The sequence below is a fragment of the Aromatoleum diolicum genome (assembly GCF_012910955.1).
Taxonomy (GTDB): Bacteria; Pseudomonadota; Gammaproteobacteria; order Burkholderiales; family Rhodocyclaceae; genus Aromatoleum; species Aromatoleum diolicum.
On sequence record NZ_WTVQ01000003.1, the window covers coordinates 1 to 54,631 of the forward strand.

The window sequence follows — 54,631 nt, forward strand, 5'->3', positions numbered from 1 at the left end:
GACCGTGAAACAGGACCGCGCCGATGATAGTGCCCTTCGTGGGTGCGAAAGTAGGTCATCGTCAGACTACCTATGCCAAAAAAGCCGCTCTTCCTCTACAGGATCAGCGGCTTTTTTACGTCAACTCCACACAGACACCCTCCGCCAAAACGCAAAAGGCCTTGCAATCGGCGGCAAACAACGGGACGGCCGCCCCCTCCCGACAACAGCATCAACGCGCGAGAGGGGCAGGGGCAATATCAACGGCCTTTTTTACGCATGCGCGAGCCGCGTTGGTATTCGCTTTGCCGTGACTTGCTTCCGGGCATGGTGCAGAATCTGCACTCTTTGAAACAAGCGCTGCTCATGGATTTCGACCTGATTATCGTTGGCGGAGGCTTGGCCGGTGCAAGTGTTGCCGCGGCGCTGCAAGGGAGCCGGTTCCGGGTCGCGCTGGTGGAGCCGCATCCGCCGGTTGTTGCAGATGGGTGGGATTCGCGGGTGTACGCCGTGAGTCCCTCGTCGGCCGAGTTCCTCCGTGAGATTGGCATCTGGCAGCACCTGGACGCGGGGCGAATTGCGCCGGTGCAGAAGATGTCGATTCATGGCGACGCCGGCGGGACGCTGGAATTTTCGGCATACGACAGCGGCTTGCCGGAACTCGCATGGATCGTGGAGTCGGGGCGCATCCATCGTGAATTGTGGGAGACGGTTCGGCGCCAGCACAACGTGACGATGCTCGGCGGTTCGGTGCCGGATTCGATGACAATCGAGCGCGATGCCGTTGCGCTGGGGTTCTCGGACCGGAAGCCTGTGTACGGCCGCTTGGTCGTGGGTGCTGACGGCGTGAATTCCTGGGTACGCACACGGGCCGGAATCGACGCAGAGATCACGCCCTACGAGGAGAAGGGCGTGGTGGCGAATTTCCGCTGCGAACACGATCATCGCAATCGCGCATTTCAGTGGTTCCGTCCGGACGGAATCCTCGCCTTGTTGCCGTTGCCAGGACGAATGGTTTCAATGGTGTGGTCGTGCGCAAATGGGCATGCCGACTTGCTGCTGGCGCTGGATGCGGAGACGCTGGCTCGACGTGTCGGGGAGGCGGCTGGTGGCGTGCTTGGAGCCCTCGAGCTCGTAAGCGTTGCGCAGGCGTTCCCTCTGCGTTTCATGCGTGTGGCGTCACCCGTGAAGGCGCGGGTCGCCTTGGTGGGCGATGCAGCACATGCTATTCATCCACTTTCTGGCCACGGGATCAATCTCGGCTTCCAGGACGCTCGTGCTTTGGCGCAGGCCTTGAAGGCGCTGCCGCCGTGGCGCGATCCGGGAGACATCGCCGTGTTGCGCGGCTATGCGCGCACGCGCGCCGAGGAACCCTTCCTGCTGCAATATACGACGCATGGTTTGAATCGCTTGTTCGGGTCAGGCAACCCGATAATGTCGGCCTTGCGCAATGCTGGTCTGAACCTGACGGACCGTTTGCCGGTCGTACGCAACGCGCTTGTGCGCTATGCAGTGAGTGGCCGATTCTGATTTTCTGGAGATACTGATGTTGAAAAATGTGCTTCGGCCGCTTATGGCGGCTCTCGGTGTGATGGCGCTGGCGCATGGTGCCGTGCGGGCTGACGAGGGGGATGTAAAAAAGGCAGTCGAAAGTTTCGTCGGCTCGCCGGCGGTCGAGTCGGTCACGAAAGTCCCCTACGGCGGCCTGTACGAGGTCGTGCTGAAGAGTGGCGAATTGGTTTATACGGACGAGAAGGTCACTTTCCTGGTCGATGGGAGGGTGATTGATACGAAGACGCGGCGCGACATTACCGCGGCGCGTATGGCGCAACTGTCGGCGGTCGACTTCGGTTCGCTGCCGCTTGACCAGGCGATCAAGCAGGTACGCGGCAACGGGGCTCGTGTCGTGGTTACTTTTGAGGATCCGAACTGCTCGTACTGCAAGCGTCTGGGCAAGGAGTTATCGCAGATGAAGGACGTGACGCTGTACACCTTCCTTTATCCGATTCTCAGTCCGGACTCGACAGAGAAATCACGCAATATCTGGTGTGCCAAGGACAGGGCGAAGGCGTGGAACGACTGGATTCTCGACGCGAAGGTACCTGCCGCGGCGAAGTGCGACAGCGCAGTGGTCGATCGCAATGTGGCACTCGGACAAAAGCTTCGCATCAACGGGACGCCGACGCTGTTCCTTGCCGACGGCCGCCGCCTGGGGGGCTATGTCCCGGCGGCGGAACTTGAACAGGCGCTGGCGAACGTTACAAAATAAGCAGTTCCAGGTACGGAGCCGCGTATGGCTCCGTGCTCCGCTCAGGGCTTGGGGTCGTTCGGTAGGAGCACCCAGAGCTGCCCCTGTTGGCGCATTTTCCCTGCCTGAGCGCCGGCGTCGGTGCCGAATCCCCAGAAGAAGTCGCCGCGCACCGCGCCTTTGATGGCGCCGCCTGTATCTTGTGCGAGCATCAGTCGACGCAGCGGGCGATCGGAGTTCGGTGCCGTGGTGGCCAGGAAGACCGGCGCGCCGAGGGGGATCGTGCGCGGATCGACGGCAAGACTGCGGCCGGCGGTGAGCGGCACGCCGAGCGAACCGGTCGGACCGCCCGCTGTGGCGGGCATTTCGCGAAAGAAGACGTAGCTCGGATTGCTATGCAGGAGTTCGGACAGGCGCTGCGGATTGGCGCGGGCCCAGCCCTTGATGCCGTCCATCGAGGCTTTTTCGAGGGGCAGTTCGCCCTGGGCGACGAGCCAGCGACCAATCGACTGGTAAGGGTGCCCATTCTGGTCGGCATAGCCGATGCGCACACTGGAGCCGTCAGGCAATTCGACCCGGCCGGAACCCTGCACTTGCAGGAAAAAGAGATCGATCGGATCTGCGGCCCACAGCAGAACAGGCGCCGGTGAGCGGTCCCGCATGCCGTCGAGTTCGGCGCGGGTCCAGTAAGGTACGACCTTGTTGCCAACGATGCGTCCGCGCAGCCGCAGGTTGCGCAGATCGGGATATACATCCCCGAAGTCGATTGTCAGCATGTCGGCAGGGACGCCGTGGATCGGCCACGCGTAGCGTTCGGAGCGAGCGCGGCCGCCCTTGATGAGGGGTTCGTAATAGCCTGTGATGAGACCCTCCGACGTGCCGTCGGGGTTGCGCACCGCCCATGGGCTGAGTCGGCTCTCAAGGAACTGGCGAATCGTCGTCTGGCCGGGTTTGTCGCCAAGGGCCTTTGCACCATCGCACACTGCCTGCCACCGAACCTGTTTGGCGAGTGCCTTGCAGGATTCGCGCAGGGCGGGCCAGGCTTGAGTGAGGTCGTCGCCGTTCCAGCCGGGGAGTTCGGTCCAGGTGACGCGCTGCAGGGGCTCGACGGAAGCGGTGAGGTCGGGCGTCGGCGCCGCGGTCGCGGGAGTTCCCGGGCAAGCAGGGCAGGCTGGGCAGGCTTTCGCCGGTGGGCAGGGCTGGGCGCCGGCGGATGTGGCGGGGGCCGGGATCTGGCTTGCGCATCCGGCGAGCAGGCCAACAGCGAGAAGACACAGCAGGCGCTGCGCGGACGGTGAGTGGGCGCGCCGTTTCATGGGAGGGATCGGGTAAACTCGCAGGACGAAGGGCCCACAGTATACCGGCTCGCAAGGTTCGGCCCGTAACCGCGTTCCCCGCAGGAGAGCAGAATGTGGGTCATTTTTCTGGAAGCCGGCGTCGCGCTCGCCTTGTTGCTTATCATCGTGTGGGCGACCTGGCCGAAGCGCCGTGACGCTATAACACGAGAAGGAAACAAGAGCCGCGATGAATGACTTTGTCGATCTGATGGTCCGCGCCGAACGGTTGATGGATCGATTGGAGCAGTTGTTGCCGCGCGCCGCCGAGGAGCCGGACTGGTCGTCCGCAGTGGCCTTTTTGTGGCGCCGGCGCAATGGGCGCGTGAGGTTGCAGCCGGTAGCCCGTCCGCACGCGGTCCGGCTGAAGGATCTGCGCGACGTGGACGAGCAGAAGGCGCGGATTGATCTGAATACGCGCCAGTTTCTGGCCGGGCGACGCGCCAACAACGTGTTGCTGACAGGGGCACGCGGTACCGGCAAGTCGTCGTTGGTGAAGGCCCTGTTGAATGCGTATTCGGACAAGGGCTTGCGGCTGATCGAGGTGGATAAGGACGATCTCATGGATCTGCCGGAAATTGTCGAACTGGTGCAGGGGCGTCCGGAGCGTTTCATCCTGTTCTGCGACGATCTGTCGTTCGAGGATGCTGAGCCGGCTTACAAGGCGCTGAAGAGCGTGCTCGACGGCTCGGTCGCGGCGGTGCCGGACAACGTGCTGATCTACGCGACTTCGAACCGCCGCCATCTGATGCCCGAGTACCATGACGAAAATCTCCAGACTCGACACGTCGACGGAGAGATCCATCCGGGTGAAGCGATTGAGGAGAAAATTTCGTTGTCGGAGCGTTTCGGGCTATGGATCTCCTTCTATCCGTTCAGTCAGGACGAGTATCTGGAAATCGTGGCCTACTGGCTCAAGAATTTCGGCGTAAGCCGCAAGGCGATCGACGAGGCGCGCCAGGAGGCGCTGCAGTGGGCGCTGATGCGTGGTTCGCGCTCCGGGCGGGTGGCGTGGCAATTCGCACGCGACTGGGCCGGGCGGGCGAGTGACGGGGCGTAGCGGATGACCAAGCGGGTGGATGTGGCGGCGGGTGTGATAACACGGACAGATGGGCGTTTCCTGCTCGGACAGCGTGCGCCGGGGACGTTTTATGCCGGTTACTGGGAGTTTCCGGGCGGGAAGGTGGAGCCGGGCGAATCGCCAGCGGATGCACTGATCAGGGAGTTGGATGAGGAACTCGGGATTCGTGTGCGCAAGGTGCGTCCGTGGCTGACGCGCGAGCATGTGTACGAACACGCCCACGTGCGGCTGCATTTCTTCGATGTCGCGGAGTGGGAGGGTGAGCTGCAGGACCACGTTCACAGTGCATTGTCATGGGAGCGAAGCGATGCGCAGGGCGTCGGGCCGATGTTGCCGGCGAACGGGCCGATCCTGAAATCACTGCGCCTGCCGCGCTGGATGGGAATCACCCACGCTGCGGAAATCGGAGTCGCTCGGCAGTTGTCGCAAATCGACGATGCGCTGAAACAGGACTTGAAGTTGATCCAGGTGCGCGAGCCGTCGATGTCCGCGGCCGATTTGACCGCTTTCGCCGGCGAGGTGGTGCGCGTGGCGCGCCCGCACGGTGCCCTGGTGATGGTGAATGGTGATGCGGACATCGCTTGTGAGGTGGGCGCGGATGGCGTTCATCTGCCAGCCGCGCAACTCCGGACCTTGTCAGTGAGACCGGAGTGCGACTGGGTCGGGGCATCCTGTCATACGCGCGCCGAACTGGAGTGCGCCGCTGCGCGGGGCCTCGATTATGCGGTGCTGGGGGCCGTGTTTCCGACGGCGACGCATCCGGGCCAGGCGACGTTGGGGTGGGGCGGTTTCGGCGAGTTGGTGCGCGGGCTGCCTATGCCGGTGTTTGCCTTGGGGGGGCTGGCGCGTGCCGACATGGATGACGCCCGCGATGCTGGCGCGCATGGCGTCGCAGCGATTCGCGGCAGCTGGATTCAATCCTGAGTGGAACTGTCGCCCGGATGCTCGGGGTCGCCGACTTCGCCGCCGCTGGGGGCAGGGACGCGGTAATTTTCCGATGCCCATGCCCCGAGATCGATCTGCTTGCAGCGCTCGGAACAGAAGGGGCGAAAGCGGTTTTCGGGCAACCATTGAACGCTGGCGCCACACTGGGGGCATTTGACGGTACGGACCTTGGACATGCCTGAGGAGTCCTCAGAGACTGCAGAAGGTGAGTTCGAACGGTACGTCGCGTTCGGCGAGGCGCGGGCGGATGACGGTTTCCGAGAGCATGAAGCGGACATTGAGCGCGTACTTGTTGGCGCTGATCTCAGGGACCACCGCATCGCCCGGCGCCAGACGCAGGCGCAGCATCTGGGCACTGCGGCCGGCCATCATCAATTGGTAAGTGCCGTTGCGTGCAAGTTGCGTTTCCGGGCGCCCGCTGGCGCGCAGCAGGCGCAGGACGATCGCCAGTCCCTCGCGGATCGGCAGCATTGGATGCACCCAGGCGCCGAGGTCGTGGCGGCGTTGATCGGCGTCGCGCTGTAGCCAATAGTGATAGGACGGCAGGTCGAACTGACAGACGCCGCCAGGGATCGAGGCGCGGCTGCGGATCGCCATCAGCCATTCGTTCTCGCGCAGGTACTGGCCGATCTTGCCGGCCATCGCGAGGAGGGAGGAAGACGCTTGTTCGATTTCGTACAGTGCGCCCGACAGGGCTTCTTCCGAGATTTCCGGATTATTACGGAACGAGATCAGGATCTGCCGTTGGCGTTCGAGTTCCTGTACGAGATCCACCTTGAGATCGGCACGACCCGCCACTTCGAGAATTTCGAACAGCGTCAGGAGTGTGACATGGTGGTCCTGCGGTGCGTCGCCGCGCGAAAAGTGGGCGAGCTTCTGGTACAGATCCTCAAGGCGCAGGAGCGTGCGGATGCGCTCGTTAAGAGGATATTCGTAGCTGATCACCGCGTCGCGCCTGAAAAAAATGGGGTCTCCGTTCGTTGCGGCGATGATAGCACAGGGCATATGTCACAGCCGGCCAGGATTGCGCCTGCGATGGGCCGGAAGGCGCGCGGGCTGGGGCTCTAGGCAGGCTGGCGCGCAGCGTCGAGGTATTTGTGGTGCAGACGGTCCACCTGCGAGACGAGCACGTTGCGCTCGCCACTGTTGTCGATCACCTCGTCCGCGGCGGCGAGTCGTTGTTCGCGGCTGGCCTGGGTGGCCATGATTGCTCGAACCTGCGCTTCATCGAGCCCACTGCGCGACATGACTCGTGCGATCTGAACATCCGTCGGGCAGTCGACAACGCACAGGCTTTGGCAGCGCTCGCGGTATTTTCCGGATTCCACAAGCAAGGGGACCACCAGTACGACGTAAGGCGTACGCGCTTCGCCTATCAGGCGCTCGCTTTCGGCACGGATTGCCGGGTGGAGGATGGCTTCGAGTTGGCGGCGGATGGTCGGGTCGGCAAAGGCGCGGTCACGCATGGCCTTGCGATCGAGTGCGCCGTCGCTGGTGATGACGTCGTCGCCAAAGCTTTGGCGGATGGCTGCAATGGCGGGGCCGCCAGGTGCTGTGAGCGCGTGTGCGATGGCGTCGGTGTCCACCACCGCTATACCGAGTGCGGCAAAGCGGTCTGCTGCGGCGCTCTTGCCGCTGCCGATGCCGCCGGTCAGTCCGACTACGTAGGGGCGAGTTGTCATGGCTTGCATTTGCTTACGGTGGCTCCGGACTGGCGTACAGGCCTTGATCTGGAAATGGTTTCTAGGCTTGTGGCCGGGCCGCTCACTTCGATGCGGTGCACAACGGCGCTGCGTGCGGCAATCCCGGCAGTCTGCACGCGCCTTTTTTGCAGGGTGGCGAGGTGCTGCTGCGCTTTGGCCTCGGTCTTGAACAGACCCAGGGATACGGCGAACTGGTTGGGGCCAGCGTCCTGGACAATGAAGAGATCGTTGATGCCCAGGGCGCGCAGTTCGGCGACGCGCCGCTCGGCAGCTTCCTTGCCGCCGGAGGGCGGAATGCGTACCCACCAGGCACTGGGTGTGCTGGTGGTTTTACGCTCGAAGCGCAAGTCGGTGCGGCCGGCGAAGGCCGTTTGCATCAGGTTTTCCGCCTGCGCCTCGGTCAGCCCGGCATAGTTGACACAGGCGTCGGCGGGTGCGAGGGCCGTAGATGCGGGGGTTTCTGGTCGGTCGGCTTCCGCTTGTGCGCGCTCGTCGGCGGCCGGAATGGCTTCGGCCGGGAGGGGCGAGTTCGCCTGCGATGTGCCTGCGGCGACGGGATCCGTCGGGCGCAGCACGATGCGGCCCGGGTTGAGCTGATTGCTGAGCCGCTCCGGTTCGCCTTGTGGCGTGGAGGTGCCCAGCCAGCCCCGGGCGGAAGCCAGGGCCAGCAGGTTGAGCAGGACCAGAACGACGAACAGAACACGCATTGCAGGCATGGACCGAAGCTTACCGGATTGGATGCAAATCCATCACCGTCGTGTTCAGCCGAATTTCGGCAGGTGCGCGAGCGACTGCGCCACGGCTTCGGCCGGGTACTCGTAGTTTTCCAGCTGGCCTGAGAAGTAGCGGTCGTAGGAGCTCATGTCGAAGTGGCCGTGTCCGGTCAGGTTGAACAGGATGACTCTCGGTTCGCCGCTGACCTTGCACTTCAGTGCTTCGTCGATGGCCGCGCGGATTGCGTGGCAGGATTCGGGAGCGGGAATGATGCCTTCGTTGCGCGCGAACATCACGCCCGCCTCGAAGGTTGCCAACTGAGGCACCGCGACGGCTTCGAGCAGGCCTTCGTGGTAGAGCTGCGACACCAGCGGCGAGTCGCCATGGTAGCGCAGCCCGCCGGCATGGATGCCGGGAGGCATGAAGTCGTGGCCTAGCGTGTACATCTTCATCATCGGGGTGAAGCCGGAGGCATCGCCGAAGTCGTAGGCGTACTGGCCCTTGGTCAGCGTCGGGCAGGAGGTGGGTTCGACGGCGACGCAACGCAGGTTCTGTGCGCGCTTGTCACCGGCGGCCTTGTCGGCAAGGAAGGGGAAGGCGATGCCGCCGAAGCTCGAGCCGCCGCCGCAGGGGCCGAGGATCACGTCGGGGTACAGGCCGATCTTGTCGAACTGCTTCTTCGCTTCGAGGCCGATGATGCTCTGGTGCAGCAGTACGTGGTTGAGAACCGAGCCCAGCGTGTAGTTGGTGTCGGCACGGCCGGCGGCTTCCTCGACCGCCTCGGAGATCGCCAGGCCGAGCGAGCCCTGGTTGTCCGGATCCTTGGCGAGTGCGTCGCGGCCGGTCTGCGTGATCTCGGAGGGGCTGGCGAACACTTCGGCGCCCCAAGTCTGCATCATCAGGCGCCGGTACGGTTTCTGGTGGTAGCTGACTTTGACCATGTAGACGCGCACTTCGAGGCCGAACATCTGGCCGGCGAAGGAAATCGACGAGCCCCACTGGCCGGCGCCGGTTTCGGTGGTCAGGCGCTTGATGCCGGCCTGCTTGTTGTAGAAGGCTTGCGGCACAGCGGAGTTGGGCTTGTGCGAGCCGGCCGGGGAAACGCCCTCGTACTTGAAGAAGATCTTTGCCGGCGTGCCGAGGGCGCGCTCGAGACGCACCGCACGCATCAGCGGGCTGGGACGCCAGATCTTGTAGATCTCGCGTACTTCGTCGGGGATCGGGATCCAGCGTTCCTCGCTCATCTCCTGTTCCAGAATCTGGCCGGGGAAGATCGCCAGCATCTGCTCGGGGCTGACCGGCTTGCCATCCGGTGCGAGTGAGGGCGTCGGCGCATTGGGCATGTCGGCCACGACGTTGTACCAGTGCGTCGGGATTTCGCTTTCTTCGAGCTGGATGCGGGTCGGTTCGGTCACGTTGTTTTCTCCCTCGGTGATTCCAGGTGGAAATACGGATTGGGCTGCTGGTATGTTCGGGACTAAGTTGCTGCAGTACCGGTGGCGACGACGGCGAGACCTTTCAGAACCAGATTGTCGACACGGCTGAAGGGGACATCGAGCAGTTCGGCAAGTGCGTCTGCGCCGCCTCCGCTGAGGAGGCAGCGTGAGAGTGGCTCCCGGGCGATCTGGCGGAACATGCGCTCGACGGCGCCGGCCTGGGCGTTGCGGCAGCCTGAGGTAATGGCGTCGGCGGTGTTGCGCGGGGCGGCCGCATAGTGGCCGTCGGCAAGTGGCAACTGGGCGGTGTCGCGCGCCAGTGAGCGCCGCATCAGGTGTTCGCCCGGCAGGATGATGCCGCCTTGGAAGGTACCGGCCGCGTCGAGCACGTCGACCGTTGTTGCCGTGCCGGCGTTCACGACCAGGCAGGCGGCCGGTTGCAGGGCGCGGGCGCCGATCAGCGCGGCCCAGCGGTCGCTGCCGAGTTGTGCCGGGGTGTCGTAGGCGTTGCGCACACCGCAGCATTCCGCCGATGAGTGCAGCCATTGCGGAGCGGGAGCGCTGTCACCCAGTGCCTCGGCGATGCCGGCGGCAGTCCGCAGGCCCGCGACGTTGCTGCCGAATACGCGGCGGATGCCCACGTGCGCGGCTGCGAGAGCGTGCAACTGGTCAAGCTGGTCGTGGCGCAGTGCCCCTTCCGCGAGCCATTGCCCGTCACGCACGATGCCCCACTTGATCCGTGTGTTGCCGGCATCAATGAGCAGGATCACTTCGCGGACCTCAGCGAGACTTCGCCAGACAGGATGCGCACCAGCGCGGTGTCGGTGCGGATGAGCAGTGCGCCATCATCATCGACGCCGGCGCAGATTCCGGCGATTTCCTGGACCTCGCCGGTGATGCGCACCGGCAAGTCGGCAAAGGCGTTGCGCTGCTGCCACGCGCCGCGCAACGCCGCAAAGCCGGCGGCGGCATATGTGTCGAAGAGGGCGTGGAGTTCAGCCAGAAGCTGTGCCAAGAGTTGGTTGCGCTCAGGTAATGGGCTCACGTGATGGCCGAGATCGGTGACGCCGGGCTGGTCAGCAATTTGCGCGTCGGCCGGCAGTTGCAGATTGACGCCGATGCCGACCACTGCGGCAGGCGTGCGTCCACGCCCCGGCAGTAGTTCGACGAGGATGCCAGCGAGCTTGTGGCCATTGACCAGCACGTCATTGGGCCATTTAAGCTGCAGTCCCGAGACCCCAAGCTTTTCGAGGGCGCGCACGACGGCAAGGCCGGCGACCAGCGACAGGCCAGCGGGCACCGGTGCGCCGGGGGCGAAGCGCCACAATGTGGAAAAGGTCAGGCTGGCGCCGGGCCAGGACTGCCATTGGCGCCCGCGTCGTCCGCGACCTGCAGTCTGTCGCTCGGTGACGACGACATGAACGCGACCGTCGTCAGCGGGTGGTGTGTCCAGCAATACACTGTTGGTGGAGGCGCATTCGTCGAGGATCTGAAGAGCGAATGCGCTGGAGCGGTCACCAAGGTGCAGGTTGACGGATGCTGCGCTCAGCGGTGTGTCGGAGATGGAGGCACTCAAGCCGGTCTTCCCGTTTCAAGGCGTGAAAACCTGCATTATCCTACATTGGGCTCTCGCGCACGAGTCTGGTGCAGTGCGCGTGGGGGCCGTCGGCCCCTGGGCACGTCATGCGCGTCAGCTGCGACGACCCGTCACGCCTGCGGCTGTGGGCGTTCCTCGTCCATGCCGAGCTCCTGGATCTTGCGCGTGATGGTGTTGCGGCCGATGCCGAGCAGCTGTGCGGCTTCGATGCGGCGCCCGCCGGTGGCACCGAGTGCCCGCCGGATCAGGGTGCGTTCGAAGTCGCGTGTGAGGCGGTCGAAGACCTCGCCGGGGGAGGTGGCGATCAGGCGGTCCGCTTCGAGCGCAAGGCCGTCGGCCCAGCTGATCGGCATCTCGCGATCCGGTTGCTCTCGCATGTCGGGCGGCAGGTCGGCGATCTCGACGGTCTGGCCGGGCGCCATGACGGTGAGCCAGTGACACAGATTTTCGAGCTGGCGCACGTTGCCGGGGAAGGGCAGGGCCTGCAGATACTTGATCGCCGCGTCGGATACCAGCTTGCCTTCGACGCCGAGATCCTGCGCACTCTTCTGCAGGAAGTGGCGAATCAGGATGGGGATGTCCTCGCGGCGTTCGCGCATCGGCGGCAGGCGCAGCCGGATGACGTTGAGGCGGTGGAACAGGTCCTCGCGGAACAGCCCCTGACGGACGCGGTCTTCGAGGTGCTGGTGCGTGGCGGCGATGACCCGCACGTTCGCGCGGATCGGCTGCTGGCCGCCGACACGATAGAAATGGTTGTCCGACAGCACGCGCAGCAGGCGCGTTTGCAGTTCGGCAGGCATGTCGCCGATCTCGTCGAGGAACAGCGTGCCGCCGTCGGCCTGTTCGAAACGCCCGCGACGCTGTGCGGCCGCGCCGGTAAAGGCGCCGCGTTCGTGGCCGAAGAGTTCGGATTCGAGCAGATCGCGCGGAATGGCCGCGGTGTTGATCGCGATGAAGGGCGCATCGCTGCGTGGGCTGTGGCGGTGCAGCGCGCGCGCGACGAGCTCCTTGCCGGTGCCGGATTCGCCGTTGATCAGCACCGTGGCATGAGACTGGGCGAGGCGCCCGATGGCGCGGAAGACTTCCTGCATCGAGGGGGCCTGGCCGAGGATCTCGGGGGCGAGCGCGGTGCTCTCTGGCGCCCCCTTCTGGTGCGCACTCTGGGCGATTGCGCGCTGAACGAGTGCGACCGCCTGATCGACGTCGAAGGGCTTGGGCAGGTATTCGAAGGCGCCGCCCTGGAAGGCCGAGACGGCGCTCTCGAGGTCCGAGTACGCGGTCATGATGATCACCGGCAGTTGCGGGTGCAGCACCTTGACGCGCTTCAGCAGTCCCAGGCCGGATTCGCCCGGCATGCGGATGTCGGAAATCAGCACCTTGGGCGGATGTGGCTCTACTTCCAGCGCAGACAGGGCCTCGTTGGCCGACGCGAAGCTGCGATGCGGGATGTCCTCGCGGCTGAGGGCTTTTTCAAGCACCCAGCGGATGGAGCGGTCATCATCTACGATCCAGACGGTGTTCATTGGCTCTGCACTATTTTGGTGCGACTGCGCATTGCTTCTTGTTCAAGTTATGCGCGGTCGATGATGGGCAACAGGATGGTGAAGCAGGTGCGCCCCTTGCGGCTCTCCACATCGATCATCCCCTGGTGCTGCTCTACGAAGCTCTGTGCCAGCGACAGGCCCAGTCCGCTTCCGCCTTCGCGCCCGGATACCAACGGATAGAAGATCTTGTCGCGGATCTCATCCGGGATACCTGGACCGTTGTCGATCACTTGCAATTCCAGTGCCAGTTTGAAACGCCGCTTCGCGAGCGTGACCTGCCGCGCCACTCGCGTGCGCAGGCGGATCTCGCCGCAGCCATCCATCGCTTGCGCAGCATTGCGGGCGATGTTGAGGATGGCCTGGATGAGCTGCTCGCGGTCGGCCGTTATCTCTGGCAGGCTGGTGTCGTAGTCGCGGCGCACGGTCAGCTCGGGAAACTCGGCGAGTACCAGACGCCGCACGCGTTCGAGCACGTCGTGGATGTTCAGCTGGCCGGGGCGCATCATGCAGTGCGAGGTCAGCAGGCGGTTCATCAGGTCCTGCAGACGGTCCGCTTCGGCGATGATGACTTCGGTGTATTCGCGCAATTGCGGGTCGGCAAGTTCGCGTTCCAGCAATTGGGCCGAGCCACGGATGCCTCCCAGCGGATTCTTGATTTCGTGCGCCAGGTTTCGGATCAGCTCGCGGTTGGCCTGTTGTTGTTGCAGCAACTGTTCCTCGCGGGCAACGCGTAGTTGCGCGTCGATTGGCCGGAACTCCAGCAGTAGTCGCACCCCGGCCGCCTCGGCAGGGCTGACAGTGCAGTCGAGATGCAGCGCTTCCGCATTGGTGCGCGGAATCTTCAGATCCTGCCCGGTGTAGCTCCAGTTCTTGAGCAGGGCGTTGTTCAGCGCCGAGGTGAGTCCGGGCGGGTCGCCGAGAAGTTGCGACAGCCGGGCGCCGATCAGGCGGCGATGGCTGACTGCGAAGAGATTTTCGGCGCCCGCGTTCAAGTAGCGGATGACGAGGTTCTCATCCACCAGAACGACTGCGGACGAAAGCAGATCGAGCCCCGAAAAGGGGCTGTCGTAACCGGGAGCTTTGGGCGTATTGGGCATGGGCGTTTTTTAGGAATCCGGAATAGGTCTCGCAAAAAACACGCCAGCTTCGATATGCCCCTACTTCAGGTTGCCGATTTCCTTCTTCAAGGCGTCAACATTGCGCGAATGCAATTCGACCTTGTCCTTGTGCGCCTGAATCCGGTTCTGCACGACCGGCAACCGGCGATCGGCGCCCTGATGCAGATTTTCCTCGTCGGCGAGAGCCTTCTGGGCTTCGGCAAGGGCGGATTCCTCGGTCGCGAGTTCCTTTTCGAGCACCTGCCGGCGTGTGTCGTCGCGGGCGCGTTGGGCTTCGGGGGCAACACGAGGGAAATTGCCCGGCGACTGCGTTGCGGGTGCACGCTTGCTGGGCGCCGGAACTGACGAGACCGGCTGGTCTTCGCTCATCTGCTTGCAGCTGCGCCCGAGGTTACGGTCGTTGGTATAGGTGATGGCACCATTTGCGTCCACGCACTTATAGACTTGGGCATGTGCAAGAAGGGGCGACAGAAACAGGATCAGGAGTGCCGGAAGTGTTCGCATGTCCATCGATAGGGCGTGTCGGGGAATCCCGCGGGGTCTTGGCGAGTGTGCCCGCGAGACGTGATTCGAAGGGCATTAGACCGCATAAAAAAGGGACGGGCAATGCCCGTCCCTTTTTTTGACCTCAGTGCAATCCGGAGATTACAGGCTGTAGTACATGTCGAATTCGACCGGATGGGTCGTGATGCGCATGCGGTCGACTTCTTCCATCTTGAGCGCAATGTAGGCGTCGATGAAGTCGTTCGAGAAAACGCCGCCACGGGTCAGGAACTCGCGATCCTTGTCGAGGTACTCCAGCGCCTGGTCGAGGCTGGTGCACACGGTCGGGATCAGCGCGTCCTCTTCCGGCGGCAGGTCGTACAGGTTCTTGTCGGCCGGGTCGCCCGGGTGAATCTTGTTCTGGATGCCGTCCAGGCCCGCCATCATGAGTGCGGAGAAGCACAGGTAGGGGTTGGCCAGCGGGTCCGGGAAGCGCGATTCGATGCGGCGGCCTTTCGGGTTCGCGACATACGGAATGCGGATCGAAGCGGAACGGTTGCGGGCCGAGTAGGCCAGCTTGGTCGGTGCTTCGTAGTGCGGGACCAGGCGCTTGTACGAGTTGGTGCCGGGGTTGGTGATGGCATTCAGCGCGCGCGCGTGCTTGATGATGCCGCCGATGTAGTACAGGGCCAGTTCCGACAGGCCGGCGTAGCCGTTACCCGCGAACAGGTTCTGGCCGTCCTTCCAGATCGACTGGTGCACGTGCATGCCGGAGCCGTTGTCGCCGACGATCGGCTTGGGCATGAAAGTCGCGGTCTTGCCGTACTGGTGCGCGACGTTGTGCACGATGTACTTCAGGACCTGGGTCCAGTCAGCGCGCTGGGTCAGGGTGCTGAACTTGGTGCCGATTTCGCACTGGCCGGCATTCGCCACTTCGTGGTGATGCACTTCGACGGGGACCCCGCAGGATTCGAGTGCGATGACCATGGCGGCGCGGATGTCATTCAGGCTGTCGACCGGCGGAACCGGGAAGTAGCCGCCCTTGACGCGCGGCCGGTGGCCGGTGTTGCCGCCTTCGAACTTGTCGGCGGTCGACCACGCGGCTTCTTCCGAAATGATCTTGCTATACACGCCCGACATGTCGACCGACCACTCGACGGAGTCGAAAATGAAAAACTCGGGTTCCGGGCCGAAGAATGCGGTGTCGCCGATGCCGGTGCTCTTCAGGTAGGCCTCGGCGCGTTTGGCGATCGAGCGCGGGTCGCGGTCATAGCCCTTGCCGTCCGACGGTTCAATGACGTCGCAGGTCAGCACCAGGGTGGTTTCGTCGAAGAACGGGTCGATGTAGGCGGAACCGGCTTCCGGCAGAAGGATCATGTCGGAGGCCTGGATGCCTTTCCAGCCAGCAAGCGAGGAGCCGTCAAACGGGTGACCGTGTTCGAAGTGGTCTTCCTCGAACGCCGAGACGGGCAGGCCAACGTGGTGTTCCTTGCCACGGGTATCGGTAAAGCGCAGGTCAATGAAGCGGACTTCGTTTTCCTGGATCATCTTCATGACGTCTTGAGCGTTCATTTTCACTCCTGGTGAGATGAGGCGATAGCGGTTAATAACGGTGAAACTTCCGTTGCGCAGCGTTAAGCAGTATTTGTGCCACGTTTTTTTTCGTGTGTGCGGCATTGTGCCATAAGGGCGCGGTGCCGTATCGCGCGCTTGAGCTCTCACCGCCGGTAAAAATAATAGGCCGCGCATGGCGCGCCGGTGCCCGGTTCGTATCGTGGGGTTCGGCTGCGATCGAACAGTCCGTCGGTGGCACTAAAACGGTGCGCGGCGGTTTGTTTGTGCCCTGTTATGGTGCGATGTGCACCAGGACGCTGACCGTGCGATATTGCGGTTGTGCCGCGAGGAGTTCATCGATGCGCAGCCCGAGCGCTTTGTGGTCGACCCCTGTGATGTCATTGGCGGTGATGATGATCTCGGCTTCGATGCGGTCGCCAAGGTAATGGATCTGCACGCGCGGGGGCGTCGATAGCTTGCCTTCGAGCAGGCTGCTGAGCGTTTGCACGATTTCGGTGCGTTCGGGTAGCCGGCCAATCGGGGCAGTCTGCATCGTGGCGTCGTTCTCGGCGTCGACATGCACCAGTACGTCCTGCACTTCGGGATGGGCGGCGCGCACACGCAGATACACGGCATCCGAAATCTGGTGCCCCTCGGAAACGGTGATGCGCGGATCAACCTGAATATGGGCGTCGCACAGCACACGGTCGGCCATGCGGCGCGTGCGCAGGTCGTGCAGGCCGATCACGCCCGGCGTTGCGCGAATGGTGGCGCGGATGCGGGCGACGTCCTGCTCGGAAAGTCCGGTGTCGATCAGTTCGCGCACGGCCTTCCACGCCAGCCGCACACCCATGTGCAAGATCAGGAAGCCCACCACGGCGGCAGCGAGCGGCTCGAGGAAAGGGTAGCCGGCCAGGCTGCCGCCGATACCGGCCGCGACGACAAGCGACGAAGCCGCGTCGGAGCGTGCATGCCAGGCATTGGCTTCAAGCAGCGGGGCCTTGAGGCGCCGGCTCGCAGCGAGGGTGTAGCGGAACAGCACTTCCTTGGCTAGCAGGGTCGCAAGCGCCATGTAGAGCGCGGCCGGGTGCACCGAGGGCGCGACATCCATGTGCTGCAGACGCAGGCCGGAACTCCAGAGGAATCCGGTGCCGACGCCCGCGAGGATCGCCCCGAGCAGCAGCGTGGTGACGGTTTCGATGCGGCCGTGGCCGTAGGGGTGGTCGCGGTCTGCCGGTTCGGCGCCACGGCGCCCGGCGACCAGAACCAGCAGGTCGGTAATCAGGTCCGAGAGGGTATGGGCGGAATCCGCCACCAGGCTGAACGCGTTGGCGAACAGACCGATCACGATCTGGCCGATGGTGAGGCAGGTATTGGTGATGATGGCGACCAGCGCGGTGCGCTGAATCCCGCGGGAGCGCTCGCTTTCGTCGGCGTGTCGGGCAGTCGCGCGTGTTGTTGGGTGGTGCATCGCGGGAGCGGTATACTCGTAACTTGATTGAATCATTCTATCCGGATGGCCGTCATGGGAAAATTGACCGACCTGCTCACGCTCGCGCAGCAGCGGGCGCAGGAGATGAACCTGCCTTATGCAGGGGCGCTGACGCCGGCCGAAGCCTGGGAGGTGTGGCAGCTTGCGCCGGGCGCGAAGCTGGTGGATGTGCGCACGCGCGCCGAATGGGACTGGGTCGGGCGGGTGCCGGGTGCGGTGGAGATCGAATGGATGAGCTATCCGGGCAATCAGCCGAATCCGCACTTCATCACGCAGTTCACGCGCGAAGTCGATGCCGAGGCACTGGTGATGTTCATGTGCCGCTCCGGCGCGCGCTCCGACAAGGCCGCGCGTGCGGCCACCGAGGCCGGGCGCCGAGCCTGCTACAACGTGCTGGAAGGTTTTGAGGGCGACCGCGATGCCCACGGCCAGCGCAACCATATCGGCGGCTGGCGTCATGCGGGCTTGCCGTGGCAGCAGGGATGACAATCACCTGTCCCCGCGTCGGGGCAACCGAACTTGGCCCAGGCGCTGCGATTGACAGGTCGATCGACACTCGCTTTGATTGATACTTCCTCCGACTGAGTTACCAACGATGCAAACCGCCACCATCAGCTTCGATCGTTTCAATGCACTGCGCGACGATGAGGCCCAGGAGCGCATCCGTGCCGCACGTGCCCGGCTGGGCGACCGCGCAGTGCTGTTGTGCCACCATTACCAGCGTGCCGACGTGTATAAGCATGCCGACCTGACCGGGGATTCGCTGAAGCTGTCGCGCCTCGCCTCGCAGACCGATGCCGAGTTCATCGTCTTCTGCGGCGTGCATTTCATGGCGGAAGTCGCGGACATCATGTCGCAGCCGCACCAGAAGGCGATCCTGCCGGATTTGGCCGCGGGTTGTTCGATGGCCGACATGGCGAACCTGGCGAAGGTCACGCGCTGTTGGCGCGAACTCACCGACGTGCTCGGCACTCGACCGGATGAAGTGATCACGCCGGTCACCTACATCAACTCGGCGGCCGACCTGAAGGCCTTCTGCGGCGAGCACGGCGGCATCGTGTGTACCTCGACCAACGCGCCGACGATTCTGGACTGGGCATTCGCGCAACGCGAGAAGGTGCTGTTCTTCCCGGATCAGCATCTGGGGCGCTGGACCGGCTATAAGAAGGGCATTCCGCTCGAGCAGATGGTGGTGTGGGATCCGGATCTGGAATACGGCGGCCTGACTCCGGCGCAAATCCGCAATGCGAAGATCCTGCTGTGGAAGGGGCATTGTTCGGTGCATCAGATGTTCCAGGAAAGCCACATCCGCCGCTGGCGCATGCAGCACCCGGAGGGGCTGGTGATCTCGCACCCGGAGAGCAGTCTCGAGGTGTGCATCAATTCCGATTACGTCGGGTCGACCGAGTACATCATCAACACCATCAAGGCCGGCGCGCCGAATACCCACTGGCTGGTCGGCACCGAGCTGAACCTGGTTAACCGCCTCGCCGAGGAGGTGAAGCCGGAAGGCAAGATCGTGCAGTTCATGGCGCCGACAGTGTGTATGTGTTCGACGATGCAGCGCATCGATCCGCAACATCTGGCGTGGACGCTGGAAAACCTCGCGGACGGCAGGATCGTCAATCACATCCAGGTGCCGCCCCACGAGGCTGAACTCGCGAAGGTGGCGCTGGACCGGATGCTGGCGGTATCTTGAGAAACGGTGCGGAGGCCTGGCGATGAACCTGCGCATCTGCACCTACAACATCCACAAGGGCTTCTCGCAGTTCAATCGGCGCATGGTGATTCACGATTTGCGCGAGCGCCTGCGCAGTCTCGAAGTGGATCTGGTGTTCCTGCAGGAGGTGCAGGGGCTGCACCTCGAACATGCAACGCGCCACGCCAACTGGCCCGCGCCGCCGCAACACGAATTTCTCGCCGAGGACGTCTGGCACGAGACTGCCTACGGCGGCAATGCGGTGTATGACCATGGTCACCACGGCAACGCCATCCTGAGCCGGTTTCCGATCGTGTCGTCGAGCAATCAGGATGTCTCCGACCATCGCTTCGAGCGGCGCGGATTGCTGCACTGCGAAGTGCAGGTGCCGCAGCTCGACCGCCCGGTGCATTGCGTGTGCGCACACCTCGGGTTGATGGCCGGGAGCCGGCGACGCCAGATGGAGGCGCTGGCCGAACGCATGGAGCGCTTGGCCCCGGATGGTGCGCCGCTGATCATCGCGGGCGATTTCAACGACTGGCGCAATCGTGCCGAGGTGCTGTTGGGCGGACGGCTCGGGGTGAAAGAGGCCTTCGACGGCGGACGCGGCCGGCCGGCGCGCAGTTATCCCAGCACGCTGCCGCTGTTTCGTCTTGATCGGATTTATGTGCGCGGCTTTACGGTGCGCCGCGCCGAAGTGCACGCCGGGCCGCCGTGGTCGCGCATTTCCGATCATGCGGCGCTGACGGCGGACCTGGAGCCCGTTGTGTGAGCGCCTTCGTAGGCGGCAATGCGATCACCTTGCTCGAGAATGGCGCAGATTATTTTCCTGCGCTGCTGCAGGCCATCGATACCGCCGAGCGCGAGATCTATTTCGAAACCTACATTTTCGAAAACGACGCGACCGGCAGACGGATTGCATCCGCGCTGGCGCATGCGGCACGGCGCGGCGTAGCGGTGAGGGTGCTGGTGGATGGCTTCGGCGGGCGAAGTTTCGTGCGCGCATTGATGCCCGGATTGGTCACCGATGGCGTTACGGTGATGATCTACCGGCGCGAGCTGCGTATCTTCGCATTGCGTCGCCATCGCTTGCGCCGACTGCATCGCAAGCTCGTGGTGGTCGATGGAGGGGTGGCTTTTGTCGGCGGCATCAACATTGTTGATGACTTGACGCGGGGGGGGCCCGAACACCCCCGCTACGATTATTCGGTGCGTATCGAAGGCCCGCTGCTTGAGCCGGTGCTCGATTCGATGCACCGGCTGTGGCGGCTGGTCGCCTGGGCGAGCCTGCGACGGCGTCAGCCGCAGCCACTGCTGGCGCCGCCGCGCGTAGATGTGGTGGGCGCGGTGCGCGCGGCATTCCTGACCCGCGATAATCTGCGCCACCGTCGCGACATCGAGGACGCCTACCTCGATGCGATTTTGCGCGCACGGCGCGAGGTGGTGATCGCGTGCGCGTATTTTTTTCCGGGGCGGCGCTTTCGTCAGGCACTGGTCGATGCGGCCGAGCGCGGGGTCGAAGTGATCCTGTTGCTGCAAGGACTGTCCGATCACCCGATGCAGTTCTATGCGACGCGTGCGCTGTATCCGTTTTTTCTTGATCGCGGCATCCGTCTGTTCGAGTACCACCAGAGCTACCTGCATGCGAAGGTGGCGGTGATTGACGCGCGCTGGGCGACGGTCGGTTCGAGCAATATCGATCCTTTCAGTCTCCTCCTGGCGCGCGAGGCGAATGTGGTGATCGAGGACGTCGAATTTTCCTCCCGTCTGCGGTCCAGTCTGGAGCTGGCGCGGTCGGTGGGCGCGTACGAGCTGCGCCAGGAAGACTGGCGCCGCTTGCCGCGATTGCGCCGTGCGGCGAGCTGGTTCGCGTACCAGCTGGTACGTCTGGCGATCGGTGTGGCGGGCTACGGCCGCAAGCACTGAGGGCGGTGTGGCGCGGCGCATGAACTCATGCGCGGGTCGGGCACTCTATAAACGATGTGTGGCAGCGGGTTTGAGTATACGAATCCGCTGTGCGCTCCGACTTTCCGACGTCAAGGAGGTGTGTCATGGAACTCCCGCTCCATACGATGAGCAATCTGTTTGCCCAGCTCGGTCTGCCGTCCGACGAGTCCGCAATCGACCGCTTCATCGCCAACCATGCGCCACTGCCTGAGACGGTGACCTTGGCCAGTGCGCCATTCTGGACCCAGTCCCAGGCGGCCTTCTTGCGCGAGGAGATCGGCGAGGATGCGGACTGGGCAGAAGTCGTCGATCAGCTCAATCTGCGCCTGCGCTCCTGATTCATCACATGCGGATATTTTGCCCGGTTCCGCGGGGGGCTCGATGCCCTGCGAACTGGAGCAAGGGGGCGCATCATGGAAAGTCGAACCATCTCGGTTATCAGCGGTGCAAGCCGCGGACTGGGCCGTGCGGCCGCACAGCGGCTGGCGACCATGGAAGGGCAGTTGGTGATTGCGACTGCACGCAATCCGGCAGATCTCGCACCCCTGAGCTCGAAGCTCGGGATGAGCGGCCATGTCGTCGAAACGCATCAACTGGATGTCACCGACGACGACTCGGTTAAGGCCTTGCGCGACTGGCTCGCCGAGCGGTTCGGCCGCATCGACGTGCTGATCAACAATGCCGGGATTCTCGTCGACCGTTACTCGACGAGCGTGCTGGAATTGCCGCTCGACACGCTGCGTGAGACGCTGGAGACCAATCTGATCGGGACCTTGCGCGTCACCCAGGCTTTGTTGCCGCTGATGCGCGCGAGTCGTGCCGGGCGTGTCGTCAATCTCGCGTCCAGGATGGGGCAGCTTACCGAAATGGATGCCGGGGCACCCGCCTATCGCATGTCCAAGACTGCACTGAACGCGCTCACCCGAATCCTCGCGGTCGAAACGGCAGGGAGTCACATCAAGGTCAATTCCGTGTGTCCGGGCTGGTGTCGTACCGATCTCGGCGGTATCGAGGCCCCGCGAACGCCGGAGGAGGGCGTCGATACGGTTATCTGGCTCGCGACCTTGCCGGACGACGGGCCGAGTGGTGGCTTCTTCCGTGACCGTGAGCCAATTCCCTGGTGACGCGCGGGACCGTCGGCGGGCGTGGGGTCGCGTTCACGCGGGAGCTCAGGCTGGCTGGCCGGCCAAGGTGCTCAGTGTCGTCGGAGCAGCGGCTTGGGTTTGACGGGGAACATCGGCGATCGACCAGTGCGTGTGCGCCCATCGCCATAGCTCGGTGAGCGGGGCATTGACCAGTTCTGCAGGGGGAGACTGGCCGAGAAACACGAGTGCGGCACGGAGCGCTGCGGCCGGCGGCAGGGTGTCAATCGGCGCGGCGAGCGTCTGCTTGGACAGCTTCTCGCCGGCGGCATTGACGACCACCGGGAGATGCGCGTAGGTGGGCGTGGGGGCGTGGAGCAGATGTTGCAGGTGGATCTGGCGTCCCGTCGAGCCGAGCAGGTCGGCGCCGCGGACGATGTCGGAGATGCCCGCGGCGGCGTCGTCGACGACGACCGCAAGCTGGTATGCGAATTGGCCATCGCCGCGCAGGACCACGTAGTCGCCGACGTCGCGCGCGAGTTCTTCTTCCTGCCAGCCCTGCACGCGGTCTTCGAAGCGGATCAGGCCTTTCGCGCGCACCCGCCAGGCATGGGCGCTGCGACCGGGAGGCAGGCCTTCGCGGCAGGTGCCGGGATAGATGCGCGAGCCGTCGCGGGCGAGCGCCGAGTCGGCCATCTCGCGGCGGGTGCAGCAGCAGGGAAAGACGTCGCCGGCAGCCTTGAGTTGCTCGAAGGCGGCGATATAGGCATCCCCTCGCGCGCTCTGCCACACGATGTCGCCGTCCCATTCGAAGCCGAAGTCCGCCAGCGTCGCAAGGATGCTTTCGGCGGCGCCGGCAACGGTGCGCGGCGCGTCGACGTCCTCGATGCGCAGCAGCCAGCGACCGCGATGAGCACGGGCGTCCAGATAGCTGCCGGTGGCCGCGACCAGCGAGCCGAAGTGCAGCGGGCCGGTCGGCGAGGGGGCGAAGCGGCCGATGTACGGGGGTGATGCGTCGGTCATGGGCGTGGGCCTGGGCAGGCGCCGGGCGCAATGCTCCCGGGCTTGGGCGGTTGCATCGCATGATAACATTGCGCACCCTGACAACCCGCCGGTGCCGCGGTACGTGACAGGCGGCTGACGGCGGGGCTCGCGCATCCGTCCGTCGTCTTGTCGATCGCAGCCCCGTCTTTCCCGGACTCCACCCTCCCCTCCGCAGCGGAGGCTTCCGCGCCCTGATCCATCGTGACGTCCGACCTCCGAAAATATTCCGTTTTCTACCTTCTGTTGGGCGTGGTGTACCTCGGTGGCGTGCTGGTGCCGCTGATGAACAACGATTCGGCACACCACGCGACGATCGCGCTGCACATGTACCTGACGGGCGATTACGCTTCGCTGGTGACGCAGGGCAAAGCCTACCTCGACAAACCGCATCTGCTGTTCTGGCTGGCGGCGGGCGCATACCAGTTGCTGGGGGTGTCGACCCTGGCGTTCAAGCTGCCGTCGCTGCTGTTCAGCGGGCTCGGCGTGTATGCGACCTATCGGCTCGGGCGTCTGCTGTACTCACGCGAAGTGGGGCGGCTGGCGGCGCTGATCCTCGCGAGTTCGCTCGCCTTCATCCTCGCGAACAACGATGTGCGCATGGATGCGGTGCTGACCGCGGCGATCGTGTTCGCGATCTGGCAACTTGCCGAATTCGTCGAATATCGGCGCTGGCGCAACCTGCTGCTTGGCGGACTCGGGCTGGCGCTGGGGTTTGCCACCAAGGGGATGATCGGCGTGGCCATGCCGGGCATCGCGATCTTCGTCCATCTGCTCTACCGGCGCGACTGGCGCGGCCTGTTCGACCCGCGCTGGATGGTGTTGGCGTTGATCACGCTGGTGTTCGCGACACCGGTGCTATGGGCGTATTACCAGCAGTTCGGTGCCGATGGCGTGAAATTCATCCTATGGTCGCAGAACTTCGAGCGGCTTGCAGGAGCGCGTTTCGGCTCCGCCGGGGCGAGCGATCCGCTGTTCTTCTTCCACACCTTCGTGTGGGCCTTCCTGCCTTGGTGTCTGCTCGGGGCGGCCGCCGTGTGGTCGCGGGGGCGAGAAGTGATAGACGCCAGGCTGCGGCCGATCGCCGGCCAGGAGATGCTGACGCTCGGCACGATCGTGGCGATGTTCGCGGTCATTTCCAGTTCCGGCTTCAAGCTGCCGCATTACCTGAATATTCTGCTGCCCTTGTTTTCGGTGCTGCTCGCGGCCTGGCTGGCGCCGCGAATGGCGCAGCCGGCGGCCAGGGGGGCGTCGATCGCGCAGGGTCTTGTATGGTCACTGATGGCGCTGCTGGCGCTGGCGATCTGTGGCTGGGCCTTCCCCGTCGCGAGCGCTGTGGTCGGCGCGGGCGCGCTGTTGCTGGCGGTGGTGGGGGTGTGGCGGGTGCGTTGCGAACGCGGCATGGCGCGCTTGGTGCTGACATCCGTGGTCGTCGCAGTGGTATTCAATTACCTGCTGAATTTCAATTTTTACCCGCAGTTGCTGCGATACCAGGCGGGCAACAATCTTGCCGCGGCGGCGCGCGAGCAGGCACTGGATCTGTCGCAGATTGCTTACCTCGAAGGCTTCGCGCGGGCCAACAGCTTCGATTTCTATACCGGACGGCTGACGCCTGCCGTCGCGCTGGACGCATTGAAAGCAAGTCCGACGTCCACGCTGATCTACACCTCGGATGCCGGTCGCGAGGCGATCTCGGCGGCGGGGCTGCGCGTCGAGGAGCTGGCGAGCAATCGGGAGTTTCGTGTCACGCGGCTCAACATACGCTTTCTCGATCCGCGGCGGCGTGAGGAAACCCTGTCCAGGCACCACATCCTGCGGGTCAGTCGAGGAACTAATCAATGAGTTGTAAAAGCAGGCGCTTATGGCGCGGCGCGGGCCTGGCGGCGATTCTGGCGGTGACTGTCTGGGCGGCCTGGCCCGGGTTCCAGAGGACACCGCAGCCCGGGTTTGTCGTTCCCTCCGCGGGGGCGAGCGTGCAGGATTCCAGGCCGCGGCTTGCCAGCGCGATCGTCAACGCCGCTGAACCGCCGCGCGTGCATGCGGCGTCGGTGGCCGCACTGCCGGACGGGCGCCTGTTCGCGGCCTGGTTTGGTGGCGAGCGCGAGGGCTCGACGGACGTGAACGTGTACGGCGCCTTCTATCGCCCGGAATCAGGCTCCTGGAGCGATCAGGCGGTGGTCGCATCGCCGGAGCAGACTTCGAGCGACCTGGGCCATTTGGTGCGCAAGATGGGCAATCCGGTAGCCTTCATGGTGCCCTCGGGCGAACTGTGGGTGGTGTACGTCAGCGTCACGCTGGGGGGCTGGGCAACGAGCCACCTCAATCTGATTCGCTCGGCCGATCTCGGCCGCAGCTGGATGCCCGCGACGCGGCTTGTGACTTCGCCGTTCTTCAATCTGAGCACGCTGGCGAAGGGGGCTCCGGTGGCCTTTGACAACGGCGACATCGGCCTGCCCGTGTATCACGAGATGGCGGGCAAGTTTGGCGAGCTGCTGGTCCTGTCTGCGACGGGCGAGGTGCGGCGCAAGGTCCGGCTGGATCATGGCAGTCGCTCGCTGCAGCCGGTGATCCTGGTGAAGGATGCCCGGCATGCGGTGGCGCTGCAGCGTTTTGCCGGCGAAACGAAGCCGCCGCGTGCATGGCGCAGCGAGACGCGCGATGGTGGGCGATCCTGGTCACCGGTCGAGGCGACCGATCTGGCCAATCCGAACTCGGCGCTGGCGGCCCTGGCGCTGGATGACGGCCGTCTGATAGCGGTCGCCAATGACACCGAGGACGAACGCCTGCGCCTGTCGCTGCTGGCAAGTGAGGACGACGGGCGGCACTGGCGCGTGATCCATCGCTTCGAGGACCGTGAGGAATTTCTCGGTAACAATGTGTCGCCGGAAACCCTGCGCCCGTTGCTTGCTGCCGATGTCGCAACACTCGGGCCGGGGCCGCAGCCCGAAGCGGTCGCGCGCAATGCCGAACAGAATCTGTGCCGCGGCGAAACCTGCTCTTGGCAGTACGACTATCCCTATCTGATACGCGGCGCGGACGGCGATTTCCATCTTGTTTACACATGGAACCGTTCCTTCATTCGCCATCTGCGTTTCAATCAGGCCTGGCTGGAGGCACGACTGTGATCGCCGAGGTCTTCGATACGCTGGTGTGGGTGCTGGCGGTCACGCTGTGTGTGCCCGGGCTTCGCGGACGGCCGGGACGCGCGGCTGCTGCGATGGCGGTAACGGCGGCGATGTTGTGGATCCCCATGGGGGGGAGCAGCGGGCTTGCCGTTTTGCGCGGCGCGGTCGCCTCGCCGGCCGTGACGACGCTGGCAATCCTCGCGGTCTTGCTAGTCTCGCGCTGTGGCGGCGCGTCGCTGTTCGCGTGCGGCGAACGCGTGCAGATCGCGGCGCTGGTGGCGCTGACCGGCCTGTTGTTCTACCCGCCCGCGCTGGGCCTTGGGGTGGTCGATCCGTATGCCTGGGGGTATGGATCGGCAGCGCTGCCGCTGGCGGCGGGTGCGCTCGCATTGACTTGTGGCGCGGCTGGACGCTGGGTGCTTGCGGCGGCCCTGACGGCTGCGCTCGCGGCGTGGCGCCTGAAACTGCTCGATTCGCCGAACCTGTGGGACTACCTCATCGATCCGTTGCTGGCGATCGGGGGGCTGCTGGCGCTAGCGCTCTACGCGGTGCGGCGAAAGTCCGCAAAGCGCGCCGGCTGCACCCTCGCGGTGGCGAGATCGGCAGCGAAGTCAGGCGAAGCGAGATAGGCGAGCTCGGTTTCGCGCGGGGTGGTCAGGCTGTCGCAGGCGAGCAATTCGGTGTCGACGCGCCCGGGGTGCACGTGCACCAGCGGCCGTGGCCCGGACGCGCTCAGGAAGGCCTGCATCAGCGTGCGAAACGGGATGCGTCCGGAAAAGTCGTGCAGGCCGGCGAAGCCGTCGTTGGCCGGCACGCCATGCTTGCGCAGCAGGCGCCGCAGGCCGAAGCCGAGGGTCGAGATCAACAGGGCCTTCGGTAGCGCGACGCGGCGGCGCACGCAACGCGTCAGCGGCTCGACACAGTCGCGCACCCAGACGCGTTCGGCCGGGTAACGTCGCAGCAATTCCTCGACCAGCACCTCACGAACGCCCGGCAACACATGCACATGCTGGTGCCCGTCCACATAGTCCGGGGGCGCGCCCCAGGCGTCCTCGAAGGCATTGAGCTGGGCGCGCAATTCGTCGCGCACCGTAGCGCGAGGCAGCGCGTGCGCCAGCGCCCGCGGCAGCAGGCGACCGAGAGATGGCAGCCGGCCGGCCTGTGCCAGTCCAGGCGCAGCCGTCAGCGGCGCGTGGTCGGTGAGCGTCAGGTGCAGGCCGACATCCGCTGGATGCCGTGTCACGACATCGCGCAATCGGCCGGCGCGGCGGCGCCAGTCGGGTAGCGGCGTCATGCAGCTGGTCGCGGACAGGCGGCCGGCGGCGATGAGGTCGGCGATCGCCTCGCTGACGCCGGCAGCCAGGCCGAAGTCGTCGGCACACACGATGATCGGGCGGGAGCAGGGAGTGGAATGGTCGTGCATGGTCGGCACTTATAGCGGGTCGGCCGTCAACGCACCAGAGGGGATTTGCGTTTACCCTGCGATATCTCCGGTTCCGGAAAACTACTGCAAAGCGGATTAACGTGTCCTCTCCCTTTCCCGGCGTCGCGCCTGCCGCCGCGCCCGTTCAAGTCACACTGCCGCGGCTGTCGGTAGTCATCCCGCTTTACAACGAGAGTGGCTCCCTTGGCCCTCTGCACGAACGGCTCAAGGCCGTGATTGCCACACTTCCGGTTGCCGGTCATGAAGTCGTGTTCGTCGATGACGGCAGCCGCGACACCACCTTCGCCGAGGTTGCCGCGTTGTGCGCCATCGACCCTGCGCTGCGTGCGATCCGTTTTGCGCGCAATTTCGGCAAGGAAGCGGCGATGGCTGCGGGCCTGCGCGCCGCGGACGGCGACGTCATCGTGCTGATGGACGGCGATCTGCAGCACCCGCCGGAGCTGATCCCCGAGATGCTCGCGCGTTGGCAGGCCGGCGCGAAAATGGTGACCGCGGTGCGGCGCTCGCGCGATACCGACCCGTGGTTGCGGCGCCAGCTGTCACGTGGCTTCTACGGCGTCTTCAAGCGCGTATCGGAAGTGGCGCTGGCCGAAGGTGGCGGGGATTTTCGCCTGTTCGATCGTGCGGTCGTCGATGCGATCAACAGCCTGCCCGAGCGTACGCGTTTCATGAAAGGCATCACCAGCTGGGTCGGCTTCCGTCAGGAAGAGATCGATTTCGACCCCGCGGAGCGCGCCGCGGGCGCCTCCGCCTGGTCGCTGCTGCGCTTGCTGCGCTATGCGATTGACGGGCTGTCGGCGTTCAGTACGCTGCCGCTGCGGGTTTGGTCGCTGGTCGGCATCGGGATGGCGATGATTTCCGGACTGTACGGGGGCTGGCTGGTGCTGCGCACTATCATCTGGGGGATCGACGTGCCCGGCTACGCCTCGGTGATGGTGTCGGTGCTGTTCATGTCGGGCATCCAGCTCATCAGCCTCGGCGTGCTCGGCGAGTACGTCGGACGGATCTTCACCGAAGTCAAGGCGCGGCCGCTGTACCTCGTCGCCGAGCGGAAGGGCTTCGACGAGGCCAGGAAGTGAGCCGCCCGCTCCATATGGCCGCCGGCGTCGCGTCGCCGGGCGGGCTGGGCGCGATTTCGCCGGGCCTGGCGCAGCGGCTGGCCGTGGCGCTGCTGGCCGGCGTCGGGCTGTTCATCCTGCTGACGTTCGACCAGCACGGCATCAGCAACGACGAAGAAGTGCAACATGTCTACGGCCGCCTGCTGGTCGATTTCTACGCCTCCGGTTTCGCTGATCACAGCGCCTTTGCGTACAAGAACCTGTACCTTTACGGCGGTCTCTTCGACCTGATCGCTGCCACGCTCGAACGCGTGCTGCCAATGAATGTTTGGGATCTGCGCCACCTGCTGTCGGCGGGCTTCGGGCTGCTGGGCCTGACGGGGACCTGGCTGCTCGCGCGCCTCCTGATGGGTGAGCGCGCGGCGCTCGTCGCTCTCGTATTGCTGACGCTTACCGGCGCGTGGTCGGGCGCGATGTTCACGCACACGAAGGACGTGCCATTCGCCACCACGATGGTGTGGGCGCTGTATTTCACGACGCGCTTCACGCTGCGTCTACCGGAAGTACGCTCGACGGACATTACCGGGCTGGGGATCGCCATCGGCTGCGCCTTCGGACTGCGCGTCGGAGCCGTGTTCGCGGTGTTCTACCTCGGTGTCGCGGTGCTCGCGGTGGCATGGTTGCGCGGCGCGGACATCCCGGCGCGTATCGTGATGCTGCGCCGCGCGGTGCTCGCCCTGTTGCCGGCCGGCCTGCTCGCCTTCGTGCTGATGGGCGTCTTCTGGCCGTGGGCGGTGCTGTCGCCGGGCAATCTCGTGAAGGCGATGACGACCTTCTCGCACTTCTCCTTCCAGCTCGACACCATACTCGCCGGGGCCGTGATGAAGAACGGCGAGGTCCCCGGGCATTACCTCGCGAGCTACCTGCTGGTGCGTCTGCCCGAATTGTTCCTGCTCGGCATCGCGTTCGCACTGCTGGCCGGTCTGCGGGCCTTGCCGACGCTGTTTCAGTCGGACGCGGGGCGCCGCGCCGCGCTGCCGTGGCTGCCGGTCGTCCTGGCGGCCGCGTTCCCGCTGACCTACACGCTTCTCGCGGCGCCGCCGCTGTACAACGGCATCCGACATTTCACCTTTGTGCTGCCGCCGTTCGCGGTGCTCGCTGCGGCTGGATTGCGACAAGCCTGGGAACGTGCCAGCCAGTGGCCGCGTGCGCGCCTCGGCGCGGTGGTGGGCTGCGCCTTGCTGGGGCTGGTGCATGTCGTCACGCTTGCGCGCCTGCATCCTTACGAATACGTCTTCTACAATGGCTTCGTCGGCGGTCTGCGCGGCACCGTCGATCGTTGGGAGCAGGACTATTGGGGCGACAGCCTGCGTGAAGCCGCCGGTCTGCTCAACGCCTATGTCGCGGGCGAGGGGCCGGCGGCGCGGCCATACAGCGTCGCCGTGTGCGCGGAATCACTGCAGGGGACGGTGTGGCTTGCGCCGGGGCTCGAAGTGACACGCGACTGGCGCGTCGCCGACTTTTTCCTGTCGCCGACGCATATGGACTGCCATACGGCAGTGAAAGGCAGGATCATCGGCGCCATTGCCCGCGAAGGCGTCACGCTCGCCATCGTGCGCGATCGCCGCATGCTGACCGGCGCCGACCGGGAGCCACGATGAAGGACTCCGGTCACGCAAGGCGTTTCCTGCGTTTCGCCGTCGTTGGTGCCGTTGGCACTGCCGCCCACTACGCCCTGCTGCTCGCGCTCGTGGAAGGTGTCGGCGTCGACCCCGTTGCCGGCTCGGTCGCCGGCTTCCTGCTCGGCGCGCTGGTCAATTACACGCTCAATCGCACGCTCGTCTTCGGCTCCGACCGCGCGCATGTCGAAGCCCTGCCGCGTTTCCTCGCCATCGCCGGCATGGGGCTGTGCTGGAATGCACTGCTGATGTACGTCCTCGTCGATGTGCTGGGGGTGCATTACTTCATCGCGCAAGTCTTCACCACCGGCCTGCTTTTGGGCTGGCATTACGTTGGGAATGCGCTGTGGACCTTCCGCACGCGCGCAACGCCACCCGAACAGTGAATCCGGTCGTCGGAAAAGAAAAAGCCCCGCAGGCGAGTCGCCTGGCGGGGCCTTGCGGTGTATTGCGAGAAGCGCTTAGACGTTGAACAGGAAGTTCAGTACGTCGCCGTCCTTGACGACGTAGTCCTTGCCTTCGGCGCGCATCTTGCCGGCTTCCTTGGCGCCCGCTTCGCCCCTGTAGGCAATGAAGTCATCGTAAGCGATGGTCTGCGCACGGATGAAGCCGCGCTCGAAGTCGGTGTGGATCACACCTGCCGCCTGCGGCGCGGTGTCGCCGACGTGGATCGTCCAGGCGCGCACTTCCTTCACTCCGGCGGTGAAGTAGGTCTGCAGGCCGAGCAGTGTATAACCGGCACGGATCAGGCGGTCGAGTCCGGGTTCCTCGAGCCCCATGGACGCGAGGAAGTCCAGCTTGTCGGCGTCGTCGAGATCGGCGATTTCCGCTTCGATCGCCGCGCACAGCGCCACCACCTGGGCGCCTTCGGCTGCCGCATGTTCGCGCACGGCGTCCAGATGCGGGTTGTTCTCGAAGCCGTCCTCGGCGACGTTCGCGGCGTACAGCACCGGCTTCGCGGTGATCAGGCACAGGGGTTTGAGGCTCGCCCACTCGTCCTTGCCGAGGTCGAGCGCACGCACCGGTTTCGCTTCATTGAGCTGAGCGAGACATTTCTCCAGCACCGCGACAAGGACCTTTGCTTCCTTGTCGCCTGCCGCCGCCGGACGCTTGTAGCGGTTGATGGCTTTCTCCACCGTGGCCATGTCGGCGAGCGCGAGTTCGGTGTCGATGATTTCAATGTCGCGGAGCGGATCGACGCTGCCGGAAACGTGTACCACGTTGTCGTCGGCGAAGCAGCGCACGACATGCACGATCGCGTCGGTTTCGCGGATGTTGGCGAGGAACTGGTTGCCCAGTCCTTCACCCTTCGAGGCTCCGGCGACGAGACCGGCGATGTCGACGAACTCGACGATGGCCGGTTGTACCTTCTGCGGCTTGACGATTTCGGACAGCGCAGCGAGGCGCGGATCCGGCACTTCGACGATGCCGACGTTGGGCTCGATGGTGCAGAACGGATAGTTGGCCGCTTCGATGCCGGCTTTGGTGAGGGCGTTGAACAGGGTCGACTTGCCGACGTTCGGCAGGCCGACGATTCCGCATTTGAGGCTCATGGGCGCGATTCGTCCTTGGGTTTTGCCGGCTTCGGCGCGGCCGGGCGGGCATTGAGTCGGGTGGTGGCGGCGTTCCAGTCACCGCGGGCGATCGTCGGCCAGGTGGCCAGCGCGCGATCGAGTGCTTCGTCGATCAGCGACTGCTCCTCGCGGCGCGCGGGTTTCAGCACGAAGTTGACCACTTCGTTGCGGTCGCCCGGATGGCCGATGCCGATGCGCAGGCGCCAGTAGTCGTTGGTGTTCAGATGCGCGGAAGTGTCCTTGAGCCCGTTGTGGCCACCCAGTCCGCCGCCGAATTTCAGACGCAACTGGCCGGGCGGAATGTCGAGTTCGTCATGCACGACGAGGATCTCGGCTGGCGCGATACGGTAGAAACGTGCCAGTGCGCCGACGGCCTGACCCGAGCGGTTCATGAAGGTCTGTGGCATCAGCAGCCACACGCCGGCATCGCGCGCATTGGCCACCAGGCCGTGGAAGCGGGATTCGTGGTTGAAACGCACGCCGAGCTTGTCGGCGAGGCGCTCACAAAACCAAAACCCGGCGTTGTGCCGGGTTTCGGTGTATTCGGCGCCGGGATTACCGAGGCCGACAATCAGACGCGGTGCTACGGCGGTCATCGTGTCGGTGTCTCCGTCATCCCGGCTTGCAGCAACCCGAGGCAGGGCCTCAGGCAGCGGCGCCTTCGGCGGCTTCGTCAGTGGCAGCGCCCTTGACGGTCAGCGCGGTCGCCACAACCGGGTCGCCTTCGCCGTGCTGGGCGAGTTCGACGCCTTCCGGCAACGTGAGCTGCGAAACGTGCATCGACTGACCCGCTTCCAGATCCTTCAGGTCGACTTCGACGTACTCGGGCAAATTGGCCGGCAGGCACTGCACGTCGAGTTCGGTAATCGTGTGCGAGATCATGCAGCCGCCGAGCTTGACCGCCGGGTTAGTGTCGCCGTTGATGAAGTGCAGCGGCACCTTCAGGTGGATCTTCTGGTTCGCGTCGACGCGCTGAAAGTCCAGGTGCAGCACTTGCTGGCGGAACGGATGCCATTGGGTGTCGCGCAGCAGGACGGCCTGCTTGGCGCCTTCAACGTCGACCGACAGAATCGAAGCGTGGAAAGCTTCCTTCTTGAGCAGGTGGTAGAGCTCGTTGTGGTCCAGAGTGATCGCCTGGGCGTCGGTGTCGGCGCCGTAGATGATGCCCGGGATCTGGCCAGCGCGACGCAGGCGGCGGCTCGCACCCGTGCCCTGTTCCACGCGCTTGGTGGCCTTGAATACGATTTGCATTGTGATACTCCTGGTTGAAACGATCCGTCCGCGACCAGACGGATGGGTTGAGCCCCCGGCACACGCTCGGGGCGAAATTTCATTCCATGAACAGCGAGCTGACCGACTCTTCGTTGCTGATGCGCAGCACCGTGTCGGCCAGCAGCGAGGCAACGGACACCTGGCGGATGCGCGAACAGGCCTTGGCGTCCTCGCGCAGCGGAATGGTGTCGGTGACGACCAGTTCGTCGAGGTCGGAATCGGCGATGCGTGCGGCCGCCGAGCCCGACAGCACCGCATGGGTGCAGTAGGACAGGACGCGGCGGGCGCCATGTTCCTTGAGTGCGGTGGCGGCCTTGCACAGGGTGCCGGCGGTGTCGACGATGTCATCCATGATGACGCAGGTGCGGTCCTTGACCTCGCCGATGATGTTCATCACTTCGGAGACGTTGGCCTTGGGACGGCGCTTGTCGATGATCGCCAGGTCGCACTCCATGCGCTTGGCGAATGCGCGGGCGCGCACCACGCCGCCAACGTCGGGCGAGACGACCAGCAGATCGTCGTATTTCTGCTTGTCCAGGTCGGCCAGCAGCACCGGCGCGGCGTATACGTTATCGACCGCGATATCGAAGAAGCCCTGGATCTGGTCGGCGTGCAGGTCCATCGTCAGCAGGCGTTGAACGCCCACGGCCTGCAGCATGTTGGCGACGACCTTGGCGGTGATCGGCACGCGGGCCGAGCGCGGACGGCGGTCCTGGCGAGCGTAGCCGAAGTAGGGAATCGCTGCGGTGATGCGTCCGGCCGACGCACGTTTCAGCGCATCGACGAGCACCAGCAGTTCCATCAGATTTTCGTTGGTCGGCGAACAGGTCGGCTGCAGGACGAAGACGTCCTTGCCCCGCACGTTCTCGAGCAACTCGATATTGACTTCGCCGTCGGAGAAGCGACCCACCGTGGCCGAACCGATGGAAATGCCCAGTCTGCGCACGACATCCGCCGCGAGTTTGGGGTTGGCGTTGCCGGTGAAGACCATCAGGCTGCCGTAGGCCATGTCCGAATCTCCGATGCCGATAGGATGGCGGCGATAAAAACGACTCGGGCAGGCGCGCGGCCTGCCCGGTTTTGTTGGCTGGGGAAGAAGGATTCGAACCTTCGAATGCCGGAATCAAAATCCGGTGCCTTGACCAACTTGGCGACTCCCCAATGAAACCTTTTTCGCCCGCTCAATCGATCCAGCCGCTCAACGGATGTTGCGCCAGACTCTTTGCTTTCCAGGCCCGCAGCGGTGCGGGGCAGGATTGCACGACGTCGTTCGCTTCCATCTCGCTGGCAAGCTCGGCAAACACGCAGGCGCCTGATCCGGTCATCCGCGCGGGCGCATACTGCGCCAGCCAATCGATTGCTGCACCAATCTCCGGGTACCGGCTGCAGGCTACTGATTGCAGATCGTTCCGGGTGGTGCTTGCTGCGAAGTCCGTTATTTTCATGGGTTCGGTATCGCGCGTCAAGTCCTTCGCAGCGAAAATTTCTGCGGTGGGTACCGTGACGGGGGGCGCCACGATGACGTACCACGTCGGCGGTAGCGTCAGCGCCTGCAGTTTTTCGCCCACTCCCTCAGCGAACGCATCACTCCCGAAAATGAAGAACGGGACATCCGCGCCCAGTTGCAGGCCCAGGGCTGCGAGCGCCGCGCGGTTGAGCCCGGTGTGCCACAGCCGGTTGAGGGCGATCAGCGTGGTTGCGGCATCGGAGCTGCCGCCGCCGAGTCCGCCACCCATCGGCAGCTGCTTGTCGATCGCGATGTCGGCGCCGAGCCGGCAACCGCTGGCCTGCTGCAGGAGTCGCGCCGCGCGAACGACCAGATCCTGATCCTCGGGCACGCCGGGAACATCGCCCAGGCGATGGACTTCACTGTCCCCGCGCAGCGCGAAGGACAAGCTGTCGCCCCAGTCGAGCAGACGGAATGCGGTCTGCAGCAGGTGGTAGCCGTCGGCGCGGCGTCCGATGACGTGCAGGAACAGGTTGAGCTTGGCCGGCGCCGGGCAGTGGTCGAGGCGGGTCAGGGTAGGGGTGTCCATTGGTCGATGATCAGACGGATGCGGGCCTCACCCCAGGCGGCGTCGATGCGGCGCGGTGGGGCGTCGGCAGTGTCGCCGGCGTATTCGGGATAGTCGATGATCCAGCCGGCGTCGGATACGCGGGCCGGACGGCCGGCGTCATCCAGGCTCAATACCCGGGCGCCGGCGCGCGGCGATGCCTGTACCCAGTGTTTCAGACCATCCAGCGGGGCGGAAACGCCAAGAAGTTGCGGCAGGATGGTGTTGGCGTCCTCGGCGTGCTGGGTGCGTCCGTCTGCGGTCAGCAGCGTCGCCCCCTTGGGCGTGCGCACGAGTTGCGCGACGATCTGGCCGAGCGGGCTATACACCGTCCATTCGTCCGATGCGGGGCCGTGGGTCCATGTCAGCGCGCCGCTGGCGCCGCGTTCGCCGTCGCTGGCCGAAAGGCGCCCTTCGAGTTCGAAGGCCTTTGCGTTGGGACGGGCGACCGCCGTGAGTTCGGGCGTTATGGGACGCACTGCGCAGCCCGACAGTGCGGTCGCGGCGAGGGTGGCGAGCAGCGCGCCGCGAACGGAGATGCGGCGCATCACTGACCGCGCAGGCGCTTGATGACGGCCTTCAGCGCGGTGTTGTCCGGGGACGCCTTCAAGGCTTCGTCCCAGATGCGCGCGGCATCCGTCTGGCGATTGAGGGCCCACAGGACCTCGCCAAGATGGGCGGCGATTTCGGGATCCTGCCGCATTCCGTATGCCCGTTCGAGGTGGTTCAGAGCACCGGGCAGGTCACTGCGGCGAAACCGCACCCAGCCCATGCTGTCGAGGATGAAGGGGTCGTTCGGGGTCAGCTCGAGTGCGCGCGCAATCAGTGTCTCCGCTTCGTCGAGGCGTTCGCCACGGTCGGCCAGCGAGTAGCCGAGCGCGTTGTAGGCGTGGGCATGGTCAGGCTGCAAGGCGATCAGCTTGCGCAGGCGCCCTTCCATGACGTCCAGCCTGCCGAGGCTCTCGGCCAGCATCGATGACTCGTACAGCAGGTCGCTGTCGTCCGGACTCTTGCGTAGCGCCTCGTCGATCAGCGCGAACGCGTCCGCCTGATGCCCGGCGCTGCGCAGTAATTGGGATTCCGCCAGCAGCAGCCGCTTGCGGTCGTCGCCATCGACCTTGACCGACTGGAGATGTTCGCGGGCCTCTTTCAGCTTGCCTTGTCGGACGAGTACGGTGGCGACGCGCAGTTGCGCGTCGAAATGCTGCGCACCCGGTTGCACGGCGCGATACCAACGCAGCGCGCCGTCCGGGTCGTTGCGACGTTCCGCGATCTGCCCGAGATTGAGCCGGATGCCGTCAGCTTCCGGATGGCCCGCCTGGAGTGCACGTTCGAGTTGCGTGACCGCCGTGTCGTAGTCGTCGAGTTGTGCCGACAGCAGTCCGACGGCGTACATCAGCTCGCGGTCGTCCGGTGCGGCTTCGAGCAGGCTGCGGAATTCGCTGCGCGCGGCGTCGAACTGCCGTGAGGACACCAGTGCCCGGGCATGGGCGAGACGCGCATTGCGACTTTCGGGGTGGCGTTCGAGGTAGCCTTTGACCAGCTGCATGGCCTCCTGCATCGCACCCGATTGCGACATCAGTTGTGCCTTGAACAGGACGGCCGGTTCCCAATCCGGGCGCAGGCGGAGGGCGGTTTCGATGGCCGCGAGCGACTCCATCGTGTCGGCGGCTGCGACGGCCGCCTGGGCGCGCGCGAAGTGAGCCTCGGGGCGCTCAGTGTAGGGTTCCGTCAGCCGGGCGATGATGGTTTTGACGGCCTGCTTGTCCTCCACCCGTGCGAAGGCGCGATTCAATCCCATCAGGTGGTTTTCGATATGCTCGGGGGACTGGGCCAGCAGGCGCGCGAGCTGGTTCTGCACCTGTTCGAGCTGGCCGTCTCCACCTGCCAGCAGGCCGGACAGGACACGGCGGGCCTCGTCCGATGACGGGTCGGCTTCGGTCCAGATCCGCGCCGCTTCGATGGCGGCGGGCATGTTGCGTGCGAACAGCGAAATTTCCACCGCGCGGCGCGCGATGCGTGGATCACGGGTGCGCTGTGCCAGATCGATGTAAGCCTGTACGGAAATGCCGATTTCACCGCGCGCACCGGCGATTTCTGCGAGCAGGAAGGTGTACAGCGTGCGCGCGGTGAGGGCCTGCTCCGGCAGGGCCGTTGTTTCCGGCGGCTTCTCTGCGGCGGGCGCCGTCTGCGCCACGGCGGGAAATGCCAGCGCGATGGCCAGACCGAGGCCGGTGGTAAGCGAGGAAAAGGTGCGATTCATTTGTGTTGGCCCAGAGGGGAATTGCGCGAAACTTCAAACCGGCCCTGCGGTCGTGTCTGACGTATGCTTTTGCTGCAGTGCGTTGGCGGTCGTCCGTTAGAAGGGCTGAATGCAATTGCGTTCGCCCGATGTTATGCAGTTTCGCCATGCGTGGGCAAGCGCGCCGCACCGTATTGCTGCGCTGGATCGTTCCCGAGAGTGTGCCGAATGCCTGAATTGCCCGAAGTGGAAACCACCTGCCGGGGTATTCGCCCGGTCGTTAGCGGCCAGATCCTGACCGCCGTGCGCGTGCGCAACGCGCGTCTGCGCCTGCCGGTGCCGGACGACCTCGGCGTACGTGCCGCCGGCAGTCAGTTGCAGGCGGTGCGGCGGCGCGCCAAGTATCTGCTGCTCGACTTTCCGGCAGGCAGCGTGATCGTGCATCTGGGCATGTCCGGCAGCCTCCGGGTCGTCGACAGCGATCAGCCGCCTGGCGCACACGACCACGTGGATCTGGTGTTTGGCGAACATGCGCTGCGTCTGCGCGATCCGCGACGTTTCGGTCTGGTGGTGTGGCAGGCCGGCGATGCCCTGGCGCATCCGCTGCTCGCGGGGCTGGGAATGGAGCCGCTGGAGGACGAATTTACCGGGCGCTGGTTGCGCCAGGCCCTGCAGGGGGTGCGTGCCCCGATCAAACAGGCCCTGATGGATGGCCGTCGCGTCGTCGGTGTCGGCAACATCTATGCGTCGGAAAGCCTGTTCCGTGCGCGCATCCATCCGCTTGGGCCAGCGGGTGAGGTCGGGCCGCGGCGCATCGAACGCCTTGTCGCGGCGGTGCGCGAAACCCTGCAACTGGCGATCGCGGCGGGCGGCAGTAGTCTGCGCGACTTTGTTGGCGGCGACGGCCGCAAGGGCTACTTCCAGCAGGACTATTTCGTCTACGGCCGCGAAGGCATGCCGTGCAGGGTGTGTGCGACACCGGTGCGGCGGGTGGTATGCGGTCAGCGGTCGACCTTCTACTGCCCGCGCTGCCAGCGCCTGTGAAGGCTGCGGTCTTGCGCCGGCGCGCGCGTGCTGCGGCGATGCGGGCTTCGCGCCGGTCGTGAGCAGTGCACCATGGCCGACCCCTTGTTTTCACGCATTGGAGGGCGCGGCAATCGGCGCTATGCTGATGCCGTTTGAAACCATTGCACTGCCGGCAGCCGGACGTGCGCGAACGAGACCCTCATGACTCTTCTGGATCAGTTTTCAGCCTATAGCCAATGGCGTGCTGGCGCGGCTTCGGCGGTCGGACGCCTGCGGCAGTGGCTGTCGCGCAACGAAATCGGCGACGTCCAGGGCGATCTGCGCCTGCAGTACGTACTCGAGCGTCTGCGCGACGACAAGCTGACCGTGGCGTTCGTCGCGGAGTTCTCGCGCGGCAAGTCCGAGCTGATCAATGCGATCTTCTTCTCGGATTACGGCGACCGGGTGCTGCCGTCGAGCGCCGGACGCACGACGATGTGCCCGACCGAGCTGAAATGGAGCCCCGGGGCGCGCGCCGAGATCCGCATGCTGTCGATCCGCACGCGCGCGACGCACGCCAGTGTCACCGAGCTCAAGCAGTTTCCCGAAGAATGGCTGGTGCTGCCGCTCGACGCGGGCTCCGTCGCCAGCTTGCAGCAGGCCTTTTCGCGTGTCGGCGAAACCGAGCGTGTGGCGCCCGAGGAGGCGGGGCGCTTCGGCTTCGAAGTCGATGCGAAGGGCGAGACCGGACTCAAGCCGGGTGCTGACGGGCTGGTCGAGATTCCGAGCTGGCGCCATGCGGTGATCCAGTTTCCGCATCCGCTGCTCGAACAGGGGCTGGTGGTGCTGGATACGCCGGGACTCAACGCGATTGGTGCCGAACCCGAATTGACTCTGTCGCTGCTGCCCAACGCGCACGCGGTGCTGTTCGTGCTGGCGGCCGATACGGGTGTGACGCAGAGTGATCTGGCGGTGTGGCGCGAATATGTGCACGCGGGCCAGAATCGCCAGAAGGGCCGGCTCGTCGTGCTCAACAAGATCGACGGGTTGTGGGACGGGCTGCGCGACGAGGCCCAGATCGAAAGCGAAATCGCGCGTCAGGTGCATTCGGTCGCCGAAACGCTGGAGGTGCCGAGTAGCAGCGTGTTCCCGGTGTCGGCGCAAAAGGGGCTGGTCGGGCGTATCGGCGGCGATGCGGCGCTCGTCGAGCGCAGCCGGCTGGGCGAACTCGAGCGTGCGCTGACGCAGGATCTGTTGCCGACCAAGCAGGAGATCGTGCGCGAAAGCACATTGGTCGAAACCGACGACCTCGTCTTCCAGACGCGCGAAATCCTCAATGCGCGCCTGTCGGGCCTGCGCGAGCAATTGCAGGAACTGACCGATCTGCGCGGCAAGAACCAGAGCGTCATCGAGTACATGATGCGCAAGATCCGGTCCGAGAAGTCCGAGTTCGAGCAGGGGCTGCAGAAGTATTACGCGGTGCGCAGCGTGTTTTCGACGCTGACCAACAGCCTGCTCGGGCATCTGGGCATGGACGCGCTGCGCGACGAGACGCGGCGCACGCGCGAGGCGATGCTGGAGTCGACGTTCTCGAAAGGTCTGCGCCAGGCGATGGAGAGTTATTTTCAGCACCTGCGCCACAATCTGGCGCGTTCCTCCGACGAAATTGCCGAGATCACGCGCATGCTCGACAGCATGTACAGGCGCTTCAGCGTCGAGCACGGGCTCAAGCTGACCGCGCCCGAAGCGTTCTCGACCCTGCGCTACGAGCGCGAACTGGAGCGGCTGGAGAAAGCCTTCAATCGCCAGATCAATTCCGCGCTGGTGCTGGTGACCACCGAGAAGCACACACTGACGCAGAAATTCTTCGAAACCGTGGCGGTCGAGGCGCGGCGCACCTTCGAAGTGGCCAATCGCGATGTCGAGCAGTGGCTGCGCGCGGTGATGTCGCCGCTGGAAACACAGGTGCGGGAATACCAGTTGCAACTCAAGCGCCGGCTGGAAAGCGTCAAGCGCATCCACCAGGCGACCGATACGCTGGAAGAGCGCGTCGCAGAGCTGGAGCAGGCGGAGACGGCGATGCTCGCGCAGCTCGACGAGCTGGTCGGATTGGAGACTGGAATTCGCGACGCATTGGGCGCGTGTGCGGCGGACGCATCCGACACGCAGGTCGAGTCCGCGCATCGGGCGGCCTGAGTAGCGATCGGGTATCGCAGCCGCCTGCGAGGCGGGAAGCAGTGGTAAACGATAAAGCGGACCTCAGGGTCCGCTTTATCGTTGTTGGCAAGGCAATGTCCGGCGCGCAGCGGCGATGGATGTCGCTCGCCGTCGGCGCGTCGCGCCTGCTCAGTCCTTCTTGCTGGTCAGGCGAACGAATTTTTCCATCAGCTGATCCTTCGTCTCGACGACATCCGGATTCAGCGGAATACAGTCGACCGGGCACACCTGCTGGCATTGCGGCTCGTCGAAGTGACCGACGCACTCGGTGCACTTGTTCGGGTCGATTTCGTAAATTTCATCCCCCTGGGAAATCGCGCCATTGGGGCATTCCGGCTCGCACACATCACAGTTGATGCATTCGTCCGTAATCATCAGAGCCATCTTTCAATCCCTCGTTATCGCTTCAAAGACACTTTTTGCAGCAGCCGCGCATTCACTGTCGGCTGCACGAACTTGCTGACATCTCCACCCAGGCGGGCGATTTCGCGCACCATCGTGGCGGAGATGAACATGTATTCGTCGGCCGGCGTCAGGAATACGGTTTCGACGTCCGGAAACAGCTTTCGGTTCATTCCGGCCATCTGGAACTCGTATTCGAAGTCGGAAACCGCCCGCAGGCCGCGCAGGATCAGCCGGGCATCCTTCACCCGCAGAAAATCCATCAGCAGCCCGTCGAATCCCGTGACTTCCACGTTCGGAAAGGGCGCAAGCACTTCCCGCGCGATCTCGACCCGCTCGTCAAGGGTAAAGATCGGCGCTTTGCCGTGGCTCTCGGCCACCGCCACCACCACTTTGTTGAACAGTAATGATGCGCGCCGCACGAGATCCTCATGCCCGCGCGTAAACGGATCGAACGTACCCGGGTAAATTGCCACCCCTTCCTTCATTCTTGCCTCCCTTGCAAGAGATGAAAATGCACCTGCCCGGCCTGGCCGCGTTTCGTCGTGTGCCATCCGGCCAGGCTCGTTACCGCTGCTTCAGACTCGGCGTAAAGCCACCCATCCGGCTTCAGAACCCGCTCCAGCATGGGTTCCAGCCGTTCGAGCCAGCCCTTGTTGTAGGGCGGATCGAGGAACACCACGTCGAACCTGTCTGAGGTGGTCTGCGCGAATTTTACCGCATCGCCGCGAATCATCTCTACTTGTGACGCGTGTAGGGTCATTGCGGCCTGTTTCAGTGCGCCATACGCGCGTGCGTCGGACTCGACAATGACGACTCGTGCCGCGCCGCGCGACGCCGCTTCGAAGCCGAGGATGCCCGAGCCGCCGAAGAGATCGAGGCAGGTGAGGCCGCTCAGATCCTGCCCCAGCCAGTTGAACACGGTTTCGCGCACCCGGTCGGGCGTCGGGCGCAGGCCGGGAACCTTGGCGACGTCGAGCAGGCGCGAGCGCCAGGCGCCGCCGACGATGCGTACCCGGCTCAATTGCCGTGACCCGCTTTCCCGGCGGCGGGGGGGGCGCCATTGCCGCTCGTGCCACCGGTGCCACCGGTGTCGCCGTCGCCGCCGGCGATCACGGTGACGAGGTTCTCATCTCGCACGCGCCGTGCGAAGGCGTCGCGGACAGCCTCCGCGGTGACTGCGGCAACGCGTTTCGGATAGGTCTCGAGCCAATCCAGCGGCAATTGGTAGAAACCGATCATCGCGACGTGATCGAGGATCTTGCGGTTCGAGTCGAGGCGCAGGCCGAAACCGTTGACGATGTTGTCGCGCGCCGCCTTGAGTTCCGTTGCGGTGGGCCCTTTGGCGACGAATTCGTCGAGCACCGCCTGGGTGACCTGCAGTGCTTCCTGCGCCTGGCTGCCGCGCGTCTGCAGGCCGATTTCGAACGGGCCGGCGACGCGCTGCGGCTGGAAGTAGCTGGAGACGCTGTAGGCGAAGCCGCGCTTTTCGCGTACTTCCTTGGTCAGGCGCGACACGAAGCCGCCGCCGCCGAGCACGTAGTTGCCGACCAGCAGCGGGAAGTAGTCGGGGTCGTCGCGGCTCATGCCGGGCATGCCGAGCAGGATGTGCGCCTGTGCCGACGGGTGGGCGATGCGCTCGGTGGTGCGCGCCGGAAGTTGCGGCTGGGCGAGCGGCGCGGCGGGCGTGCCGGCGGGCAGGCCTTCGGTAAGGCGCCTTGCGATCGCGTCGGCCTGGTCGCGGCTGACGTCGCCGACGACCGTCACGGCGGCGCTGCCGGCGGTGTAATAGGTGCGATGGAAGGCTTGCAGTTGCTCGCGCGTGATGCGCTGGAGCGACTCGACGGTGATGGAGCGGCCATACGGGTGCGTGCCGTAGATCGTTGCCATGAAGCGGCGCGCGGCCAGTGTGTCGGGGCGCGTGAGCGCCTCGCGCAGGCCGACGATGCTGCGGGCGCGTTCGCGTTCGAGTACGTCGGCGGGGAAGTCCGGCTTGGCGAGCAGGCGCGCGGCCAGCGCGATCGCGGCGTCGCGTTCGGTCGCGCTCGACAGTGTGCGTACCGACAGAGTGGCTTGGTCCATGTCGGCACCGCCGCCGATGCGTGCGCCGGTGTCGGCGATGCGTTCGGCGATTTCCTGCTCGTTGAGGCCGTCGGCGCCGGCGTCGAGCAGGCCGCGCGTGAGGCTTGCAACGCCGGCGCTATCCTGCGGGTCGAAGGCGCTGCCGGCGGGGAAGGAGATCTGGATGTCGACGAGCGGTAGCGCATGGCTTTCGACGAAATACACGCGTGTGCCGGTCGCGGTGTTCCAGTGCTGGATGTCGGGGCCGGCGGCCGTGGCGTGGAAGCTCACCAGGGGGCTCAGCAACGCGGTCAGTGCAGCCAGTGTGCGGAAGGAGTGGATACGGAAGGGAATCATGGCCTTGATATGCATGTCAGTGCCTCATCGCGGGCATCGTGGCGCGCGGCTTTGCGTCGGCGGGTAGCGGCAGCGGGTCGAGCTGCGCGCGGGTAAGAGTGGTGTCGGTGAAGTACTTGCGTGCGACCGCCTGCACGTCGTCGGCAGAGACGCGGCGGATGCCTTCGAGCAGCTTGGCGTCATCGCGCCACGACAGGCCGGTCGCTTCGAGGAAGCCGATTTCCATCGCCTGGCCCATCAGCGAGTCGCGCTTGTATACCTGGCCGGCGAGCGTCTGGGTCTTGACGCGGCGCAGTTCGTCCTCGGCGACGCCGTCCTTCTGGATGCGTTCGATTTCGGCGCGCAGCGCGGCTTCGACGTCGGCAACGGTCTTGCCGGCAGCCGGTGAGCCGTCGAGCGTGAACAGCGAGGGGCCGCGGCCGCTGCCGTCGTAGCCGGCGCCGACCGACACCGCGACCTGGCTTTCGCGCACCAGCCGGCGCGTCAGGCGCGCACCGTCGTAGCCGTCGAGCACCGCGGCGAGCACCTTGAGGGCATGGACATCGCGGTCGGCGTCGGGGTTGCGCAGGCTCGGCGCCTGCCAGGCGAGCGCCACGTAGGGCAGATCCGCAGGGGCCTTGACGACGGTTTCGCGCGGGCCGCGCTGCTCGGGCTCGGCGGTGATGCGCCGTGCCGGCAGCGGACGCGCCTTGATCGGGCCGTAGTGCTTGCGTGCCATTTCGAACACGGTCTTGTGATCGACGTCGCCGACGACGACGAGGCGGGCGTTGTTGGGCGTGTACCAGTGCTTGTGCCAGGCGCGCGCGTCGGCAGCGGTCATGGTGTCGAGGTCGGTCATCCAGCCGATGATCGGGCGCCGGTAGGGATGGGCCTGGAAAGCGGTTGCCGACAGTTGCTCATACACCAGTGCGCGCGGCTGGTCGTCGGTGCGCAGGCGCCGTTCTTCCTTGACCACCTCGAGTTCCGGCTTGAAATTCGCGTCGCTGATCTTCAGGTTGATCATGCGATCGGCTTCGAGCTGCATCATGTCGGCGAGGCGCGAGGACGGGATCTGCTGGAAGTAGGCGGTGTAGTCGTGCGACGTGAAGGCGTTGTCACGCCCGCCGACGGCCGCGACGCGCTTGTTGAACTCGCCCGGGCCCACCTTCTCGGTGCCCTTGAACATCATGTGTTCGAGCATATGGGCGATACCGGACACGCCTTCGGGCTCGTCCATCGCACCGACGCCGTACCACAGCATGTGGACGACGGACGGCGCGCGGCGGTCTTCCTTGACGATGACTTTCATGCCGTTGGCGAGGGTGGTCTCGAACGGATTCGCGTGCAGCGGGCCGGCCCCGAGTGCGAGCGCAGCGACCAGCAGGGTGGTGCGGGGAAAGGTCTGGCGAAACATGGAGATGTCCTGCATCTGGTAGAATTGACGGTTCACGACGCCCGGTATCCGGGCAGCGGATTCAACGCGCAGCCGCATCTTAGCGTTATTGGGATTTCGGCGCCGCCCGAAGTTCGAACGTCACAAGAGACCCGAGTATCCATGTTTGGTTTCCTGAAAAAATCCGTAAAACCCGAACCGGCGGCAGAACCGGCCCGCGCGGCGGAGCCTGCCGCTGCCCCGGCCGCCGTCGAGGCGCTGCAGGACACGGCCGCCGCGCCTGTCGCAAAGCGCTCCTGGACCGAGCGCCTGAAGGCGGGCCTCAGCCGCACGCGCCAGCAGCTTGGGGGCGGTCTGGCGAGTTTGTTCGGCCTGCGCAAGATCGACGAGGATCTGCTCGAAGAGCTGGAAGCAACGCTGCTGATGGCCGATTGCGGCGTCGAGGCGACGCATCACCTGCTCGGCGAACTGCGCAAGCGCTGGAAGCGTGACAAGCTGGAAACCGCCGATCAGTTGCAGAAGGCGCTGGCGGAGGAGCTGCATGCGATCCTCGCGCCGCTCGAGCAGCCGCTCGACGTGTCCGGCCACATGCCCTACATCATCATGATTGCGGGGGTGAATGGTTCGGGCAAGACGACCTCGATCGGCAAGCTCGCGAAGTATTTCCAGTCGCAGGGCAAGAGCGTGCTGCTGGCGGCCGGTGACACCTTCCGTGCTGCTGCGCGCGAGCAATTGACGACCTGGGGCGAGCGCAACAACGTCACGGTGATCGCGCAGGACGGCGGCGATTCGGCGGCGGTGATCTTCGATGCGATCAACGCGGCCAAGGCGCGCCGCATCGACGTCGTGCTCGCCGACACCGCGGGACGCCTGCCGACGCAGCTGCACCTGATGGAAGAGATCGCCAAGGTGCGCCGCGTGATCGCGAAGGCTGACCCGAGCGGGCCGCACGAGGTGCTGCTGGTGCTCGACGCGAACATCGGCCAGAACGCGCTGGCGCAGGTCAAGGCCTTCGACAGCGCGATCGGCGTGACCGGGCTGGTCGTGACCAAGCTCGACGGTACCGCCAAGGGTGGCGTCATTGCCGCGATCGCGCGCCAGTTCCCACGCCCGCTGCGTTTCATCGGCGTCGGCGAGGGCATCGACGATCTGCAGCCCTTCCATGCGCGCGAGTTCGTCGATGCGCTGTTCGAGCCCTTGCCGGGTTCGGGAGCCGACGGCGCGGCATGATCGTCTTCGACGAAGTCGTCAAGCGTTACCCGGGCGGTTACACCGCGCTCGCCGGGGTCAGCTTCGAGATCCGCCATGGTGAATTGGCCGTGCTGTCAGGGCATTCCGGGGCGGGCAAGAGCACCTTGCTGAAACTGATCGCGGCGATCGAGCGGCCGACGTCGGGGGCGGTGAAGATCAATGGGCAGGACGTCTCCAGCCTGCGTCCGCGCGCAATTCCCTATCTGCGCCGCAATCTTGGGCTGGTGCTGCAGGAGAGCCGCCTGCTTTACGACCGCAAGGTGTTCGACAACGTGATGTTGCCGCTGGTCATCACCGGTCATCCGCCGCGCGATGCGGCCAAGCGGGTGGCGGCGGCACTGGAGCGTGTCGGACTGGCGGGGCGCGAGCGCGAGATGCCGGCGGGCCTTTCGGGAGGCGAGCAGCAGCGCGTCGCGATCGCGCGCGCGATCGTCAATCGTCCGTCGATCCTGATCGCCGATGAGCCGACCGCACATCTCGACACCGCCTACGCGGACGAGATCGCGAACCTGTTCAAATCCTTTAATGCGGCGGGGGTCACGGTGCTGGTGTCGACCCATGACGAGCGTCTGTTCGCGCAGCACAAACCGCGCCGGCTGGTGCTGGGCAAGGGGCTGCTGGTGGGGGACGCGGCATGAGCAATTGGTTCTATCTGCACGGCCGCGCGTTCGTCCAGGCGCTGTGGCGTCTGGGCTCGCAGCCGCTCGGCACCTTGCTGTCGGCGCTGGTCGTCGGTATCGCGTTGTCGCTGCCCGCGGCGGGTTACCTGTTGCTCGACAACGTCGCCTCGCTTGCGCGCGGCGTGTCGGGCGCGCCGGAAATCAGCGTGTTCATGGCGCAGGATGCGTCCGCGTCCGATATCGCGGCGTTCGAAAGGCGCCTGCGTGGCGATGCCGAACTGGCGGGCTATCGCCATGTGTCCAAGGACGAGGCCTTGCAGCAGCTCGAGCGCAGCGGCCTGGGCGACGTGCTCGGCGGGCTGACGAGCAATCCCTTGCCGGACGCCTTTATCGTCACGCCGCGCGGTGAGGACCCGGCGGTCTACGATGCCTTGCATGCGCGCTTTGCGGCATTGCCGGGGGTGGCTCATGTGCAGCTCGATTCGGCCTGGGTCAAGCGCCTGAACGCGCTGCTCGGGCTGGGGCGCTCTGCCGTGCTGCTGCTCGCGGCCCTGTTGGGCTTCGCGCTGGTGATCGTCACTTTCAACACCATCCGCCTGCAGATCCTGACGCAGCGTCACGAGATCGACGTCAGCCGCCTGCTCGGTGCGACCGACCCCTTCATCCGGCGGCCGTTCTACTGGTTCGGCAGTCTGCAGGGCCTGCTCGGCGGCGGCGTTGCGCTGGCGACGGTGTGGGCGACGGTGCACGCGCTGGGTGGGCCGGTCGCAAGTCTGGCCGAAACGTATGGCGCGGTGTTTGCGCTGAGCGGGCCGGGTCCGCGCGAGAGTGCGGCGATCCTCGGTTTCGCGGCCTTCCTCGGCTGGTTCGGCAGCGCGATCTCGGTGCGCCGTCATCTGGCCGAGCGCCTCAGTTGATCCCTGATCTGATACCTCGCGCCGGGCGAATGTCCCCGCTATAATCCCGCGCCCCAGTTGGGGTCAATTCACTTCGGATCAGCCACCGCACACCATGAATGCGCCGGAACTGCGTTCGCCGATCGTCGGCAATCGCGTCGAACTCAACATCTTCACGACGCTGACCTGCAACCTGAAATGCTCCTACTGCTCGATCGCGGTCGGCGATGTCGTCGGCTCGCAGGGCAAGGCCGAGTACTCGCTCGACACGCTCGACGCCTTCGTCGCGACGTATCTCGCCGACAAGGAGATCTACGTGACCTTCTATGGCGGCGAGCCGACGCTGAACATCCCCTTCATCGTCGGGCTGATGGAGCGTCATCCGACCTGGCGTTACCAGCTGCAGACCAACGGCACGCTGTTGCACCGGCTGCCCGATGCGGTGCTGGCGAAGCTGTCGAACGTGCTGGTGTCGGTCGACGGCGCCGAGCATACGACCGACCACTATCGCGGCCGTGGCGTGTTTCGCAAGGTGACGGCCAACATCGAGAAGATCCGCCCGAAGCTCGGCGGCAAGCTGACCGCGCGGGTGACCTGGGGGCACGAGGACATCAGCTTCGACGAACTCGACAGCCTGCTGCCGACCTTCGACTATGTTTACTGGCAGTTCGCGCAGGCCGAGGGCTTCTACGATGCGGAGAACATGCGGCGCAAGAAAGCCGCGCTGACGCAGCTGATCGACAGGTTCTTCGCGACCGACGGGCTCTACCCCTTCATTCCGCTGATGGGCACGGTGCGCAACAAGGTGCTGCCGTCACGCGCGCGCGAAGCCTGCAGCGGGCACACGCAGTGCCGTTCATCGACGCACATCCTCAACATCCTGCCCGATGGGCGCATCTTCCCGTGCCCGGATCTCACGCATCTGCCGGAGCTGCAGAGCGGCGATCTGAACGGCAACTGGCTCAGGGCGAGCCCGCTGCAGCCTGCGCCGGAGATGCCGTGCGAGGGCTGCGAGGCGCTGTCGTTCTGCCGCCGCAACTGCATGAAGAACCTGTACGTCGGCTACGTGCTCGACGATGCGCCCTACCGCGAGCAGGTGGTCGAGCCGATCTGCGAGCTGGTGAAGTTCATGGGCGCCGAGATCGACCGGCGTGATCCGCACGCGTGGTACGCGCAGGCGACTATCCCGGTGCGGCGCGAGATCTCCGACTGTGAGATCTACGAGTACGTCGAAGTGATGCCTTGAGCGCGGGGCGGCGCCGTTCGGGTGCCGCTGCGTCCGGCCCGATGAGGTCGCGCCGTCAGGACTGAGGCGCGGCCTTTTTCTTGCCGCGTGTCGGGCGACTGGCGCTGGTCGCCACATCCTGCGCCGTTCTCGCGAGCCGCTGTGCGATCTCGCCGGCCTGGCCGGTCCAGAAGGACGGGTCCGCCTCACGCACGCGTTTCGCGGTGTTTTCCATGTGTTCCAGTGCCGCCGCGCGCGCCGCCGCGACGTCCTTGCGCGCGATCGCGTCGACGAGCTGCGCGTGTTCGCTGCGCGTGTGCTGCGCCAGGTCGTCGCGCTGCGCCTCGTTGGTCCGTGTGACGCGGATCGCTGCCTGGATGAACTGCGTCAGGAAGTTCAGCAGCGAGGTGTAGAGCGAGTTGCCGGTCGCCTGCGAGATTGCGGTGTGCAGCGCGAGGTCTTCGGCGACGCCGTCGCCGCCCGCCTGCGTTGCGTGGTCGATCGCCGCGAGCGCCTTGCGGATCTGCGCGAGCTGGGTGGCCGTGCGGCGTTCCGCGGCGAGCGCCGCCATCTCCGCCTCGATGCCGCGCCGCAGTTCGATGACGCGCAGCACTGCCGCGGCCGAGTCGCGCACGTCGACGTCGATGCGGAAGGGCGTCGCGAGGTTGGGTTCGAGCACGATCGTGCCACTGCCGCGGCGCGTCTCGACGAGGCCCTCCGACTTCAGCCGTGACACCGCTTCGCGGATCACCGTGCGGCTGACGCGAAAGCGTTCCGCGAGCACCGGTTCGGACGGCAGGTGGGAATGCGGCGGGAACTCGCCACCCTTGATGCGCTGTTCGAGGATCGTGCGCACCCGGTCCGCGAGCGTGCCGTCCACGGTCAGGGACTCGGGCCGGAAATTCGTGCTGTCGTTCATCGGCGTTCCTCGGTCGTCCGGACGCGCGGGTCGCAGCCGGCGGGCGATCGTTGTTGGTGGTGTTGACATCATACAACTCGCTCCGTACGCTTGCATCAAGTTGTCAGATGTAGAACATCATACAACTTGGCGATTCAGAAGTGCAGGTGCGGCCGTTCCGCACCGCGGACAATCACGAGGAGACCAGGATGCGGATGAAGGATTTGGTGGCGGTCGTCACCGGCGGTGGTTCGGGATTCGGCGAAGGGATCTGCCATGCGTATGCGGCGGAGGGCGCGAAGATCGTCGTCGCCGACATCAACGACGAGAATGGCGAGCGCGTTGCTGCGGCGCTGCGCGACGGCGGTGCCGAGGCGGTGTATTGCCGCGCCGACGTGAGCCGCTCGGGCGACATGAAGCTGCTCGTCGAGACCGCGGTGGGTCGTTTCGGGCGCCTCGACGTGATGGTGAACAACGCCGGTACGAGCCACGCAAACCAGCCGATGCTGAACATCAGCGAGGAGCAGTTCGACCGCATCTACGACGTCAACGTGAAGAGCATCTACCACTCGGCGATGCACTGCGTGCCGGTGTTCCGCAAGCAGGGCGGCGGGGTGTTCGTTAACGTCGCCTCGACCGCCGGCATCCGTCCGCGCCCCGGTCTGTGCTGGTACAGCGGCAGCAAGGGCGCGGTGATTGCGCTGACCAAGGCGATGGCGATCGAGCTGGCGCCGGACCGGATTCGCGTCAATGGCATCAACCCGGTGATGGGCGAGACCGCGCTGCTGACGACTTTCATGGGCAAGGAGGACACGCCGGAGAACCGCGAGAAGTTCATCGCGACGATCCCGCTCGGGCGCATGAGCCGGCCTTCAGACATCGCCAATGCGGCGCTCTTCCTCGCGGACCCGGCCTCGGAGCTGGTGACCGGGATCTGCGTCGAGGTCGATGGCGGACGCTGCATCTGAGGGAGGCGCGGACATGCTGGAGCTGAAGGAATACCGACTTTTCCGCAATCAATGCTACGTCGATGGCGTGTGGTGCGACGCCGATTCGGGGCGGCGTGACGCGGTGTTCAACCCCGCGACCGGCGAGGAACTCGGCACGGTGCCGACGATGGGCGTCGCCGAGACGCGCCGCGCGATCGACGCCGCGGCGCGCGCACTGCCAGCCTGGCGCGCGAAACCCGCGCACGAGCGTAGCGCGGTGCTGCGGCGCTGGTTCGAACTGGTGATGCGCCATCAGGAGGATCTCGCGCGCATCATGACCGCAGAGCAGGGCAAGCCGCTCAGCGAGGCGCGCGGCGAGATCGCCTACGCGGCGTCCTTCCTCGAATGGTTCGCCGAGGAAGGCAAGCGCGTGTATGGCGACACCATCCCGTCGAAGAGCGCCGACACGCGCCTCGTCGTCATCAAGGATCCGATCGGCGTGTGCGCGGCGATCACGCCGTGGAATTTCCCATCGGCGATGATCACCAAGAAGGCCGGCCCGGCGCTCGCGGCCGGCTGCACGATGGTGCTGAAACCCGCGCCGGACACGCCGTTCTCGGCGCTGGCGATGGTCGAGCTGGCGGTCGAGGCGGGGGTGCCGCCGGGTGTGTTGTCGGTCGTCACCGGCCCGGCTGCGGAGATCGGCGGCGAGCTGACGTCCAACCCGACGGTGAGGAAGCTCACCTTCACCGGCTCGACCGCGACCGGGCGGCTGCTGATGCGCCAGTGCGCCGACACGGTGAAGAAGCTGTCGCTGGAACTCGGCGGCAATGCGCCCTTCATCGTGTTCGACGACGCCGATCTCGACGCCGCGGTCACCGGGGCGATGCAGTCCAAGTTCCGCAACAATGGCCAGACCTGTGTGTGCGCGAACCGCATCCTCGTGCAGGACGGTGTCTATGACGCCTTCGCCGACAAATTCACGCGCGCGGTGATGGAGTTGCGGGTCGGCGACGGCTTTGCACCCGGCGTGCAGCAGGGGCCGCTGATCAACGACGCGGCGGTGAGGAAGGTCGAGCGGCATCTCGCCGATGCGGCGGCGAAGGGCGCGCGCGTGCTCACGGGCGGCAAGCGCCATGTGCTGGGCGGCACCTTCTTCGAGCCCACGGTACTCGCCGACGCGACGCCCGACATGTCGATCGCGAAGGAAGAGATCTTCGGCCCGGTTGCGCCGCTGTACCGCTTCCGCAGCGAGGACGAGGCGATCAGTCTCGCCAACGACACCGAGTACGGGCTGGCCGCGTACTTCTACGGCCGCGACATCGGCCGCATCTGGCGCGTTGCCGAGGCGCTCGAATACGGCCTCGTCGGCATCAACGCCGGCCTGATGGCGAACGAGGTCGCGCCCTTCGGCGGCGTCAAGCAGTCGGGCATCGGCCGCGAAGGCTCGAAATACGGGATCGAGGAATTCCTCGAAGTGAAATATTTGTGCATGGGCGGACTGTGACGCCCGCCGAGCAGGAGAGTGAATAGACCATGACCATCCATCGTATTGCAGTGATCGCCGGCGACGGCATCGGCAAGGAAGTGATGCCCGAAGGGCTGCGCGTCGTCGAGGCGGCCGCACGCAAGTTCGGCATCGCGCTCGCGTTCGACCACTTCGACTTCGCCAACTGCGACTACTACGCGAAGCACGGCAAGATGATGCCGGACGACTGGAAGGAGCGCATCGGCGGCCACGACGCGATCTTCTTCGGCGCGGTCGGCTGGCCGGCGACGGTGCCCGACCACGTGTCGGTGTGGGGCTCGCTGATCACGATGCGGCGCGAGTTCGACCAGTATGTGAACCTGCGCCCGGCGCGGCTGATGCCCGGTATTCCGTCGCCGCTCGCGAACCGCAAGCCGGGCGACATCGACTTCTACGTCGTGCGCGAGAACACCGAAGGCGAGTATTCGACCATCGGCGGGCGCATGTTCCCCGGCACCGAGCGCGAGTTCGCGGTGCAGGAAACGATCATGACGCGCACCGGCGTCGACCGCGTCGCGAAGTTCGCCTTCGAGCTTGCGGCGAGCCGGCCGAAGAAGCACCTGACCTCCGCGACCAAGTCGAACGGCATCTCGATCACGATGCCCTACTGGGACGAGCGCGTCGCCGAGATGGCGAAGAGCTTCCCCGATGTTCGTGTCGACAAGTACCACATCGACATCCTCACCGCGCACTTCGTGCAGCACCCGGACTGGTTCGACGTGGTTGTCGCGAGCAACCTGTTCGGCGACATTCTTTCGGACCTCGGCCCGGCCTGCACTGGCACGATCGGCATCGCGCCGTCGGCGAACCTGAATCCGGAACGCAAGTTTCCTAGCCTCTTCGAGCCGGTGCATGGTTCGGCGCCGGACATCGCCGGCAAAGGCATCGCCAACCCGATCGGCCAGATCTGGTCGGGCGCGCTGATGCTCGAATTTCTCGGCCACAAGGACGCGCACGACGCCATCCTCGGCGCAATCGAGCGCACGCTGGAGGCGGGGCCCGCGCACGCGCCGCTGACTGCCGACATGGGCGGCAAGGGCAATACCGTGGCGCTCGGCAAGGCGATCGCCGAGGCGGTGTAACACGCGAGTAAAACTGCGCCGGCCGGTGTGCGCCCGGTGCCGCCGGCCGCGCGGCATTTGACGGGAATCGGGTGCAGAATACAAAGCGCCAATGCGTCAGCGAAGCCCCGCGAGGCAGCGGGTTGCCGCAGACGGGATGAGACCGAGTCGTCGGAACCCGACATGAAGAGCGTACCGCGATGAATTCCGCAATCAACGCACCCGCCAGGCCGCTCGAGGACGCCCCCCGTGCGTCGACGAGCGACCTTGCTCGGGCCACGTGGCGGCGTTGGCTTGCGGCGGTATTGACGCTCCTGCTCGTCGCGTTGGCGCCGCAGGCGAGGGCTCAGGCAGGCGGCAGCGAGACGTATGCCGACCTCGTGCCGATCCTCGCGCAACACTGCATCGTGTGCCATTCCGGTGACGCCGCGCCCCGCGGTCTTCGGCTGGACAGCTTCGAATCGATGCTGAAAGGCAGCACCACGGGCCCGGTGTTGAAAGCCGGCGATCCGTCGGCGAGCGAACTGATTCGCCGTATCAAGGGCATCAGTCTGCCGCGCATGCCGATGACCGGGCCGCCGTTCTTGCCCGACAGCCAGATCGCGATGTTTGAGCGCTGGGTGGTGGCCGGTCTGCGCAAGGGCGATCCGGTTCGGGCGGAGGCGCCGGCCGTCGCCCCGCGGCCTGCGCCGGGCGAGTCGGTCACCTATCGCCATGTCGCGCCGATCCTTGCCACGCGTTGTGCCAAGTGCCACACGGACAAAGGCTTGATGGGGGCGGCTCCGGAAGGTTTTCGCCTGACCTCGTACGAAGCGACGCTATCGACTGCCGATCGCGTGCGCGTGGTGCCGGGAAATCCGGACGCAAGCGAGCTGGTCCGGCGCATCCGCGGCCAGGCGCGCCCGAGGATGCCCTTCGACGGCCCTCCCTACCTCACAAGCGACGAGATCCGGCTGATTGAAGACTGGATCGCCCAAGGGGCGCGCGACACCGCAGGCAGGGTTGCGGCCGTCCCGGCGGGGGCGAGCGTGCGCTTGCACGGGACTCTCGGGCAGGGATCGCAACTGGACGGACTCGATCTTGCGATCGGTCGGCGCACCCGCGTGGACAAGGCGCCGGCACCGGGCGACTACGTCGAGGTCCGGGGCAGACTGGATGAGGCTGGCAAGGTCGAGGTAGAGCGGCTCAGGCGCCGGTGAGTCGGGCGCCGCCGCGACCTAGACCGGTTGCTCAGCCGGCGCCGGACGGCCTTCCAGCAGCCTGACCAGCGTGTGCAGCACGCGATTGACCGGTGTCGCGATGCCGCGCGCCGCGCCCTTGCGCAACACATAGCCGTTGAGATGGTCGATCTCGCTGCGCTTGTG

Annotated in this window: 56 protein-coding genes and 1 tRNA gene (1 of these 57 cut by a window edge); 27 read left to right on the plus strand and 30 right to left on the minus strand. The window is 65.3% G+C overall.

Annotation, left to right across the window (positions count from 1 at the left end):
* The first annotated feature begins 345 nt into the window (after nt 1–345).
* Nucleotides 346–1,509 carry a UbiH/UbiF family hydroxylase gene (locus tag GPA25_RS02215; RefSeq protein WP_169258905.1) on the plus strand — a complete coding sequence of 388 codons (1,164 nt, stop codon included), beginning with the start codon at nt 346–348 and terminating at the stop codon, nt 1,507–1,509.
* Between the two features lie 16 nt (nt 1,510–1,525).
* The gene (locus GPA25_RS02220) at nt 1,526–2,248 is read left to right on the plus strand and encodes a DsbC family protein (RefSeq protein WP_169258906.1); all 723 of its coding nucleotides are present in this window, start codon (nt 1,526–1,528) and stop codon (nt 2,246–2,248) included.
* A 41-nt stretch (nt 2,249–2,289) separates the two neighbouring features.
* Here GPA25_RS02220 and mltA read toward each other — a convergent pair whose 3' ends face one another.
* The gene (gene mltA, locus GPA25_RS02225; protein ID WP_246265251.1) at nt 2,290–3,543 is read right to left on the minus strand and encodes a murein transglycosylase A; all 1,254 of its coding nucleotides are present in this window, start codon (nt 3,541–3,543) and stop codon (nt 2,290–2,292) included.
* A gap of 93 nt (nt 3,544–3,636) precedes the next feature.
* On the opposite strand from mltA, the gene GPA25_RS24170 reads away from it, so the two are divergent.
* The 3 genes from GPA25_RS24170 to GPA25_RS02235 are packed head-to-tail and all read left to right on the plus strand — an operon-like array spanning nt 3,637 to nt 5,566.
* Nucleotides 3,637–3,759, plus strand: a complete 123-nt coding sequence (locus tag GPA25_RS24170) for a hypothetical protein (RefSeq protein WP_281357675.1) — start codon at nt 3,637–3,639, stop codon at nt 3,757–3,759.
* Nucleotides 3,752–4,621 (plus strand): ATP-binding protein, encoded by an 870-nt coding sequence (locus GPA25_RS02230; RefSeq protein ID WP_169258727.1) that lies wholly within the window; start codon nt 3,752–3,754, stop codon nt 4,619–4,621. Before GPA25_RS24170 ends, GPA25_RS02230 begins: the two co-directional genes overlap by 8 nt.
* 3 nt (nt 4,622–4,624) lie before the next feature.
* Entirely contained in the window at nt 4,625–5,566 is a 942-nt protein-coding gene (locus tag GPA25_RS02235) for a Nudix family hydrolase (protein WP_169258728.1), read from the plus strand.
* On the opposite strand, the gene GPA25_RS02240 is transcribed toward GPA25_RS02235, so the two are convergent.
* The 12 genes from GPA25_RS02240 to GPA25_RS02295 form a co-directional block, all read right to left on the minus strand.
* Complete coding sequence (locus GPA25_RS02240) at nt 5,557–5,763, minus strand: DNA gyrase inhibitor YacG (protein ID WP_169258729.1); 207 nt, start codon at nt 5,761–5,763, stop codon at nt 5,557–5,559. The genes GPA25_RS02235 and GPA25_RS02240 overlap by 10 nt on opposite strands.
* 13 nt (nt 5,764–5,776) lie before the next feature.
* A complete protein-coding gene (gene zapD, locus GPA25_RS02245; RefSeq protein WP_169258730.1) occupies nt 5,777–6,532 on the minus strand; it encodes a cell division protein ZapD in 756 nt (251 codons plus the stop codon).
* Between the two features lie 119 nt (nt 6,533–6,651).
* A complete protein-coding gene (gene coaE / locus GPA25_RS02250; RefSeq protein WP_169258731.1) occupies nt 6,652–7,269 on the minus strand; it encodes a dephospho-CoA kinase in 618 nt (205 codons plus the stop codon).
* Nucleotides 7,266–8,006: an SPOR domain-containing protein gene (locus GPA25_RS02255; RefSeq protein ID WP_246265252.1), complete on the minus strand. Its 741-nt coding sequence runs from the start codon at nt 8,004–8,006 to the stop codon at nt 7,266–7,268. Before GPA25_RS02255 ends, coaE begins: the two co-directional genes overlap by 4 nt.
* A gap of 45 nt (nt 8,007–8,051) precedes the next feature.
* The gene (locus GPA25_RS02260) at nt 8,052–9,419 is read right to left on the minus strand and encodes a TrpB-like pyridoxal phosphate-dependent enzyme (RefSeq protein WP_169258732.1); all 1,368 of its coding nucleotides are present in this window, start codon (nt 9,417–9,419) and stop codon (nt 8,052–8,054) included.
* A gap of 62 nt (nt 9,420–9,481) precedes the next feature.
* The gene (locus GPA25_RS02265) at nt 9,482–10,210 is read right to left on the minus strand and encodes a type III pantothenate kinase (protein ID WP_169258733.1); all 729 of its coding nucleotides are present in this window, start codon (nt 10,208–10,210) and stop codon (nt 9,482–9,484) included.
* Nucleotides 10,207–11,016: a biotin--[acetyl-CoA-carboxylase] ligase gene (locus tag GPA25_RS02270; RefSeq protein ID WP_169258734.1), complete on the minus strand. Its 810-nt coding sequence runs from the start codon at nt 11,014–11,016 to the stop codon at nt 10,207–10,209. Before GPA25_RS02270 ends, GPA25_RS02265 begins: the two co-directional genes overlap by 4 nt.
* A 131-nt stretch (nt 11,017–11,147) precedes the next feature.
* Entirely contained in the window at nt 11,148–12,560 is a 1,413-nt protein-coding gene (gene ntrC / locus GPA25_RS02275) for a nitrogen regulation protein NR(I) (protein ID WP_169258735.1), read from the minus strand.
* Between the two features lie 47 nt (nt 12,561–12,607).
* Nucleotides 12,608–13,678: a nitrogen regulation protein NR(II) gene (gene glnL / locus GPA25_RS02280; RefSeq protein ID WP_169258736.1), complete on the minus strand. Its 1,071-nt coding sequence runs from the start codon at nt 13,676–13,678 to the stop codon at nt 12,608–12,610.
* A 60-nt stretch (nt 13,679–13,738) separates the two neighbouring features.
* Entirely contained in the window at nt 13,739–14,209 is a 471-nt protein-coding gene (locus GPA25_RS02285) for a DUF4124 domain-containing protein (RefSeq protein WP_169258737.1), read from the minus strand.
* Between the two features lie 135 nt (nt 14,210–14,344).
* The gene (gene glnA, locus GPA25_RS02290; RefSeq protein WP_169258738.1) at nt 14,345–15,754 is read right to left on the minus strand and encodes a type I glutamate--ammonia ligase; all 1,410 of its coding nucleotides are present in this window, start codon (nt 15,752–15,754) and stop codon (nt 14,345–14,347) included.
* Between the two features lie 274 nt (nt 15,755–16,028).
* Nucleotides 16,029–17,207, minus strand: coding sequence for a cation diffusion facilitator family transporter (locus GPA25_RS02295; protein WP_169258739.1), 1,179 nt, complete (start codon nt 17,205–17,207; stop codon nt 16,029–16,031).
* 54 nt (nt 17,208–17,261) lie between these two features.
* On the opposite strand from GPA25_RS02295, the gene GPA25_RS02300 reads away from it, so the two are divergent.
* The 6 genes from GPA25_RS02300 (at nt 17,262) to GPA25_RS02325 (ending at nt 21,998) form a co-directional block, all read left to right on the plus strand.
* Nucleotides 17,262–17,714, plus strand: a complete 453-nt coding sequence (locus tag GPA25_RS02300; RefSeq protein WP_169258740.1) for a rhodanese-like domain-containing protein — start codon at nt 17,262–17,264, stop codon at nt 17,712–17,714.
* A 109-nt stretch (nt 17,715–17,823) separates the two neighbouring features.
* A complete protein-coding gene (gene nadA / locus GPA25_RS02305; protein WP_169258741.1) occupies nt 17,824–18,927 on the plus strand; it encodes a quinolinate synthase NadA in 1,104 nt (367 codons plus the stop codon).
* Nucleotides 18,928–18,949: 22 nt separating this feature from the next.
* Entirely contained in the window at nt 18,950–19,699 is a 750-nt protein-coding gene (locus GPA25_RS02310) for an endonuclease/exonuclease/phosphatase family protein (protein ID WP_169258742.1), read from the plus strand.
* Nucleotides 19,696–20,853, plus strand: a complete 1,158-nt coding sequence (gene clsB / locus GPA25_RS02315) for a cardiolipin synthase ClsB (RefSeq protein ID WP_169258743.1) — start codon at nt 19,696–19,698, stop codon at nt 20,851–20,853. Before GPA25_RS02310 ends, clsB begins: the two co-directional genes overlap by 4 nt.
* A gap of 125 nt (nt 20,854–20,978) precedes the next feature.
* On the plus strand, nt 20,979–21,212 hold the full coding sequence (locus tag GPA25_RS02320) for a DUF2789 domain-containing protein (protein ID WP_169258744.1): 234 nt from the start codon (nt 20,979–20,981) through the stop codon (nt 21,210–21,212).
* A 75-nt stretch (nt 21,213–21,287) separates the two neighbouring features.
* Nucleotides 21,288–21,998 carry an SDR family oxidoreductase gene (locus tag GPA25_RS02325; RefSeq protein ID WP_169258745.1) on the plus strand — a complete coding sequence of 237 codons (711 nt, stop codon included), beginning with the start codon at nt 21,288–21,290 and terminating at the stop codon, nt 21,996–21,998.
* A 45-nt stretch (nt 21,999–22,043) separates the two neighbouring features.
* Here the strand turns inward: GPA25_RS02325 and gluQRS are convergent, their stop codons facing one another.
* Entirely contained in the window at nt 22,044–22,979 is a 936-nt protein-coding gene (gluQRS, locus tag GPA25_RS02330; protein WP_169258746.1) for a tRNA glutamyl-Q(34) synthetase GluQRS, read from the minus strand.
* A gap of 222 nt (nt 22,980–23,201) precedes the next feature.
* Here gluQRS and GPA25_RS02335 point away from each other — a divergent pair, with 222 nt between their 5' ends.
* The 3 genes from GPA25_RS02335 to GPA25_RS02345 are packed head-to-tail and all read left to right on the plus strand — an operon-like array spanning nt 23,202 to nt 26,751.
* Entirely contained in the window at nt 23,202–24,839 is a 1,638-nt protein-coding gene (locus GPA25_RS02335) for a glycosyltransferase family 39 protein (RefSeq protein ID WP_169258747.1), read from the plus strand.
* Nucleotides 24,836–26,122: a sialidase family protein gene (locus GPA25_RS02340; RefSeq protein WP_211162910.1), complete on the plus strand. Its 1,287-nt coding sequence runs from the start codon at nt 24,836–24,838 to the stop codon at nt 26,120–26,122. Before GPA25_RS02335 ends, GPA25_RS02340 begins: the two co-directional genes overlap by 4 nt.
* On the plus strand, nt 26,119–26,751 hold the full coding sequence (locus tag GPA25_RS02345; RefSeq protein ID WP_169258749.1) for a hypothetical protein: 633 nt from the start codon (nt 26,119–26,121) through the stop codon (nt 26,749–26,751). The genes GPA25_RS02340 and GPA25_RS02345 overlap by 4 nt, the downstream gene beginning before the upstream one ends.
* Here the strand turns inward: GPA25_RS02345 and GPA25_RS02350 are convergent.
* Entirely contained in the window at nt 26,664–27,545 is an 882-nt protein-coding gene (locus GPA25_RS02350; RefSeq protein ID WP_169258750.1) for a ChbG/HpnK family deacetylase, read from the minus strand. The two genes, GPA25_RS02345 and GPA25_RS02350, sit on opposite strands and share 88 nt — an antisense overlap.
* 101 nt (nt 27,546–27,646) lie before the next feature.
* On the opposite strand from GPA25_RS02350, the gene GPA25_RS02355 reads away from it, so the two are divergent.
* The 3 genes from GPA25_RS02355 to GPA25_RS02365 are packed head-to-tail and all read left to right on the plus strand — an operon-like array spanning nt 27,647 to nt 30,689.
* The gene (locus GPA25_RS02355) at nt 27,647–28,645 is read left to right on the plus strand and encodes a glycosyltransferase family 2 protein (protein ID WP_343034805.1); all 999 of its coding nucleotides are present in this window, start codon (nt 27,647–27,649) and stop codon (nt 28,643–28,645) included.
* A 14-nt stretch (nt 28,646–28,659) separates the two neighbouring features.
* Nucleotides 28,660–30,285 carry a glycosyltransferase family 39 protein gene (locus GPA25_RS02360; protein ID WP_169258910.1) on the plus strand — a complete coding sequence of 542 codons (1,626 nt, stop codon included), beginning with the start codon at nt 28,660–28,662 and terminating at the stop codon, nt 30,283–30,285.
* On the plus strand, nt 30,282–30,689 hold the full coding sequence (locus GPA25_RS02365) for a GtrA family protein (RefSeq protein WP_169258751.1): 408 nt from the start codon (nt 30,282–30,284) through the stop codon (nt 30,687–30,689). Before GPA25_RS02360 ends, GPA25_RS02365 begins: the two co-directional genes overlap by 4 nt.
* A gap of 75 nt (nt 30,690–30,764) precedes the next feature.
* Here GPA25_RS02365 and ychF read toward each other — a convergent pair whose 3' ends face one another.
* The 8 genes from ychF to GPA25_RS02405 form a co-directional block, all read right to left on the minus strand.
* Nucleotides 30,765–31,856: a redox-regulated ATPase YchF gene (ychF, locus tag GPA25_RS02370; protein ID WP_169258752.1), complete on the minus strand. Its 1,092-nt coding sequence runs from the start codon at nt 31,854–31,856 to the stop codon at nt 30,765–30,767.
* Nucleotides 31,853–32,473, minus strand: a complete 621-nt coding sequence (gene pth / locus GPA25_RS02375) for an aminoacyl-tRNA hydrolase (protein ID WP_169258753.1) — start codon at nt 32,471–32,473, stop codon at nt 31,853–31,855. Before pth ends, ychF begins: the two co-directional genes overlap by 4 nt.
* Before the next feature lie 49 nt (nt 32,474–32,522).
* Nucleotides 32,523–33,128: a 50S ribosomal protein L25/general stress protein Ctc gene (locus tag GPA25_RS02380; protein ID WP_169258754.1), complete on the minus strand. Its 606-nt coding sequence runs from the start codon at nt 33,126–33,128 to the stop codon at nt 32,523–32,525.
* Between the two features lie 79 nt (nt 33,129–33,207).
* The gene (locus GPA25_RS02385; RefSeq protein ID WP_169258755.1) at nt 33,208–34,158 is read right to left on the minus strand and encodes a ribose-phosphate pyrophosphokinase; all 951 of its coding nucleotides are present in this window, start codon (nt 34,156–34,158) and stop codon (nt 33,208–33,210) included.
* 75 nt (nt 34,159–34,233) lie between these two features.
* Nucleotides 34,234–34,310: transfer RNA gene (locus tag GPA25_RS02390), tRNA-Gln, on the minus strand.
* Nucleotides 34,311–34,330: 20 nt separating this feature from the next.
* Nucleotides 34,331–35,185, minus strand: a complete 855-nt coding sequence (gene ispE, locus GPA25_RS02395; protein ID WP_169258756.1) for a 4-(cytidine 5'-diphospho)-2-C-methyl-D-erythritol kinase — start codon at nt 35,183–35,185, stop codon at nt 34,331–34,333.
* Nucleotides 35,167–35,751, minus strand: a complete 585-nt coding sequence (gene lolB / locus GPA25_RS02400) for a lipoprotein insertase outer membrane protein LolB (protein ID WP_169258757.1) — start codon at nt 35,749–35,751, stop codon at nt 35,167–35,169. Before lolB ends, ispE begins: the two co-directional genes overlap by 19 nt.
* The gene (locus GPA25_RS02405; RefSeq protein WP_169258758.1) at nt 35,751–37,466 is read right to left on the minus strand and encodes a tetratricopeptide repeat protein; all 1,716 of its coding nucleotides are present in this window, start codon (nt 37,464–37,466) and stop codon (nt 35,751–35,753) included. Before GPA25_RS02405 ends, lolB begins: the two co-directional genes overlap by 1 nt.
* 207 nt (nt 37,467–37,673) lie before the next feature.
* On the opposite strand from GPA25_RS02405, the gene mutM reads away from it, so the two are divergent.
* Both mutM and GPA25_RS02415 read left to right on the plus strand, forming a co-directional pair.
* Complete coding sequence (gene mutM, locus GPA25_RS02410; RefSeq protein ID WP_169258759.1) at nt 37,674–38,489, plus strand: bifunctional DNA-formamidopyrimidine glycosylase/DNA-(apurinic or apyrimidinic site) lyase; 816 nt, start codon at nt 37,674–37,676, stop codon at nt 38,487–38,489.
* 183 nt (nt 38,490–38,672) lie between these two features.
* Entirely contained in the window at nt 38,673–40,646 is a 1,974-nt protein-coding gene (locus GPA25_RS02415) for a dynamin family protein (protein ID WP_169258760.1), read from the plus strand.
* Nucleotides 40,647–40,796: 150 nt separating this feature from the next.
* Here GPA25_RS02415 and GPA25_RS02420 read toward each other — a convergent pair whose 3' ends face one another.
* Genes GPA25_RS02420 through GPA25_RS02440 form a run of 5 tightly spaced genes read right to left on the minus strand, consistent with a single transcriptional unit; the run spans nt 40,797 to nt 44,880 of the window.
* Nucleotides 40,797–41,051, minus strand: coding sequence for a YfhL family 4Fe-4S dicluster ferredoxin (locus GPA25_RS02420; protein WP_169258761.1), 255 nt, complete (start codon nt 41,049–41,051; stop codon nt 40,797–40,799).
* A gap of 14 nt (nt 41,052–41,065) precedes the next feature.
* Nucleotides 41,066–41,557 carry a pantetheine-phosphate adenylyltransferase gene (coaD, locus tag GPA25_RS02425; protein WP_169258762.1) on the minus strand — a complete coding sequence of 164 codons (492 nt, stop codon included), beginning with the start codon at nt 41,555–41,557 and terminating at the stop codon, nt 41,066–41,068.
* Nucleotides 41,554–42,093, minus strand: coding sequence for a 16S rRNA (guanine(966)-N(2))-methyltransferase RsmD (rsmD, locus tag GPA25_RS02430; RefSeq protein WP_169258763.1), 540 nt, complete (start codon nt 42,091–42,093; stop codon nt 41,554–41,556). Before rsmD ends, coaD begins: the two co-directional genes overlap by 4 nt.
* Nucleotides 42,090–43,502: a M16 family metallopeptidase gene (locus GPA25_RS02435; protein WP_169258764.1), complete on the minus strand. Its 1,413-nt coding sequence runs from the start codon at nt 43,500–43,502 to the stop codon at nt 42,090–42,092. Before GPA25_RS02435 ends, rsmD begins: the two co-directional genes overlap by 4 nt.
* A gap of 1 nt (nt 43,503) precedes the next feature.
* Entirely contained in the window at nt 43,504–44,880 is a 1,377-nt protein-coding gene (locus GPA25_RS02440) for a M16 family metallopeptidase (RefSeq protein WP_169258911.1), read from the minus strand.
* A 141-nt stretch (nt 44,881–45,021) separates the two neighbouring features.
* On the opposite strand from GPA25_RS02440, the gene ftsY reads away from it, so the two are divergent.
* From ftsY to GPA25_RS02460, 4 genes are all read left to right on the plus strand, one after another.
* On the plus strand, nt 45,022–46,089 hold the full coding sequence (gene ftsY, locus GPA25_RS02445; protein WP_169258765.1) for a signal recognition particle-docking protein FtsY: 1,068 nt from the start codon (nt 45,022–45,024) through the stop codon (nt 46,087–46,089).
* On the plus strand, nt 46,086–46,748 hold the full coding sequence (locus tag GPA25_RS02450) for a cell division ATP-binding protein FtsE (protein WP_169258766.1): 663 nt from the start codon (nt 46,086–46,088) through the stop codon (nt 46,746–46,748). The genes ftsY and GPA25_RS02450 overlap by 4 nt, the downstream gene beginning before the upstream one ends.
* Nucleotides 46,745–47,647, plus strand: a complete 903-nt coding sequence (gene ftsX, locus GPA25_RS02455; protein ID WP_169258767.1) for a permease-like cell division protein FtsX — start codon at nt 46,745–46,747, stop codon at nt 47,645–47,647. The genes GPA25_RS02450 and ftsX overlap by 4 nt, the downstream gene beginning before the upstream one ends.
* Before the next feature lie 94 nt (nt 47,648–47,741).
* A complete protein-coding gene (locus tag GPA25_RS02460) occupies nt 47,742–48,872 on the plus strand; it encodes a radical SAM/SPASM domain-containing protein (RefSeq protein WP_169258768.1) in 1,131 nt (376 codons plus the stop codon).
* A 55-nt stretch (nt 48,873–48,927) separates the two neighbouring features.
* Here GPA25_RS02460 and GPA25_RS02465 read toward each other — a convergent pair whose 3' ends face one another.
* The gene (locus GPA25_RS02465; RefSeq protein WP_169258769.1) at nt 48,928–49,770 is read right to left on the minus strand and encodes a FadR/GntR family transcriptional regulator; all 843 of its coding nucleotides are present in this window, start codon (nt 49,768–49,770) and stop codon (nt 48,928–48,930) included.
* 188 nt (nt 49,771–49,958) lie between these two features.
* Between GPA25_RS02465 and GPA25_RS02470 the strand changes: the two genes are divergently transcribed.
* The 4 genes from GPA25_RS02470 (at nt 49,959) to GPA25_RS02485 (ending at nt 54,466) form a co-directional block, all read left to right on the plus strand.
* Nucleotides 49,959–50,717 (plus strand): SDR family oxidoreductase, encoded by a 759-nt coding sequence (locus GPA25_RS02470; protein WP_169258770.1) that lies wholly within the window; start codon nt 49,959–49,961, stop codon nt 50,715–50,717.
* A gap of 13 nt (nt 50,718–50,730) precedes the next feature.
* On the plus strand, nt 50,731–52,185 hold the full coding sequence (gene gabD / locus GPA25_RS02475; RefSeq protein WP_169258771.1) for an NADP-dependent succinate-semialdehyde dehydrogenase: 1,455 nt from the start codon (nt 50,731–50,733) through the stop codon (nt 52,183–52,185).
* A 29-nt stretch (nt 52,186–52,214) separates the two neighbouring features.
* Nucleotides 52,215–53,288: a tartrate dehydrogenase gene (locus GPA25_RS02480; RefSeq protein WP_169258772.1), complete on the plus strand. Its 1,074-nt coding sequence runs from the start codon at nt 52,215–52,217 to the stop codon at nt 53,286–53,288.
* A gap of 179 nt (nt 53,289–53,467) precedes the next feature.
* Nucleotides 53,468–54,466: a c-type cytochrome domain-containing protein gene (locus GPA25_RS02485; RefSeq protein ID WP_169258773.1), complete on the plus strand. Its 999-nt coding sequence runs from the start codon at nt 53,468–53,470 to the stop codon at nt 54,464–54,466.
* 18 nt (nt 54,467–54,484) lie between these two features.
* Here the strand turns inward: GPA25_RS02485 and GPA25_RS02490 are convergent, their stop codons facing one another.
* Nucleotides 54,485–54,631, minus strand: partial view of a ketopantoate reductase family protein gene (locus tag GPA25_RS02490; protein WP_169258774.1) — the end only. Its footprint extends 765 nt past the window's final position; 147 of the gene's 912 nt are visible here — the last part of the coding sequence; the start codon falls outside the window, past its right edge; it ends in the stop codon at nt 54,485–54,487.

Excerpts from the sequence above, each read along its gene's own strand:
- ntrC (WP_169258735.1), bottom strand. The coding sequence starts at position 12,560 with ATGAACACCGTCTGGATCGTAGATGATGACCGCTCCATCCGCTGGGTG.
- GPA25_RS02220 (WP_169258906.1), top strand. The coding sequence starts at position 1,526 with ATGTTGAAAAATGTGCTTCGGCCGCTTATGGCGGCTCTCGGTGTGATG.
- GPA25_RS02235 (WP_169258728.1), top strand. The coding sequence starts at position 4,625 with ATGACCAAGCGGGTGGATGTGGCGGCGGGTGTGATAACACGGACAGAT.
- coaD (WP_169258762.1), bottom strand. The coding sequence starts at position 41,557 with ATGAAGGAAGGGGTGGCAATTTACCCGGGTACGTTCGATCCGTTTACG.
- GPA25_RS02325 (WP_169258745.1), top strand. The coding sequence starts at position 21,288 with ATGGAAAGTCGAACCATCTCGGTTATCAGCGGTGCAAGCCGCGGACTG.
- GPA25_RS02415 (WP_169258760.1), top strand. The coding sequence starts at position 38,673 with ATGACTCTTCTGGATCAGTTTTCAGCCTATAGCCAATGGCGTGCTGGC.
- GPA25_RS02405 (WP_169258758.1), bottom strand. The coding sequence starts at position 37,466 with ATGAATCGCACCTTTTCCTCGCTTACCACCGGCCTCGGTCTGGCCATC.
- pth (WP_169258753.1), bottom strand. The coding sequence starts at position 32,473 with ATGACCGCCGTAGCACCGCGTCTGATTGTCGGCCTCGGTAATCCCGGC.
- GPA25_RS02460 (WP_169258768.1), top strand. The coding sequence starts at position 47,742 with ATGAATGCGCCGGAACTGCGTTCGCCGATCGTCGGCAATCGCGTCGAA.
- GPA25_RS02435 (WP_169258764.1), bottom strand. The coding sequence starts at position 43,502 with ATGCATATCAAGGCCATGATTCCCTTCCGTATCCACTCCTTCCGCACA.
- ispE (WP_169258756.1), bottom strand. The coding sequence starts at position 35,185 with ATGGACACCCCTACCCTGACCCGCCTCGACCACTGCCCGGCGCCGGCC.
- GPA25_RS02230 (WP_169258727.1), top strand. The coding sequence starts at position 3,752 with ATGAATGACTTTGTCGATCTGATGGTCCGCGCCGAACGGTTGATGGAT.
- coaE (WP_169258731.1), bottom strand. The coding sequence starts at position 7,269 with ATGACAACTCGCCCCTACGTAGTCGGACTGACCGGCGGCATCGGCAGC.
- GPA25_RS02465 (WP_169258769.1), bottom strand. The coding sequence starts at position 49,770 with ATGAACGACAGCACGAATTTCCGGCCCGAGTCCCTGACCGTGGACGGC.
- GPA25_RS02470 (WP_169258770.1), top strand. The coding sequence starts at position 49,959 with ATGCGGATGAAGGATTTGGTGGCGGTCGTCACCGGCGGTGGTTCGGGA.
- GPA25_RS02350 (WP_169258750.1), bottom strand. The coding sequence starts at position 27,545 with ATGCACGACCATTCCACTCCCTGCTCCCGCCCGATCATCGTGTGTGCC.
- GPA25_RS02420 (WP_169258761.1), bottom strand. The coding sequence starts at position 41,051 with ATGGCTCTGATGATTACGGACGAATGCATCAACTGTGATGTGTGCGAG.
- gabD (WP_169258771.1), top strand. The coding sequence starts at position 50,731 with ATGCTGGAGCTGAAGGAATACCGACTTTTCCGCAATCAATGCTACGTC.
- GPA25_RS02450 (WP_169258766.1), top strand. The coding sequence starts at position 46,086 with ATGATCGTCTTCGACGAAGTCGTCAAGCGTTACCCGGGCGGTTACACC.
- GPA25_RS02340 (WP_211162910.1), top strand. The coding sequence starts at position 24,836 with ATGAGTTGTAAAAGCAGGCGCTTATGGCGCGGCGCGGGCCTGGCGGCG.
- GPA25_RS02255 (WP_246265252.1), bottom strand. The coding sequence starts at position 8,006 with ATGCCTGCAATGCGTGTTCTGTTCGTCGTTCTGGTCCTGCTCAACCTG.
- ftsY (WP_169258765.1), top strand. The coding sequence starts at position 45,022 with ATGTTTGGTTTCCTGAAAAAATCCGTAAAACCCGAACCGGCGGCAGAA.
- gluQRS (WP_169258746.1), bottom strand. The coding sequence starts at position 22,979 with ATGACCGACGCATCACCCCCGTACATCGGCCGCTTCGCCCCCTCGCCG.
- glnA (WP_169258738.1), bottom strand. The coding sequence starts at position 15,754 with ATGAACGCTCAAGACGTCATGAAGATGATCCAGGAAAACGAAGTCCGC.
- GPA25_RS02310 (WP_169258742.1), top strand. The coding sequence starts at position 18,950 with ATGAACCTGCGCATCTGCACCTACAACATCCACAAGGGCTTCTCGCAG.
- GPA25_RS24170 (WP_281357675.1), top strand. The coding sequence starts at position 3,637 with ATGTGGGTCATTTTTCTGGAAGCCGGCGTCGCGCTCGCCTTGTTGCTT.
- GPA25_RS02320 (WP_169258744.1), top strand. The coding sequence starts at position 20,979 with ATGGAACTCCCGCTCCATACGATGAGCAATCTGTTTGCCCAGCTCGGT.
- GPA25_RS02360 (WP_169258910.1), top strand. The coding sequence starts at position 28,660 with ATGGCCGCCGGCGTCGCGTCGCCGGGCGGGCTGGGCGCGATTTCGCCG.
- GPA25_RS02240 (WP_169258729.1), bottom strand. The coding sequence starts at position 5,763 with ATGTCCAAGGTCCGTACCGTCAAATGCCCCCAGTGTGGCGCCAGCGTT.
- GPA25_RS02300 (WP_169258740.1), top strand. The coding sequence starts at position 17,262 with ATGGGAAAATTGACCGACCTGCTCACGCTCGCGCAGCAGCGGGCGCAG.
- lolB (WP_169258757.1), bottom strand. The coding sequence starts at position 35,751 with ATGCGCCGCATCTCCGTTCGCGGCGCGCTGCTCGCCACCCTCGCCGCG.
- glnL (WP_169258736.1), bottom strand. The coding sequence starts at position 13,678 with ATGCCCAATACGCCCAAAGCTCCCGGTTACGACAGCCCCTTTTCGGGG.
- GPA25_RS02295 (WP_169258739.1), bottom strand. The coding sequence starts at position 17,207 with ATGCACCACCCAACAACACGCGCGACTGCCCGACACGCCGACGAAAGC.
- GPA25_RS02285 (WP_169258737.1), bottom strand. The coding sequence starts at position 14,209 with ATGGACATGCGAACACTTCCGGCACTCCTGATCCTGTTTCTGTCGCCC.
- mutM (WP_169258759.1), top strand. The coding sequence starts at position 37,674 with ATGCCTGAATTGCCCGAAGTGGAAACCACCTGCCGGGGTATTCGCCCG.
- ftsX (WP_169258767.1), top strand. The coding sequence starts at position 46,745 with ATGAGCAATTGGTTCTATCTGCACGGCCGCGCGTTCGTCCAGGCGCTG.
- nadA (WP_169258741.1), top strand. The coding sequence starts at position 17,824 with ATGCAAACCGCCACCATCAGCTTCGATCGTTTCAATGCACTGCGCGAC.
- GPA25_RS02385 (WP_169258755.1), bottom strand. The coding sequence starts at position 34,158 with ATGGCCTACGGCAGCCTGATGGTCTTCACCGGCAACGCCAACCCCAAA.
- GPA25_RS02380 (WP_169258754.1), bottom strand. The coding sequence starts at position 33,128 with ATGCAAATCGTATTCAAGGCCACCAAGCGCGTGGAACAGGGCACGGGT.
- ychF (WP_169258752.1), bottom strand. The coding sequence starts at position 31,856 with ATGAGCCTCAAATGCGGAATCGTCGGCCTGCCGAACGTCGGCAAGTCG.
- GPA25_RS02480 (WP_169258772.1), top strand. The coding sequence starts at position 52,215 with ATGACCATCCATCGTATTGCAGTGATCGCCGGCGACGGCATCGGCAAG.
- GPA25_RS02365 (WP_169258751.1), top strand. The coding sequence starts at position 30,282 with ATGAAGGACTCCGGTCACGCAAGGCGTTTCCTGCGTTTCGCCGTCGTT.
- mltA (WP_246265251.1), bottom strand. The coding sequence starts at position 3,543 with ATGAAACGGCGCGCCCACTCACCGTCCGCGCAGCGCCTGCTGTGTCTT.
- GPA25_RS02440 (WP_169258911.1), bottom strand. The coding sequence starts at position 44,880 with ATGTTTCGCCAGACCTTTCCCCGCACCACCCTGCTGGTCGCTGCGCTC.
- GPA25_RS02215 (WP_169258905.1), top strand. The coding sequence starts at position 346 with ATGGATTTCGACCTGATTATCGTTGGCGGAGGCTTGGCCGGTGCAAGT.
- GPA25_RS02485 (WP_169258773.1), top strand. The coding sequence starts at position 53,468 with ATGAATTCCGCAATCAACGCACCCGCCAGGCCGCTCGAGGACGCCCCC.